Here is a 57,671-nt window from a genome sequence, read left to right on the forward strand (position 1 = left end):
CTCTTCATCGAACTTACCTTGTAACTGCTCATTAGTAGCCTTTTGATTGGCGATCTGCTCGGTTAACGAACCAACCTGCCCTTGCAGCGAGCCCAGCTCTTTTTCAGACGTTTTCAGGCTTGCATTCAGCTTCGCCATTTCCTCTGACTTCTCTTCTAACTGCTTACCAAGCTGCTCCGCTTGGCTTTCAGACTTCGCTTGCGCTTGCTGAGATGAAGAGAGATCACTCAGCGCCGCTTTTAGTTCTTGGCCTGTTTCTGATAGCTGCTTGTTTAGTGACTCAACTTGGCCTTGAGCTTTCGCTTTGTCCGATTCGGCAGTATTAAGCTGCTTTTGCATCGATGCGATCTGTTTTTGCATCTCGACTAAACGTTCATCACGCTCAGAAACGGTATCAAGCGCCGCTTTCGTTTCACTCTGAGCAACATTCAACGCAGCATTAAGACGACTGCTCTCTTTATGCTCCTGCTTTAACTGCTCTTGTAAGTCAGCATTTGCTTCAAGCGCATCTTCTAACTGCTCGAACGCTTTATCTTGCTCTTGGATCGATTCCGCTTCGCGCTTTGCTGCATTTGCAGCACGTTCGTTTGCTTCTGCAATGGCTTGGTTAAGACGCTGCTCAACAGTGTAATGAGCGTGGTCGTTGATCTGGTGAACAAGCTGTTCAACATCACCAAGCATGACCGACAGTCGCTCAGCGATTTCTGGCGGCAACTCCTGATGAGTAATGGTTTGCTCAGTAGAGTCTGGAAGCATTGGCGCTAGGATTTCACCAGAATCCTCAAGAGCCTTAAACGCAGACATTAAGGCAGACGGACGGCCTGTACCAATCTTGTTACGCAGTGACGTTCCGTTGATGTTTTTACCCTCAACTAAAAGCGCATTTGCGGCTTCTATGACTTGCTGATCTGAAAAAGCTCTTTCTCTGGCCATGTTCCGTTCTCCTGTCACGTTCAAAGTTTGTTTGTACGTTTGTTATTATACAAACAAACCAACATACATACAAACAAATAGACCAAAAAATAACCCGACTTTTCCTAGCAAGGGATTTGGGGGTCTGAAATTCCCTGTACGCGAGCACACAACCGTCGCAAACTGACTACAACAACACAGGAGAAGAAAGAAATGAAAGCAGTGAGACTAGAGGAAGTAGGAAGCATTATGCGTTGGCGTGATCGCTCTAGCGCCAAAGACGGGCACTTACAGCGAGAAATGTTTGATAAGTACATTACGTTAATGGTCGCATGGGAGCGATTGAAGCGCGGCATCGCTACCGAACGCGACCAGTTAATCTGCTATCAAATCCATAAAGGTTTGATGAAAGGGTTATGTCAGGGCGACAAAGTGCCTTTGATGCACTTAGGAGCAAGAGTGGAAAGCATGGTAGAACCAGACAAACGGATAACCTTGCGCAAACCGATGAAAATACACCAGGCGATAGCTTGGGTCGCTGACATGGACGGCAGAAGTCATGAAGCGGTAAGAAAGCAGTGGAACAAGTGGAGGAACGCAACGCAGGATGAGAAAGACGATGTAACTCGGAAATTCATGAGCTGCAAGGACGCAGACTTTACCTGAATGTCTTTAGAAGGAAAGAGACGAATGTCTCTTCCTTACCTTAGTGCATATTAAAATAGAGTATTCAATATGGCTTTCAATAGGACACCAGTGGCAATAAGCCACGCAGATAAAGCGCTTAACAACTGGAGCATGTGTTCTCCTTTTTAGTATCGTCCAACCCTATGTTGGTTGCTTCATTCTAGTAAGAGCATTCGATAAAAACAACGGCGAAAACAGCGTAACTAACTGAATTGCATTACATTAATTGCAATACAACTTAACTAAATTGCACAATTGAAAAGTACGTTAGGAAGAAATTCACTTTCTATAGATGTGATTCACATCAACATTCTCAAAATAGAAAAGTGATCATTTTATGGGTTACAGGTCGAGATCGCGATGAAATAAAAACGAGTTACAAACACTTAACAATCGGCAAAAAACTGTAATTAACTTACAGAATAAATTTGAAGGTTCTAAGAGAAGAAAATTATCGATTTTGCCCTTTTGGTGAACAGACAAGAAGATCAGAGCTAAAAGTACACCTCAATTTTGCTATTTAACGTAATCGGCAAAAGCCGATCTTAAAATAAAATACCGTTGTTGCGACAATTTTAAAATGTCACAGTGTGCCGCAAGTTAGAAGCCCCACTCCGCACCAGTAATCATATCCCCCCCTAATCCTAGGCAAGAGAACCATGAGAATGAGGGTAACACTGGATAAGACAGGCCTTAATACGTTTAGCTAATTGATGTTGGTTATTCTCCCTAGCCTCTTTCAACTGATGCTCTAAATCCGATTGAGATAACTTTTGAGGCGGACGTTGGCAATGATTGTACCATCCACATGTAAAAGTATCAGGGCAATAAAAACCCTTGTTGCTCAACTTTATTCTCAGAAGACGAAAACATTTAGGACATGGGTGTTCTGACTTTTTGTACATAAATCAACCTATCGAAGCGCTTGTGATAACCAACCTTTTACAACAGTAGAGCACTGCATAAATGACTCGTGTCCACAAAGTGCTGTACTTGAAAGAAAGCAAGAACAACAACTGACCGAACACATTTTATCTTGTGATGGCATCATCAAAAAAATCCTCATCCATCGTTATGGGTTATTTGATACTCCCCCAAAAATCTCTTCAAGAAACCGGAAAAGCAATGAGGCTATCTGCAGAGCGGGTTCGTCAGTTGCAAAAGCGAGGTGAAGGGCGTATCCGACAAAAACTTATTGCGGCAAGTTAACCTTAATTTATTGCCCAATATCGCACTACGTGGACATCAATATGCCTACATGTCACCTCTACTAACAGACGTTTCCTCTAGTCGCTAGCGACAATATCACTTAGCAATGGCCCCTACGTAGCCAATATACATATTTAGAAGAACCTTCCGTCATATTCATACCGAAACGATACTAAGGATGGGCACTAAATCGTATCAACGTAACTTTAGTGCAAACTTGTTCAAAAATGAACCTGACCATGTAATTTCCACTTACCCCACCACTACGACAAACAAAAACATCATAACCTTCAAAATCGAGAGCGGTCATCACGCACCTAAAAATAAATAATGGTGCTACCTTAAGAGTGAGGTGAGCTCAGATGAAAGGAAAACAGCTTGTGTTTCTCTATAGTGTTGTCGGTGTAATCAAATGGTGTTTTTACAATATAAACGGACTTAATGACTCCATTACTAAAGTTTCGCATCATACAACAACTATTTACATTTTAATCATCGATGGCATAGCACGTACTAATAGTATAATTGTCAATGTAATTAATTTCCTATTTTAATACGCATTAAACTTGAGTATATCTTTCACAAATTTAAAGATTTTTATTGTTGTTTCTATTCATTTATATCATTAACTAAATAAAGTAATTACCTGTCCAAGTAACCATCATAAGCCTTACCTTTCACCAGTAGTCTACTCTAAACATAAGACATTATACGAATAAAAATAAAGCAACTAGCATATGAATGAATCTTGATTTTTTGCCATTAACATTTCACATAAATGAGGACGACATTCTCTAACTTAAATGTAAAAAAAACCACCGATATGAAAACGGTGGCTAAAAGAGGCATCGACTGTTGTAACGTCTAATAGACTAGGTAATCGAGCCTGAGTGAATAGAGTAAGCAACGTCACCAGCCTACTCTACATACTGAAGATAACCATTCTCGATATAAGTTCAAATAAAGATCATTTTATTTATTAATGTATTATCTCTTTTGCAATAACTGCCACATAAAAACCATCAATAAATTTAAAAACTATCAATAAAGACACGCAACAATAAAACCTTAACATCTTCTTTATCAATATTACTGACGACTACGGTTAATTTTTATCGTACCATTTTAAGAAAGTGAAATTTTTATAAAAACACTTGCAAATATAAAATTGATTGATTACTTTCGTAATGTCAGTTGAAGAGAGCTTGGTTGACCACTCCACTTCCTAGGCTCCTGACTTTTTAAAAGAAAAATATCTTTTACCACCTATGGCATAGGTGGTTTTTTTTGCAAAAAGTATGACTTTAACGTGGTAGAGGGCGCTAACTTCGTTACAACAAATTTATGAAACAATCTAAGTGAGCAGCAATAGAAATTTCTCTGATACTGCCGTTCTTAGAATCTGGGCCACGACCGGTAATCTTGAATATGTACTGCGCCTGGCAACGCCCCCACCATTAGCATTTACTAAATTAGCAATGACCACATATAGAAAAGTCGATTGCGAACAATTCCTATACACTCCCTCATTAAATTATCGAACTGTAATTAATTATGTAAATTATTGCGACGCGCTTCATTGAAATAAAAACAATAATCATTACCATAATCAATACATTACACAACAATCATGCGGAATATTTATGAACCCAAAAACTTTACTTTTAGTCACTACATCTCTCCTTTCACTATCAGCACACTCTGCAAATGATGTCTATGGCACTGTCGATGAGATATTTTTAAGATCAGGAAATACTGGCGACAACTATATTGCATTTAGAATAAATGTAATGAAGGATATTTCATATTTTGAAAACTGCGTAATAGATTCTGATAACCTTGTATGGAAGGTTGATCAGTCTTCCCCAGTATCCCAATATCAATATGGCATAATTAAAGACTCCTATAAAAATCAACTTCCTATCAGAATCATTGGTACTGACGGGGTATGCAATCAAGGAAATGTATATTCAGATAAGGTCTATGAAATCAGCCCTTGGTCTTGGGGCTATCATTTATCTAATCGAGAGATTTCAGAGTAAATACTTTGTCAAGACCAAATTCATTATTTATACAATTGCAATTAAACCATTCATAGACAAAGAACCCAAGAGCCACTCTTGGGTTCTTTATACTACCTGATATAAGAAACATCATAGTCTTAATTGATAACTTCGTATTTAAAATCTAATCAAATTATTATTGGAGTAAGAATGAATAGAACAATGATCTTGCTGATGATTTTTTCTAGTTTCTCAGTTTTATCTTCCCCTTTAGAGAAAGATGAAATTAATCAGTTTTTATCTGAGCTTCATACAGAGCCGCAAAGAGTTATGAATGAAATTCCAAAAAAAGAAGGAGATATTTACCTAAGTCACAAACAAGAAATCTTATTCAAGGATAGAAACCAAGCTCGAGATATGATTATAGAAAAATCAAACACTGTCATATCTCCAAGAGTTTCAATAGACTATGCGGTAGATGACCCAGCTAGACTCGTCGACTCTGGTCATCACCTGTTGCGAAACTTACACACACTGCATGCTTTAGCGCCTAATGAGAAGCGATTAGAAAAACAACCATGGTCTGATAGTTATTGGCCTTTGTATTCTGGAGGGATCGCACTGCGCTATGCTGATGAAGAAATACAAGGACAATCTTGGCAACAGTTTTTCGACCTATCGAATATAATAAAGCCTTGGTATTCTTATGGAGGATTAGAACGTGATAAGCTCTCTCCCTCTGAAAAATATGATTTATTAGTAGGAGATGATTCTTTTTCATTAACACATTCTTCTTGGAATGATGGGAAGAAATACTTTGACACCCTAGGCAAAGTTGAACGCTGGATGGGATTGTGCCACGGATGGGCAGCGGCATCCTATATGCTTCCGAGGCCTATGCACTCAGTCAGCACCCTAAGTAAAACTGGACAAAGCATCACTTTTTATCCATCTGATATAAAAGCTCTCGGAACCCTGCTTTGGGCTCAATCTTCATATAACACGAAGTTCATTGGTGGTCGTTGTAACACTGAGAACCCTCAAACAGATCCTAATGGAAGAATTATTGATAAAGACTGTATTGACACAAACCCAGCAAGTTGGCACTTATCTGTCTTAAATCAACTTGGAGTATCCGAACGAAGTTTGATCATGGACGCAACTTACGATTATCAGGTTTGGAATCAACCTGTTATTGGTTATGACGTGGTTTTTTTTAATCCCCAAAGTTTTGAAGCCTCCTATGCGCCTGAAGACGCGACGATCCTAATTCAAGATTATCAGAGAGATATGTTTAAGCAGTACCGCTCTGTACATACTAAGTCAATTGTTGGTGTAAGAATGACCGTTGAATACATGGTTGAAACGGGGCAATCTCACCGGAAGTTTGATTCACCTGATTTCGACGGAATAGCGAAAGTGACATATTATTACGATCTGGAGTTGGACGAGTATGGCCATGCGATTGGAGGCGAATGGTATCAAAACGCTCACCCAGATTTTCTCTGGACTCCAACCCCAGACGCCCAAGCCATATCTTATTACGATGTGGAAGGGTTTTGGGATGTTACTCAACCAATCCCTCAACATTGGGAAGAGGCTGCAAAAAACTCTTCACGATACTATCAGCCTTTGAGTTCTATTGTGAATACTCTATTCAGTGCATCATCAGCTAGTAATAACAATAATTGGCAACAGTTAGTGACAAGTGAATCTATTTGTTTAGATGTCGAAGGTGGAAGACCATTTGTTGGGGCTCGGATAATTGGTTGGCCTTGCCATAGCGCCGATAATCAACTTTGGCAACTTGATTCAGCTTCAAATTTGGTCACTAAACTGTCAAGTTCTTTATGTTTAGATCAAGAAGGTTCGAGCGTTTTTCTGCAAGAGTGTAATGATCAAAGTTCTCAGAAATGGTCCTTAGAACAAGGCTTTTTAACCAATATGACAGGGGCAAAGTTAGTTTGGAGTGCAAACTCAGGTCTTGTAACCACAGGTAGTGGGCAAACTAGGTGGCATTGGAATAAACCTAATCTTATTTTTTAACCTATGAGGTAAGTGAGTAGTAATATTTTCTTCGCTATTAATTATCCAGTGGCGGGGGTCTATGAGCTTTCCTTTTCTCAGTGCGTTAACAAACATTCTTTACAATAAAAAGTTCGAGATTAAGGATGTTATTTATAAAATCATGACTCTCTCACCAGTTGTTAATAGAGGCATATTACAATTTATGAACTTTGATGAAGTTATTATAAGAATAGATCATTCAGAAGTAGAAAAGGATGAAAATTATTGGGAGTTATTTAATTCAAGTAAAGACTACTTAACCGAAACATCAACAGTATGGGGGAAAGAGTTTCTAAAATTTAATGACCAATATGTAAATATCGAAGAATGGAGAATAATGATTAGCTTATTTATAGAAAAAGCAAATGAAATTTCTTTTTTTCCATTGCAAAAAAATGAGTTAAGGGTAATAGTTAATCATGTATATATATATACATGGTATAAAATTAATAAAACCCAAACATTTCATTAGCGCTGATTATCTGCCACAACTGATTTTAATAATAAGACTGCATACAAATAACTTAGTTAACAAAGTTTATTCAGTTCCTATAGCTACTTTTGGTTACGACTCCAAGTGCAATTAACAAGAGTCCTGATAGCCCTTTCTTCATTTAAAAAAAGTACTATATGGTTCCCTTCACTAGGCTCTCTCCGGTAAACTTTACTTAACACAATGAGCTTTTTATATTGAGCAACGATTGGTTTTGAAATATTGAATTCACACATCGTATTACTAAGCAATGACACCCATCCCCGGATGAATCGGAAGGAAATACAACCGACTAAAAGCCACGGCACTGTTATTTACGAACCAACTTCACAACAAATTTTAACTTTCCATATGGCGCGAGCAAGAAGCATGTTCCATAATTAACGCAACAAAATATTCTCGTTTATTTGGAGGTCTCGATGCGCCGTTTACACCCACTCGATTCACTGTTGATTAATCTTCTTGGTCAGCAAGGTCTAATTAAAAGAGAAGCACTGAAACATCTCAATGATAAGGTATACCGCCTTACCCCCGAAGAGATCAAACTCGTTAAACAAAAAGAATTACGCGCAGGTCAAAAAGCCAAAGAAGCTTACATTAAACAACTTCTTGAACATAAACGTGAAGTATTCTTCACTAAGCTCAGCCATGAGCTGAATCATTCTTTGCAACCCCAAGATAAATCAGCGTGATAGCCTGGTAACCATATTGCGCTTGGAGATAACCAACCTAACGATAAAACCCAAACTGACATCTGCCCGGTTCATAGTATCAATGAACAACCATTCACGTGACGTGACTTCCGCATAACCTGAACTCAACAGCGTCGTATTAACCTGTTCAATACTAACCATTTACTCTCCTTAAAAAAGATCCCTCACAAGCTTCAGATAAAGAGCTATCTCGGTATCATTCATCACTACACAGTAAATGACAGAGTACCGTTTCGCTCTGTAGACAGCATTATTATGCAGGGCGAAAAACAGGCACCTTAACGAGTAAGCTCTAACACTGACTGTTTGGACTTAACAAGACTTTTCCTTCGATGGTATTGAGTGTTGAAGGACCAATATTGTAACGACAAGAATCCCCTTCAACATATATTGTATTAAGCAAGTTATGTTCGAGGTAGGTAATACGCACGTTACCTTTATTTGGCGAAACAATAATGATCTCTACAGGGGATGAACCTTTGGATAGCATAGAAGTGCTTTGGCAACCAACTATCGCGCTAGAAAGGACAAAATACAAAACTTTACGCACTATCGCTATCCAACCTTAATACTATGAAATAAAATAGGTTTATTCAGAGTTTTTCTAAAATCTTAGACTCTATAATACATGAATACAAACCTTACGTGTTTGCTCTACAGAAGACATAATCAAGCAAAAATCAACGCCATCTTTAACCGTTTCAATCAGATAGAACGGTTCAGTTTTACCATTTAGGTAAACGGTGATGTGTCGCTGAGAGACCGTCAAGTCGTAATAGCATTGCTTACTTGCCAAACGAGTGCCGCATACAGTAAAGCCCTCCTCACTAGCATACCCACGAATCATCTCAAACAACTTTTCGAGCATCAAAATACCGTTCATTTTACAAATAGTGCAGAAGCAAAGTAGATTAAAAAAACCTGTCTTTATACCATCAAACCCACATATAAATTTACCACTCACCCTAAAATTACCTTTGTAAACAAACGTACTCTACTCTCTTTTGAGTTATTTCAACAAAGCCAGATAAGCAATTAATTGTATATCTTTTAACTTTTACTATAAATCAGCAACGGCCTATTTAAAAATCTGTATTGATAGTTAACCCCTATGATATGAATTTGAATTCTTTTTACTCCTTTCGGTAGGACACTTTATGGAGCATAAAACTATATAAATACCCCCCCCTACCTCTTTCAAACAAAAATGCGTTTAATGACCTAATAAGCAATAAACTTATAATACTTCCTATCACTTTGTATACTTTTTGATAGTTGATGATTTTATCTATCAAAAGTACTATTATAACTAATAAATCAAAATACTTAAGAGGTATTGATAAATCATGGCGAAAGTTGGATACGCTCGAGTCAGCTCAACAGGTCAAAGTTTGGACGTTCAGTTGGATAAGTTAAATAGTGTTGGCTGTCAACGAATTTACCAAGAAAAGATAAGTGGTCGAACCTCTAATCGTCCAGAGTTCCAATCCTGTATGAACTATCTTCGAGAGGGAGATACTTTAGTCATTTCTCGTTTAGATCGCCTTGCACGATCTGTGGTTCATCTTGCACAACTCGCTAAACGTTTTGAGCAAGAAAAAATCAATCTAATTGTCATTGATCAAAATATCGACACCAGCACCTCTACTGGCCGATTAATGTTCAACATGCTGGCGTCAATTGCTGAGTTTGAAAATGACTTACGTACTGAGCGGCAAGCTGAAGGCATTGCCAAAGCAAAAGAGAACGGTGTGAAATTTGGGCGTCCAGCGAAACTCAATAAGCAAATATCTCACACTATATATCGACGCCGAACAGAAGGAGCAACGATTGGACAGTTAGCAAAAGAATTTGATCTTGGAGAAGCGACAATTTATCGGGCATTAAAAATGGCTATGCCAACGGTAGATTAACTATCCATTAATACTCAATTCTCAGGGTAAGCGTTGACCACTCGAATAAACTGTCTCGCCCTATTAGGAAAAGCAGCCCCCAGTAACCCGACGACAATACTGGAGATAAAAGTGATGAACAAACAGTGTAATATGAGTGAAGAACTGCTCGTCCATTCCCCCATGAAAGCATCACCAGCGAAAAACAAACTCGTCATGGACAGCAATGCCTTTACAACTAACATAGTACAGAGAGAAAAAACGCTCAATACACGAAACGCTGGTACGTACAGCGCGAAAAACATATTCCTTCGGAGTTGATGTAACATCATTGAATTTCACACAAAAAACAACCACAAAATAGCCGCAACTAAAAGATTATTCCTAAGGTCCACCTTGATGGTTTCACCCCGTAACTTTAAGCCCCATAATAAAAACACAGACGAGCCAGAGTAGTAACACGTTGCATATGAAGACAAAGTTAACACAAAACCAACTTTACAAAACACTTGTTCATACGACTTCAAAATAAGAGTCAAGCTATGTTGGAGTTCCAACCATATTTTATAAAAGCAACAACTCGTCCTATGAATTCGAGGTGGCGGTTCGAAATTGCCATCATACAAACGGCATTACGATAGCAATACCTAGGTGCTGGAGAGTTCTAGTACTGCTTTTTCATAACACTTAAGAACACTCCCATAACTCAATATCAATAGATGCGTTGGCATTAAGTAACCAAGCCATTCATACTCAGTATTCACATGTTTTACCCTTGGAGATTCTGTCCCTCCTTTTGTAATTAAAATAGGTGAAAATTGAGATTCTATTAGAGAATTGCATGACGCTGCATGTAACCGAAAGTAAGTGTATCTAGGTATAGGTTCTAACGCTTTCATTTCTTCTAACCAGGACTTTAAAAAAGTCAGAAATACATCTTTCCTTGTGGAGTGAAAAGAAGAAAGATAAACAATGTCTTCGTCGTTAGAGATCCCTAAAGAAGCAAGAGTTTGAACTTTGTTGTACTTCATCCTATCAAACACATCACGCAAATCGCTTGCTTTCATGACATGAAGCCACATCTGTCCGTAAATCAACCCATCATTTTTAGCAATCAGCATATGGTTATGCTTGCTAGCTTGCATCACCTTTTCAGGATCAACTTGAACACATTCTGTTTTATTGGCGTAAAAGCGCTGTTGCAACGTCAAAGCTTCTTTAGGAATGACCTCATAATCTTTGATCACTTCATAGACCACCTCACCTGTATTTGAGGTATCATAACAATAATCAAATCCAAATCGATTTACGTCCCAACGCCTTGATATCGTCGCTTCAAGAAAGTTAAGTGCGCGTTGGCAATCTTTCGCGATACTAAACAGTTCTTCATTGCAACCGAGTATCATCAAGATCTTTGCTTTTTTCTTAATACTGGGGACATTCTTACCGCTTTCCCAACGATGGTAGGAAACGGTACTGATGCTATCAAAGTCTTCGTGTACAGCTAAAATATCGACCATTTGTTGCTGCGTTACATCATTTAACGTCCTGTAGTTCCTCAACATATCACCAAATACCATATACTTCTCCGAGTCAACCTAACTAAGTGCACATTTAAAATCATAGGATAAAAATCCCCTCTCAGCCCCCAGGATAAAGGTGACTATACGTTGGACTTAGAGGCTTTGTTAATACCTAATTATTATCTATTTTTGATTCAATCTGACTAATGACAACAAGCCTAATGAGATGAGCTTCGCGTCGTGCTAAAAATATGTCCGCTTGTTTCCAATTATTGGAAGAAAAACGAGCCTCAAAGGCAATATCATCGGAAACTTCTCAGCATGCGAACTAAGAGGCGAATTATGGATGTGTCATATCAAAATGAAAGCCAACTTTTGGGTTGGAATAAAATCAACTCAAAATCGGTTCTTTTGACTTCAGGCTCCTACGTTGTTTAGTGTGTAAAGTCCAAGACTAAGAAAGAAAAGGAAGAGTAATATCTTTTACCGTTGACCTTTACTTTATCTGACCTATGCACCACATTTAACAGGTTGATTTAGATGTCGGTTTACCAAATGGAGTGCCTTTGTACAACAAACAACCAGATAGGATCAGTTTACATTACAGTAACGCCAAGAAAGTTTTAATCATGAACCCAAAAGGCGGTGTCGGCAAGTCAACCTGCGCAGCAGCATTACTGAGTCATTTGAGTCATCTGGGTTACAAAGTAGAATTAGTTGACTTTGATCAACAACGTTCATGCCATGGCTGGGCAAAAAACGTGCTACCGGGTCGTTCCCAATCCTACCCGCCTTCACTGCGCAGTTTTTCCAATATCACAACGACGCTTACGGTACAGCGAGATACGGATTTCATCGTTATTGACTCACCCTCCAATTTCAGCAAAGAAGAAATGGCTAGATATACATATTTCACTAATGCACTATTACTACCAATGTCCCCATCCCCCCTTGACTTACACACGAGCTTACCTTTCATCCAGGAAGTCATTGAGTCCGGCCTATTGAGTTCTCGCAAGATTGCCTTGGCCTTTGTTCTGAATCGCTGTTTTACGCATGACAACCGAGTGAAAAGAGCCTTTCAGTTACTACAAGATTTCCACCAATACCCCATCCTTGGCAAGATTTCTGACGACTCTCATTATCAAGAAGCCTTTTTCTACAAACAAGCGGTCCCAGTGACGGTCGACTCTCTACTTTGGCGGCAGGTTATTGAGTGGTTAAAGAGCTTATAAGAACACCTAACGCTCGATAGGGCGGACCCATACCTCGAGCTCAGGGCAGCGCATTTGTAACTCATTCATTATCCTTGAAGCATCAGAAAAACGCTCAATCGCCTCACTAAAAAGATAATAAGTGTTATTGATGTGGTGAACATGAAGAGGGAGAGCAATACCACAGGTCTCTATACCTGCTTTGGGTGCTGTTTGACCAGAGTAGAACTGGAGTACGTAAAATGTGTGTTGCTGAGCCTCTCTAGAGGGTGATGCTGGCGCAGATGCGGCATTTTGAGGTAATACAGGGCTGAGCAAAGCACACGTGCGACGATTAATCGTAAACAACATTAACTTGCTCTCATCCTCTGTATTACGGATAAGAATACTGGACGTCGTACCTGCTTGGCACTCTTTGATAAGCGTATAGGCGGCAACTTCTGTTAACATGCAGAACTTAAGGTTAACGGACAAGATCAGAGACTTAGGCAAGGGGTTGGCCACCATCGGACAAGATTGGAGACTGTCAAATGTTGCGCTATCCAACCTCCAAAGGTCGATGGCTTCATCAATAGAGAGTGACTGAGCTTGGATTTTTACGCTGACGCAAAGCAACAATAACACGACCACGTTAAAGTTAAGTACACATCGTTTTTTTTGTTTCGACTCAACGTCCCCCTCGGAGTCCGGCATAGGTCTGGCATTGGCAGGGAGCCAACCAATCAGTGTGAACGGAAGCAATAGACATCCTCCCCGGTCAAGGCCTGCCTGCAGTAAAAAAACGGCCCCCTCAGAGGCAAAATACCAAGTGATAATCTCATCGAATGCATCCCTAAAATTGTTAGCGGAGTGCCTGCTATTTTCTACGGCACTTTTATAGGTTGAAGAGAGCGTCATCGTTACAGATCTCTTCGTTACCTTGCGTATTTGTCCAAAGGCTTGAGGACTCGTTAGATTTTGGGATCGTTTTCGTTATTTTTCCTCTTTTTTTCCCTTCTAAGTAAGCTGCCCCGTAACATCAGGGATGTATCAATCACTCAGTAACTTGGTACAAAGTACACAGCCGACATCGTGAGCATTAGGGGTATTACAAATAACTCAACAATAAGGTGACAGAGTAAGACGGCGTTTGCCATATTTAGGATAGAACACACTAGAGCAGTCCAACCTGACACTGATAGTTAACAGGTTAAAGACTTTCTTACCAACAAATAAAAACACTCAGTGATGAGGGGACACTGAGTGTTGGAGTATAGATTAGCCAAGGATGATAAAGCCAAGCGGGGTCTTGCTTGACGTTCACACCTTGAGTATAGATGAGTTTTTTGCCTTTGTGGCGTGGATACCAAATAGCGCTCAGAAGTGTGGTAGCTTTGGTTTAGATGGCATTATCCAAGGTTGTTACGATTGGCACATACTTATACAGCAGTAATCCAAGCGATGTCTCCCCACAAACCACAAACCACAAACCACTCCCATTCTTCTGTATCAGCCCCGTTCAGTCAAGCCGCGCTAGGGTACAACAACCGGTTCATCACCGTGATCAGTCCGAGTTAGTGAAACGTCGGCGACTGAGCTTCACTCTCATGCCAAAATAAATCGGCTCTATTTGCGTAGCGATCGCTAAAAGACATCTCTGGGCTAAGTGGGTATTTCAACGTGGATTTCATCTTCTCAAAAGCTCTTTCTGCCACTTCCAACGACGCTTGTGAATGTGGATTGATAATCAGCTCTGCCGTTCTCAACTCTTCGCTCTCCATTAACGTTGCGTACGACGTATCAGTCCCCGTAAAAGGCCCCAGCGCGAACATAATGTCTTCAGGAGGAATATTTAAGGTCGCAATTTCACTGAGAGATTTCCCTCTCAACAAAGTCTCTACTGATTTACCGCCATGATTCAATTCTATCGCATACACATAGCCACGTTGATTATGCAAGGCATAGTTAACCGCAATACGTTGGTCGGTCGTGGTTGAAATCACGCCGCGGATCCCGCGAGTATGATGGGCATGCTCAATATATTCAATCGGCTCAACCTTACGATTGAAACCAGAATGAAATAGCTCGTCTGGTAAACGATTGTCTCCCCGAAAAACAAGTGAGCCTCTCACCTCAGGATCGTAATGGCGATAAAATGGCAGGTGGTTGATTTCTTGCTGCGCTCTAACACTCACTTCATGAAGCTGATCGACCTCTGTCAGATAAGCATAGGGGTCGACTTTCTGCTCCAGTTCAAAAAAATCTCTTAAGGCTTCGTTTTCTCTTCCTCCCCCCATATCAGCATAGCCAGATCCACCAATACCAGGACGTTCTGGCAGATCCTCAGGTAACAACAGATCAGGCAACGTACTTCTCTCGCTTTCAGCCGTGACGTCATTATTGATGATATCTCCTCCACCTCTTAGTCCAGCATTCTCTAGCCACTGAACTTCCCCAGTATCAGGGTTAATGGTTCGCACGATACGCGCATCTGCTACTAATCGCCCGCTAGAAGGGTCAACTTCACGGTAGTAAGCAAACCCATCAGATCGAAGTAACGTATTTCGACCACTGTCCGTTAATTTGACACCGAGAAGCTCTTCTTTCGTTTGTGGGTGTACGATGACACGAGGCATCGAAGTAAAACCATCCATTTCTTCGACGGGAAAGCCAGAGTTGGCCACAATCGTATTCGGGAGGGACTCAGTCGCCATTTCAGTTGCTTCTGCCAATCCACGACCATATTGTGCAAGGGCGGGCAAAAGTGTCGTCGCTCCAATGATAGCAGCACTCATTGAGCTCATCTTTGTGCCTTCTAAACGTTCTTGCAATGTGTCACCGTGCAGCGCTTTATCGAGGCTCAGTCCAAACAGTTCCGTACTTACCCCGATGTTCAATGGAATACCCACCTCAGGGGCAATGACATCGACCACCGGTAATAAAGTCATCACGCTATAGGCGACAGAAAGAAGGTAATCACGTTGCGCCTCCTGATCCGATTTGATCATGGTATCCCCATCGCTGACCAGGCGCGCTTTCATCTGTTCCGTCATGCGAGCAAGCACATTCCCGTCGACCTGATGACGCTTCATCATCATGTACCCCTCGGACCAATTCCCTGAGGCAAATGCTTTCAAAGCCGTATCAACACCGGAGTACGTTGCGCCATCTTGTCTTAAATACAGACTAAAGTGCGATTGCAAACCCCTTCGGTTTGAAGGGACTCTTAAGCTTTTGAATAAGTGTTTTTTGAGCTGGCGCTCACTGCGGTACGCCCAAAACGGTTGCTGGGCACCAGGGGTATAAAGCAAGCCCCCTTCTCCGTCCTTTGGCTCAATCAATAAGATATCGGTCGAATCATAACCATAGACATCAAAACGGTACACGCTGACTTCTCTTCTCTGAGAAGGAGAGAGTATGGCGATGGCCAATTGGTACTGAGCTTGGTTGAGTAGACCATGATGGTACTGCTGATACGCTGAAAAGGCATAGCTATCTCGCTGTAGCTGGGTGTAACGTGCGGTATTCTGGGACCAAAATTCGGTTAATGCTTCACTGTAGGCACGCTGGATATCTAACTCGTCGTAAGCGATGTCCCACAGTGTGGATGAAAGTAAGCGGACTTCATTTCTTTCGTCAAACGCATCACCGCTTGCGTCTTGTGTATAAATCCCAGTATCCACATTGATGGTACCAGGAAAAGAATCTCGATACCGACCGAATGCATTGAGCATGACCGCTTGGGTAAGCGTATAAGATTCGTTTGGATGTTCATAATGGGCCCATCCATTATACGTTCGATGGCTGCTTTGCGCCCCGTTGAAGCGATGATAAAAAACCGCATCAGGATCAATATCATGGTACCCATGTTGAGCGAGCGATTCTTTTACTCTCTCTGATGTGACTCGTATAGGATCGGGCAAGGAGAGGAGCATGTGCGCGTACTCTTTTGCAAAATCAAGTTGCCACGCTTTATCAAATGGCAGCAACGACTCAGACAGTAAAGGGGGGGTAACACTGATGTTACCTTTGGCAATCACGGGATAAGTTGGCAGCATGAAAGCCGTTGTCACGGCAAGGAGGGTCGATATTTTTTTAGTCATAAATTGTCTTTATAGTGAACATATCTTCTATGTGATGACAGGACATACATAGTATGTCATTCCAAAACCTATGAAACGAAGTGAACTGAATGCCCTAATCAAGGAACCTTCTCAAATGAAATTAAACTCATAACAAGGTGAACAAATAGTGCAAAAATAAATTTATAAAATCAATGCGTGCTGAAGCTTTCTTTAACGGGGACGTGCTTTCATTCCCCTAAACGCCCCTCCCGACTCAACATCACCTCAAAAGACACACTCTGATGCCAGATTCATCAACGACTCAAGTATTTAATCTATGTACTACGATTATAAAACCGTGTAGCAAGCACACTGAACTTACCTAGCATTCATCACTTACTGTCCAAGGAGACGAAATGAAACGAAGTATAAGGACGCTATTTTTATGGGCTTGTATGATCACGCCCTGCGCTTTACTGGCCGCGACGGACAAACCTAACATCTTAGTCTTTTGGGGCGACGATGTCGGGGTTTACAACATCAGCGCTTACCACAACGGCATGATGGGCGGTCGTACACCAAACATCGATACCATCGCAAAAGAAGGGGCCATTTTCACAGATGCCTACGCGCAACAAAGTTGTACTGCGGGTCGTGCATCCTTCATTCTTGGTCAGCACCCATTCCGAACCGGTCTTCTTACCATTGGCATGCCAGGCGCAAAGGAAGGGATTCAAGCTAAAGATCCAACCATTGCCGAACTGCTGAAGAACCACGGTTATGTCGCGGGTCAGTTTGGTAAAAACCACTTGGGTGACCAAGACGAACACTTACCGACTAACCACGGCTTTGATGAGTTCTTCGGCAACCTTTACCACCTGAATGCAGAAGAAGAGCCTGAATCAGAGTTCTACCCTAAAGATCCTGAATTCCGTAAAAAGTTCGGTCCTCGTGGCGTTCTTAAATCGACAGCAGATGGCAAGATCGAAGATACAGGTCCACTGACTCGTAAACGGATGGAAAACGTAGACCGCGAGTTTATGGAAGCCAGCCTTGCCTTTATGGAAAAAGCCGTAAAAGAAGACAAACCTTTCTTCATCTGGCACAACTCAACTCGTATGCACGTTTGGACTCACCTAAGCGACGAGTACAAAGGCAAATCCGGTTATGGCCTATATGCAGATGGCATGATGGATTTGGATGACCAAGTTGGCGTGATGCTGAAAAAGCTCGACGAACTTGGCGTCGCTGACAACACCATCGTGATATTTAGCACCGATAACGGTGCAGAGAAATTCACTTGGCCGGATGGTGGTACAACGCCATTTAAAGGCGAGAAAGGTACGACTTGGGAGGGTGGGTTCCGTGTCCCTATGATGGTTCGTTGGCCAGGCCAAATCAAACCGGGTACGGTGATCAACGATATCTTCTCTCAAGAAGACTGGATGCCAACGCTGCTGGCTGCCGTTGGTGAACCAGATATTAAAGAGAAACTGTTAAAAGGCCACAAGGCAAACAACAAGACCTTTAAAGCGCACCTAGATGGGTACAATCAACTGGATCTGCTTACTGGTAAATCAGATACAGGGGCACGTAACGAAATTTTCTACTTTGATGCCGGCGGTCACTTAAACGCACTGCGTTACAAAGATTGGAAAATCCACTTTACGATTATGGAAGGCGCGATAAACGAGGCTTACCGCAAAACACCAAGTTGGCCACTTATCGTGAACCTACGTATGGATCCGTTCGAAGTTGGTCCGGATTCAGCGCTTTATGTTCGACACTTCTACGCCGATCAAATGTGGATGTTCGTGCCAGCACAAGCCATTGTTCGTAAGTTCTTGGAAACGTTTAAAGAGTTCCCTGCGACCAAAGGCAGCTCTTTGAGTATCGAACAGGTCGTAGAAACCATGACACAACCGAAAAGAAACTGATTTCCTAAACGCATTATTTAGCGCTGTACACAGAAGTAGTCACTACCTGCTTGCACAGCATAAAGGCCCCATAAACATAGACGTTTATGGGGCCTTATCTTTAATCGCTAGTTACATTTAAAAACAACTGACCGGGTTTAAGTAGCATTGGTGATAAATGACATCACCTTCATCGTTACTGTCATCATCGTCTTGCTCGGTTGCACTTAACGAGGACAGTAACGGCGTGGGAAGTTTATTCTGGATCAACGGTGATTGAGCTGCACTTACTGAACTAGAAAGTAAAAGAAAAGCCAGACTAACGATATTAAATAGTTTCATTTTGTTACCATTCTGTTTTTGAAGTGTTTGACATTAGTTGCTTTCTTTAATTGTATCAAATTGTAACGACGATGCGATGATTAAAATGAAGAAATAGACTACTTTCTACTCAATACTTGGCACAACTGGCTCAGTGTACCGATTATCGCATCGAGCGAGAGTGCTAATACTTCATTAGTTCAATCGAAGCGTCACCGATATACACCAAAAGAGTTTGTTCTACAAGTCACAAACTCCTGTACGAAAAGGACAATGCTTAGGAAAGGGTACTGTAGAAACATACTCAGATCTTCAGTCATACCGAGCAAGCTTTAGATCTGGCTTATGCCAATTTAGCACTGCTTAATGATTTGTTCTCGCTTACGGCAGATATACTGCTGAATTGGGCGAAAAATCACGGGATTGAGGTTGGGGTATTCGGCACACTTCTATACCTATGACCGATGCTTGAACGGGCACCCGCATATTCACTTATCCGTCACTCGGGGTGGCTTAGATAAGCACAAGCCCATCTATTTCAAAACGCTCCAATTCTCATTCCCTCAAAGAATCCTACCCATCAACCTTCTTCCTACCAAAAACAACGGCCTAACTCATTCTGGGAGTGAGAAACTGGAAGTTTAATAAGAAAAGGCAGGATTAGGTGCCGGGTCATTGCTCCAATCGGACCACAACCCTGCGTATTCATTGCGATGTTGACGAACGGAAAGCAACTTACCTTGAAGATTGCAAATACGAACATCGCAACGGCTTTTAGGTAAATGAGCCAGCGCGGCCAGCTTCGCACCTTGTAAGTTTTCCATATTAAACTGTTTGTGCTTCAGTATCGCTTTCGAACCACAACAGAAATAGGTGACATCATAAATCGGCATAGCGCTCCTCAATAGCATCAAACACTCAATGTATTCTCACAACCAATAACATAGTAAACTAATTGCCTATCAATTAAAAAGAGAGGATCAATGAAATCAAGCAAAAATTGGCGACCGCTCTCTGTGAGTGTCTGGCACTATCTCATCGAGCATCGAGATAACGAGCAACTCTTTTTCCACGATGTTGCTCGCGAGGTGGGTATCAGTCTTCGTCATCTGAATTATCCACTGGCTTATGTCTTGGAGTTTTGTGAAAGACTGTCACTACCACCATTAACAGGCATCGTGCTGATTAAGCAAGAAACCGTTCGTTTGCAACGCGAATACCCCAGCGCGCACTTTCGACTCAAACACCAAGGGCAATTCTATTACCCCTGTGATGCATCTTTCGAACCTCTTTATCAACAAAAGCTCGCACAGGTAAGGCGGTTCGATTGGCAAGCGATCCACTATGTACCTTCGCTTTTGACGGTCTTTGAACTCAAAAGCCAATGGTTAGAAGCGAAAAATAAAAGTGCGCCGAAATCCCCTCACGCTAGCCGGCTCAATCAATTGGCTAGACGCTAACGTCATTTATTGGAGTGACACAAAACCGACGTGAGAGAATCAAGCTGGTTGCCCTCTCGCTCAAATAGAACTCTAGAGCAGATCGTGTAGAAAACATGCTGTTCTTTTATCATGAACTCTCGAACCTAAAAAAACATCCTTATCTTGAGTGTAGTGTGGAAACTCAATGTTAGGAGAGAGCCCTGATTACTTGAGATACGGAAAAATCTAATCTAAATTTCAAATGTACTTAATGCTGCAATTCTAAGCGAAATCCTTTGCCCCTAGTTTTCCGATTTATTGCAGCCTCTCTCCGTCCACGCCTCTCAATATGGGGGGAGTACTTCTAGGTCCAAAGTCCAGTAAGAGTTTCCTATGTAAAGTCTCTCTATCGAGCAAAAGGCTTGCTATATATTAGTGATAACTAATTTAATATATCATCTCATAATCACCACTAACCAAACCACCACAAGAAGTAACTTCAACAGTCAAACCTCAACAAACTGTATTACACATGTAATACACAACAACATAACCCATATTTAGACTACATTTGACCCACAACAAAGAGCAGTGTATGCTTGATACTACACAGTAGGTTGTTACTACTTCTGTGGAGGATGTTGATGCGCACGACGCTGATACATAAATAGAGAGTAAGAGATGAAGACCATGAGAACAGAAACAGTAAGTTTTTTAAAAAAACACGCTGCTGATCTCCCCTTAGAAAACGCTATGACCATCACGCAGAACGGCAAACCGATCTACGTAGTGGAGTCATATGAAGAACGCCAAAAACGCGATCAAGCTATTGCTTTGATGAAGTTGGTCAGTTTTGGGCGTGAAGATATGGCTTCTGGAAGAACAACTAGCTCAAGCGAATTCAAGGAGAGACTGGCGGCTCGGAAAGAGAATTAATGAGCACTAGTATTGTATACACTGAAGCATTTGAAAATATGACAGACGACCAAATCAATTACCTATCACTCTGGAGTGAAGAGGATGTTGTGGTCGAGAGAATTGAAACCCTTGTAGAGAAGTTTGAGAGTAACATTACTGATAATCCAGAAATGTGCCCTCCATGTCACGAGTTAACGACTCTTGGCGTATACAATATTCGCCAATTCAGCTTTGATGGTTTCAAGTTGCTTTATGAATATCATGAGCACATTGACACCGCTGCAACTCTCGCGTTGGTACGAGATAAGCAAGACCTACAATCGATGCTGGTCGATTACTGCTTAATCCACAAATAACCTTCAGAAACAAAAGGCCGTTCGATAGCGGCTTTTTTATCTCTGGGTGTCCTGAAAGTACACCTTTCTGAACAATGCCCCACTTCATTCGCTTCAAATGATTCGTATGAATCGAACGATTCGTTTATAATGAACAAAAAAGGAGCACACAATGCAATCATTAACCGCAAACACAGCAAAAACTAAATTTGGTGACTTACTGATGAAAGTACAGCGAGAGCCAGTACAAATCAGCAAGAATGGTTCCCCTGTAGCAGTTGTCATGTCATGTGAAGAATACGAGGAACTAGAAGCCTTGAAGATGGCGATGGTGAAATCACGTTTTGAGCAAGCGGAACGAGACATCATGAATGGAGATTTGGTGGATGGTGAGACCTTCATGAACGAATTAGATTCAGGCAAGTTTGACTAATGACACGATACAAACTTTCTCCCGCAGCCCAAACGGACCTAATCGACATTCGCCGTTATACGCTTGAAAACTGGGGAGGCGCACAGTGGACCAATTATTTTGGAGAGTTAAAACAATCAATGGCGTTGTTAGCTAGCAATGAGTTAATTGGCATTGACATGCCGGAACTTGGAACTGGTTATTGCCGCTTTCCGTTAAAGCATCATGTCATCTATTACATCAGGAAACCGGACCATATTGTTATTGCCGCTGTCCTAGGGCGTAACATGTCACCGGCTAAGCACTTTCAGCGACAGTTATAGCTCTTAAGCCTCTGCGTTTGATGTAATCTCGTAATGTACTTGGAGCTTCATCAATAAGCTTTGCTGTAGGACGAATCCCAAGCCCCATGCCTAGATATTTTTCAATTTGATCTCTTTTAGGATCGAGCTTAAGTTTTTCCGCCTCACCTTTAGGTCTACCAAGAGTAACACCGGCTTTTTTTCTTGCAGCTAAAGCTTCTTTAGTTCTCATCGAAATGAACTCTCTCTCTATCTCTGCAGCGAGGCCTAGCACCGTTGCGGTGATTTTTGCTTGCATGGAACCATCTAACTGCATGTTCTGTTTAGCGATGTAGACATCGATACCCTTGGCCATGCATACCTCAAGCACTTCAAGAACTTGAAGCGTAGAACGCGCAATTCGACTGACCTCCGCAAAGATCAGTTTGTCACCAACCTCCATTCCTTCAATAAGTTCACCAAGTTTACGTTCATGCCATTTCTTCTTGCCTGTAACGACATCTTCGATAAAGCATAAGTTAACTATTCCGACACGATTGCAATACTCGTAGATACCATGTTTCTGGTTTGCTACATCTTGGCTATCTGAAGAAACTCGAAGGTAGGCGTATTGTGGCATTGATCAAATCCTCATCTAAATGATGAAGTACTTATAGCAAGCCTTGACCTTATTTTTGATATCGATCACCTAGATTGTGACAGTTAGAAAAGAATAAAAAGAAAGAAATGAAACTGTTTCTAATGAGGGTAACTGTGTAAATCTTTGATTTTCCAGTTATCCACATTAGCTATAAAGATCTATATCTTCTATCTAAAACTATAAACACTATGAGAACTATAAGATCTATAGGTATTGTAAGTTACTGAATGAAAAGAACTTAACTGCTCTTTATGATCACTATTTAGGTGTATAGATAACACTATTTAGGTGTTAATGATCTTTTTTTAGGTCTTAATGATCATCTGCTAGGTGGAAGCCTGACACAATTTAGGTGTTGATGATCGTATTTAAGGTTTATAGATGACATATTTTAGGTAGGTTAAAGGCTAAAATAACGAATATCAGGTATCTCCGCCCTTTATTCACAGTGATCTTGATTAGGTATCTTCTAATGCGACACATTTTAGGTCTTACATCATCGAAAACACCTAAAATGTGTCATTTATCACAGTGGGAGACCTGATTTTTGTCAGTAATGGGATTGTCTCACCTAATATGTGTCATCTAGTAATCAGGGTTATCACTAATCTCAGATAAGGTATCGATTTTATCTAGGAGCGAGTCAACCTCGCTTTGATGGCCATTATCAACTTCTGGTTCTCGGTTTAAGTGTCGCTTAGAGAGACTTTCTTCTACCTTCAGAGCATGCTGCTCTTTGCCGATATAGCGGTAAGCAATGGCCAACGCTTCAAGCTCGGCCTCTGTCAGCTTTATCTTGTCTTGTAGGCGTTTTAGCTCTAGCTCTCGAATTGTTTTTAACGCATCGTGTTGGTTCAGCTCTTCAATAGTGCCAAGCTTTATCCAGCGGAACAGGAACTTGATACCGGTGATGGTTCTACCTTTTTTAATGACCTCAAAACCCTTCTCACCATTTTCTCCCTCTAAGAACAGTAGCTCTTTTCGGATTTGAGGGTGCTCAGTAAGCTCTTTGATGCTCTCTCGAATACAGCGTTTCATGAACACACTGTTATTTTTGAATGAGCTTTTGTCTTTCTTGAGTTTGCCGGCCTCATCGAGAAGTCCAAAGACCCCTTTTAACTCATCAAGCTTCTGTTGATGCATTTCAAAGCCTTTGTCTTTAAATCGGCTAAGTAATTCGTAGAGGCGTTTTGAATACTCTTTTTTTACATCAAAGAAATTGCGAGTGTTAATGAGTGCAAAGCCCTGGTTGTACTCGATGTATTCAGATTTGAGCATGTCATTAGGCACCATTGTCAGGGTGCCATTTTTGTATGCTATGTGTTTGAAAAGCGGACGGTAGTCGAATTCAATATCCCTTTTGCCGGTTTCTATTTTTATACCGATTTTTCGGCTCGCAAGACGGTTAGCTACCGGGCTTAAATTACTCCCGATATGCTTAGACTCTACACCTAACCACTCAGATAGCTGATGTGACGTGAACTCATAATGAGGGGTACTGCGCTCCCAGTCGTTCGCTTTCATGTGTGCAATCATCAATGCAAACATATCTGCTTCTCGAGCAGAGAGATCCTGGCGACTAAATACCAGTTGATGACCTTTCTTTATATGTTTCGGTAAGTTATCACTTACGACTGGGTAAAAGTACTCTTCATCACTCATACCACGACTCCTTAAATTACACAATCTAGGTAATTATGACATATTTTAGGTGTAGTGAAAGTCTGATGACCTAAATGATGTCATTTATTCGATATGTAATTGATATGAACATCATGGTCAAAGATCAAAACCTTGATCGGATACTCTTTTCCGAACCTGTAGCACGTTCAAATTTCGTTATACCTTCTTGCGTTTGAATTTTTTGGGAGGATTGCTAACGAGAAGTTTTAAAGCAGAGGAACTTACTCTCTCTGTCGTTGCAGATGAAAAACGCCAGCGACGTGAAATAAGTGGGAGGGAATCAAGCTTACTTGGTTGCAAAAAGAGTAAGTGACAACGTGATGTCGTCTACGGGGGACGTGATTGATCAATGGCGCGGTATGAACAATCAATAAACAGGTTTATGGTGATATGCCTGTCTCTTAGGTTGGTTAAGTCGTTACACAAACCAGAACAGGAAACAGGTGAGAGTAACACCTCGACCTGCAGCTGTGTGGCGAGCCGTATGATTAGGCCTTGCCCTAACTAATCTGTCACAGAAAGTGCGCACCTGATAAAACATCACGAAGAAGAACCAACATACTCTTTATCTTTGATGGAAAGCAGGGTTGATGTTAACGCTTTAACATGGCACCACCCAGCCCCGTCATAGCCCCTTTGTGCGCGAAAAATACGGTCGTTATTCTCGCCCCCCCCCTACCCCGATCATTTTCCATCAAATTATTTACCCCTTACCTTCGGCTAAAAATTTTTCGTGCTGCGCGGATTTAACCAATGTTAGTTGTCCACTTTATTACTCCATACAGGTGATACAATTTTGAGATGACAAACAACGCAGTTACATTTTTTATTATGGGTAGCACGCAAGCTATTTGCTTACTCTTTCATTGCTTTGATGAGTTCGTATCCTGTCGGAGTAAGGATGGAGTTTTTGGCCAAAGGACTCGGGCGCAACATTAAACATCGCAGACCGACCCACATCTTTACCCACTGGTTGATAGTCGCCTTGGTTTTTACTTTGGTTTGGGATTATCAAGGTATTGGGATGGCCTTTGTCTGGGGAGGCGTTAGCCACATACTCACCGACGCAATGACTGTATCGGGGGGGGGCTTTTCCCCATATAGTGACAGACGATTTCATCTATTTGGAGGCCGGTTTAGAACTAACGATCCTGTTGAATACGCCATCTCTGCTGGCGTAGTGATTATTTGCATAGCTCCTTCTCATATCACAGGCGGACAAGGCTTTGCCCCGTTCTTTTACGATTGGGCTGGCATGTATGAGCAAGGTTTAATAGACGCTTTAGAGTGTAAGACCAACCGATTTAGGTTGATTTAAATGACCTGCAAAATGTCATTATTCAGGCTGAATATTGACAACGATGGCTGGAAAAAGGAAAGAATTTTGAATAAGGTGTTGAACAGAGGCTTTACGCTGATTGAGTTACTCATAACAATCTGTGTTCTCAGTATCTTACTAATATTTGCGGCTCCGAGCTTTTCTAGTTTGTTTGAAAGTAGTCGAATGAAAACTGCTCAAGACGAACTGATGGGGTTCGTTATCATGGCAAAAAGTGAAGCGGTATTTAGGAACGCTCCTGTCTACATTCACTTTAGATAGTTGGCCAATTTAAACTCCGACGAACGCTGCATCGTACTGTCGTTGTCAGATAGTATCAGTGACTGTACAACAAACGTAATCTATACACTGCATGGTCGCGTCTTTGATGGTCTAACGTTGGAGAAAACCTACCCGCAAAATGTAATAGAGATTGATCCAGTAAGCGGCTGGCCTTCACTTAGTCATTCGACATTTGATAGTGAAAGTAATAGTGAGCTTTTTAAGTTTTTTGTAAAAGGTGACCAAAAGGTTGCCTTTAAAATGCACATCACCGGAAGAGTTAGCTTTTGCGGTATTGATGGTGATTGGTATCGTACTGAGACTTGCTAAGCTGCCAATATTCAGGCTGAATATTGACAAGTGTATTTCCTTCTTTGGATGTGGTCGCTATAACAAGGTTCTGCCCCAAAATCACTTAGACCAAATACTCTACAGATTTTAGAGATGTGTTTACCCTATCAAAACTTATCCGAGTTCAGCCTATCTAGAATTTTGCTGCACTAAGCAACCTAACCGCTCAATATGGTTGCTAACATGTTGATTTCAAATAAAGTGACAGATGAAAGACGGCATTATCTATCCATGAAATAGGCTTATACCCGTATAAAAAGTGTTATATCTATCTCTGATAGGTCTACTCTAAGTCTATAATTCGACACCTTATGGATAGTGTGCTTACAGCAGCCCCTGGAGATAGACTTCGAATAAATCTAAGTGCTTTTGCTAGGTCTTGTGTTTCAATTTTAAATTTATTATCAATACGCCCATCATTAGTCATATCGGTATCTACAACGCTAGGGCATAAACAGCAAACCTTTACCCCAAAAGGGAGCAGTTCGTGATAAAGCGATTGGCTATAACTAACAATTGCAGCTTTTGTCGCTGAATATGCTGCAATCTTAGGGACTGGCGCCAAACCAGCAGTAGAGCCAAGGTTATATATTTCCCCGTAGCCTTGCTGTTTCATTTTCTCCGCAACTAAATTACAAGCAGTGATTGTAGATAAAAGATTTACGTTTACCAACTCAGAAAGTTTAGCTAAGGAAAGGTTAGTATTGCCTGCTGCCAAAACGCCAGCGCTATTAACCATAGCATCAATATTTTCATGCTGTTTAATGATTGATGTAATAGCAGTTTCAACTTCAGATGGGTTATTGAAATCGACTGACATTGTCTCAGCTAGACATGAGGAATAGCATGACTTGAGCTCTGCTTTAGTCCGCTCAAGGTTTTCATTATTTAAGGAAAGTAACACCAAAGTGTATCCTTCCTGAGCAAAGTAATGAGAAATAGCTTTACCAATACCGCGACTAGCGCCTGTAATTATGGCAACTTTAGACATAGTGTATCCCTAAACTGTGTAATAAGTGCGTTGTTAGGTTAATGTACTAAATAGTTTCCAAAATTAGAACTGGTCTTTGCACCGTAAGCACACTAAGGTTTCAAGATACTTTTTCTAACCTGACCGAAACGGTTTATAGCCGTGACCGCAAATCGTTTTTTGTCCAAAATCTTCACAGGTTGAATTTTTACCTGTGGCACTTTCTAACTCAAAAGTGCCCCTTTGTAAGCTAGTACTGACTCTCATCGATAGACATAAGTAAATTCCTTTGACGAGAACATACACTTTCAATTTTTCCGAGTTGTAGAGATACTGACAGCACACGCTTGTGTAGGTAAAAATTAGTAGGTTATATGTATGCTGAGCATTATTGATATAGTGACAATCATAGCAATGGTTGCAGCTGTTATCGCTGCAATCCCAATTGTTAGGGATTGGTTGCCTATAAAACTGTCTGATAAAGAACGTGATGTTCTGTTATTAGCGAAAGTTGATGATGGATATCCATATATGATTTTGTTCGTGTGTGGTTTAAGTAAAAGGTCTTATGTTCAGACCCCCTTCAAGCACGACTCAAATATTTATGTTTCTGACGAAATAGCCTCGCTTACATGCAAAAAAACTAATCAATGTCGCATTTTTACGTCAGGGTGGAGACTATGTAGGAGATGGGCAATTTGTTTGGTACATGTTGACTCAAGAAGGCATTAAAGTTTTGAACAGGTTAAATCAAACACAGAGTTTATGACCTAAACCAATCTGATTAAGGTAAGTACAAGAAGTTATTCTCGTGACCTATTATGGCTAATGAGCGTAACACACCTTTGCCCCAAACCTTCTCAGACCTAACTAGCCTATCAAACTATCAGTACTGCAATAGACCAAATTAATCTAATCTGTACTTTGGGTACTTACACCGAAGCTTTCTGTCGTTCTCTTCGATAATCCATGTCAATTCAAATAACAGATATGTACGTGGTGTTTCATAACAAATTCCCAAAAACATGTTCCAGTATCTTGTAAATCAGGCAGTATTTTATCGTTATAAATAAAAATAAAAACTCCTACAAAACCAAACTTTAAAGATCGTTCATTTTTTGAGACAAGCCTCTGAAAATGAAGCCTTGCAAAACGTCAGTTTTCGTAACAAGACCACAAGAAGAGTGATGTCATGTGAAAAATCTGGCAATTTAGTGTGCAATCTAATTAAAACGTTTTTTTAGTACTTAAGCCTTTAGTCAAAGGCTCTCAATTTATTTCCTTTTAATTCTGATGCCAAAGTAATAAGTGACTCATTAGTATCGCTTGAAAATTTTCGTAAATGTTCAATCAAAAATTAAAGGCGTATAAATGATTACATCAGTCCAACCTAGCCAACATCTAAATACTAGTGATAAACCAGTTGAAGAGCCAAAACGAAAAAGTGGACAAGTGGCAAGTAACCACGAAGCGTATCAAAGAAATATGAAAGTAATACTGAATACTCTAGAAGGAAATGGGGTCTCGTTAAGAAACAATTATCTCACACCTAATCGATTCCCAGTTAGTAAGCATGAATTAAAAGGGCTAGAAGACATAACAACTCTCCATCAAGATTCTGTTTTTACTGATCTCTACAGTAAAGAGGAAACTCTAATGGATAAAGGAAGGTTTTTAGCGCTTGCTAAAGATATAACAGACTCTAAAGGTGTAAAGACTACCGACTTTGAGTTGACAAAGGTCACAGCAGGTAACCTCAAGACAATACCTCTTGAGGGACAAGACTATACGAAAGGTGCCCCTTTTTTCCTAAGCTGTAAAACGAAACATTGTGATTTCCCTGGTGCTGTGGGAGGAAATTATCCTACTGCTGAATATCTATCCAATCAAGGTACTTCTGTAAAGGTATTCAATAGCTCTGATGATTATGTTGGTCACTACAATCTTTGGCAACAAGATAATGGTGATTTTTGTATCGGTACCATTGCCATGATTGATAATCATGGTATAAGCAAATACAGTCCGAAAGACCTCAAGCATTTAGTTTTGGCTCAAGCCATTTCGCTGCTAGACAGTAATAAGCAAGCAAAAAGTGTTTCGATTGGTATGGGTGGGCACAACCTTAAAAACATGTTTCCCGCAAAGTTTGAAAAAAATACTGAAGGTTTTGTAGCATTAGGTCAATTGAGACATGCTGACTTGAATTCAGTAAGCCAGAATACGGTTGCTCAGCTAGAAAAAATTACTGGTTATAAAGTGAGCAAGGATAGCCCTGTTATTACTGAACAGGATAAAATTGGCATGAGGCCAGATCAACGAAAAGACTTTAAAAACACCTTAATCGTTGTCGATAGAAATAACTTAGAACAACAAAAGAAAATACTGAATAACTACCAACAAACGAAGAACCAGCCTTCTTCAGACACAAGAATTAAGGACAAAAATAGCGTATCCCCAAAATTGCAACGGACGGAGGCGTTTCAAAGCAAAGAGAGTCGACTAGCATTTATTGAGACATTGCTAAAAAATAACCCCATACAAGGGTGTAGCTTAGTTTCGGTAAATGGGATGCATGCATTACTTCGAGTTGAGAATCCCTCTAATCTGGAACAAACAAAACAAACGCTTCAAGATCTAACAAAAAGAGTTGATGGACTAAAAGTAGAAAACGGGTTCAGAGATAATGAGTTAAGAGTCAAGATTCCATATATTACTGACCTTGTTTCACAAAAATCAGTAAGAACCACAAATTGGACATCAGATATACAAAAGAATATCCGCCGTAACATTGTCGATAACTTTATCTCTAAGAACCAAGTAAGTGGGTGTGAGACACTATCAGTAAACGGTGCAGATGTTCTACTCCGAGTTAGCGAAGAGAAAAAAGTTGCTGTAATGAACATATTCAGTGATTTAGGTAACAGTATGGGCATTACAGTCAAAGAAAGCCCTAAGAATAATCAGTTGAGAGTTGCTGTGAAAATCTAATAGTGTTTTTTGCAACAACTTAAGATATGAATGAGACGGCTAAATAACCGTCTCATTTTATTGAAGCCACCAAAGTGAATGAGTTCGAGTTGGTGTTAAGTAAACATCCATGATGTAGCGAAAGAAAGTGTCCTGTGCTATCGCTGAATCACGGCAAACATAACTTTGCCCCATTATTGTTCAGTGCAAAAGCTCTAATCCTTCATTTTTAAAATACCAATCGTTACTTAAAGTGCATGTTTATTCATCAATTGTAAGGTGGCAAAACTAAATAATACTAACTGAATTAGTTTTCTTCATCCTGTATAATCAGCGCAATTTTTCATATTCAATGTGCTGATTATAATGACTAACAAGAATTTCTCTTCAACAGCAGCGTTTTTATGGTCGGTGGCTGACCTTCTACGTGGTGATTTCAAGCAATCTCAATACGGACGTATCATTCTCCCTTTCACTCTACTAAGACGCTTAGAGTGTGTGCTTGAAGCAACAAAACCAGACGTTCTCGCAAAATACGAAGCAGTAAAGGCAATGCCAATTGAGGCACAAGAGAAGCTACTGACACATACATCGAAGTTCAGTTTTTACAACACATCACAAATGGATTTAAGTCGATTAGGTGAAAGAGGTGTGGCGAGTAACTTGGAGAACTACATTCAGTCGTTTAGTCCAAATGCTCGCGAGATTTTCGAACATTTCGATTTCTTCAATACTATCGAAAAACTAGAAGAGGCGGATCTACTTTATAGAGTAGCGAAACGCTTTATTTCAACCGATATTGACTTACATCCAGATGTTCTTAACAACTATGAAATGGGGCTAGTTTTTGAGGAGCTAATTCGAAAATTTGCTGAGGCTGATAATGCAACAGCTGGTGAACACTTTACTCCTCGAGATATTGTCGAACTTACGACTTCTCTATTGTTCACTAATGAAACAGAGTTAAGTAGTTCTGGGCTAGTTCGCTCTATCTACGATCCAACGGCAGGGACGGGTGGTTTCCTATCATCAGGTATGGAATATGTGCTTAAACTTAATGACAAAGCATCCTTGTCTGCTTTTGGTCAGGAATTAAACCCTGAGTCATACGCAATCTGTAAAGCGGATATGCTTATCAAAGGTCAAAAGGTCGATAATATAAAGTTAGGTAATACTTTATCAAATGACCAACTTCGCACAGACAAGTTTGACTATATGCTGTCAAATCCTCCGTTCGGTGTAGATTGGAAAAAAATACAGAAGTTTATTCATGATGAGCATAATGAAAAAGGCTTTGAAGGTCGTTTTGGCGCTGGTCTACCAAGAGTTTCTGATGGTTCATTATTGTTCTTAATGCACCTAGTAAGCAAAATGCGCCCTGTAAGTGAAGGTGGTTCCCGTATCGGTATTATCTTGAATGGTTCGCCACTTTTTACAGGTGGTGCAGGTAGCGGTGAAAGTGAAATTAGACGCTACATTCTGGAGAATGATCTACTTGAAGCGATTGTGGCCTTGCCGACCGATATGTTCTACAACACTGGCATTGCAACCTATGTGTGGGTTTTATCTTCTCACAAGCCAGTTAAACGCAAAGGTAAGGTTCAACTTATCAATGCCTCAAAAGAGCGTGCTAAAATAGGCGATCGTGGTCGTAGTGGTGGCGGTGAAGTTGAAGGAAATGATGAGCACATATTCTATGCAGCAATGAAAAAATCATTAGGTAGCAAACGCAAGGAGCTTACATCTGAAGCGATTGATACTATTGTTAAAACCTACGGTCGCTTTGCTGAAACCGAGTTTAGTAAAATATTTGATTATAAAGAATTTGGTTACCGAAGAATCACTGTTGAGCGTCCTTTAAAACTAGCAATTTACCCGAAAGATACACAGCGCCTTGATGCCCTGAAAGCGGATAAAGCATGGGGTAGGTTAGATGAATCAGTTCAAAATGAAATTTTAAAGACCTTAGCTTCATTCACTGAAAATAAGCTGTTATCTCGCGACACTTTTCTAGAAAGCTTCATAGCTAAAGGAAGCAATGTAAAGTTAACTGCAGCTCAACAGAAATTGATTGTGAAGCATCTTGGTGAGCATGATGATGAAGCAGAAGTATGCAAGATAAGAGGTAAAGTAGAAGCGAATCCGGATTTGCGAGATAACGAAAACGTACCTTTAACCGAAACTGTTGACGAATACTTTGATCGAGAAGTTCTACCACATGTTCCTGATGCTTGGATTGACCTAAACAAGACCGATGAGCTCGACGGTAAAGTTGGTGTGGTGGGTTATGAGATTGCATTTAACCGTCATTTTTATGTTTATGAGCCGCCACGGTCACTAGAAGCGATTGATCAAGATTTAGATGATGTATCCATTGAAATTAGGAAGTTACTTGGCGAGGTGCATTCATAATGGCAGGTCGTTATAAAGCGTATCCAGAAACTAAAGAATCTGGTACTAAGTTTTTGGATGCTCTTCCAACACATTGGAATATCAGTAAAGTTAGATTTATCGCAACATTTGGTAGAGGTTTAGCAATTACAAAAGCCAACCTTCAAGATACAGGGGTTCCGTGTGTTAGCTATGGTGAAGTTCATTCTAAGTATGGCTTCGAGGTTGACCCTAAGAATCATCCCCTCAAATGTGTAAGTGAAGAGTATTTAACGTCTTCACCATATGCCCTACTGTCTAAAGGGGATTTTATTTTTGCCGATACTTCTGAAGACATAGACGGTTCTGGTAACTTTACTCAACTTATCAGTGATGAGGCGTTGTTCGCCGGATATCACACCGTTATAGTTAGACCAGAACCAAGCAACCATTACCGATTTATTGCTTACCTCTTTGATTCTTCAGAGTTTAGAGCTCAAGTTCGAGACACAGTTAAGGGTGTCAAGGTTTTTAGCATAACTCAAGCTATCTTGAAAAATGCTAGTGTATGGCTTCCTCCTATCGAAGAACAACAAAAAATCGCTAATTTCCTCGACCACGAAATAGCCAAAATTAATAACTTAATTGCCAAGCAAGAAAAGCTTATCCGACTGTTAAAGGAAAAGCGCCAAGTGACGATTTCTCATGCTGTAACTAAAGGGATTAATCCAAATGCACCGATGAGAGATTCGGGTGTAGAATGGATCGGTGATGTGCCAGAACATTGGGATGTAAAAAAATTCAAGTACATATTTAAAATCCGCAAACGTATCGCTGGCGGAACTGGCTATGATGTCCTTTCTATTACTCAAAAGGGAATAAAAGTAAAGGATATCACTAGTGGTGAAGGCCAGCTCTCTTTAGATTATTCAAAGTATCAGTTGGTCTATGTAGGTGATTTTGCAATGAACCACATGGATTTACTGACAGGTTTTGTTGACATATCTAAGCATGAAGGAGTTACTAGCCCTGATTATCGAGTGTTCACTCTTGAGCATAAAAGTTCTGAACCTAATTATTATCTAAGGCTTTTGCAAATGGGTTACCATGACAAACTATTCTACCCATTGGGGCAAGGGGCTGCACACCTTGGTCGCTGGAGGCTACCAACGGAAGCCTTCAATGAGTTTCTAGCCCCTTGTCCTCCTTATAATGAACAAAAAGAGATCTCTTGTTTTATAAACAATACTCACGACAGAATTGATGCTTTGTTAGAAAAAGCCGAAGATGCGGTCATGCTAATGAAAGAGAAGAAATTAGCTCTTATATCAGCAGCAGTAACTGGTAGGATTGATCTTCGTGATTGGAGCCAAAAGTAATGGAAAATAACATAACTGATGGTCTGGCAGGCTTTATCGAGAAAATTTCAAAAATACCAAGAGAAAAAGATCATACTTTGTTTTTTAGAGGACATGCAAACGAAAGTTTTACGGCTTTACCTGCTGTATTTAGATCAATTCCTAAAAGTGAACCAGTTGAAAAGTATATAGATAAAGAGTCTAGGCTATATCATAACATGATCATGCAGTGTCCTGATGAGTTTAAAGACTTAAACTCTACCTTTGATCATTTAGTAAAGATGCAGCACTATAGCTTACCAACAAGACTGTTGGATATTACGACTAATCCATTGGTTGCTTTATATTTTGCATGTTCAGGTTTTATTGATGAAGGAATTGATGGAGAGGTGCTTGTTTATCAAATACCTAATAATGACATTAAGTTCTACAATAGTGACACTGTTTCGGTAATAAGTAACTTGGCTCAAATCAATAGTGATGTTGACTTAACTACTGATGATGGGATTGGAAAGTTAATTCATGTTATAAAAAACGAGAAGCCTTATTTTCTTGATAAGATAGATAAAAGTGACTTAACACGTGTGGTTTGTGTTCAACCTAAGCAAGATAACAAAAGGATTATAAGGCAAAGTGGTGCGTTTCTTTTATTTGCTATGGGTGATGAGTTCAAGAAAAATACGTCAGCAAAAATCCCAGCTGAGTTTTTGTTAAAGGAATTTAATATCTCTATTTTAAACAAAGATAAAGAGGGACTTCTGGCTTCTCTTGAGCATATAGCCATATCTGAAGCCACGCTTTTCCCAGAAATAGACAATGTGGCTAAATATTTAAAGAATCCTACCAGAGCTCATGTTCAATCCGAGCAAGATGGTTTTATTGAAAATAATGTTAAGTACATCGAAGATGTAGTTGATGAATTGCTCCAACATGAAGAGCTGATTGAAGCTATTAAAAATAATTCAAAGAGTAGTATTTTACAGAGTGATATTCTTGAAGGGAAATTAACTACTGTCGTAATCGAGCTAATGAGTGCGTATGATGAGCAAGGGACAATACTATTGTCTAATCCCAAGCTATTTAAAACTCTTGTTGAGCATTGTTACGAACTAATCAAATATTCGGCGGTTGAAGCTGCTATGGCGTAATGATTATGACAGAGATTTCTAAAGAAAAAGTATTTCAAAATGACATCCTCGCCCAAATGCAGTCTAATGGTTGGTTGCTGGGTGAGTCGAACAAGTACAACAAAGAGTTGGCACTTTACCCTGAAGATGTGATCGCTTTTGCCAAAGCAACACAGCCTGATCAATGGGATAAACTAGCACTGCACTTTCCAGATACAGAGCGTAACCCAAACGCAACAGCTAACGCTTTGCTCAAGTCATTAGAGCAAGAGCTTAAAAACGAAGGCACACTTTGGGTATTACGAAATAAACTCAATAATCGTGGGGCGAAGTTTGACCTTTGCAGCTTTAAACCTGATCACGACCTAAACCCAACGGCAACCGCACGTTATGGGCAAAACATCTTGCGTGTTGTTCCTGAGCTGGTTTACTCTCCAAATGGTTATGATGGGCGTTTAGATTTGACCCTCTTCGTCAACGGTATCCCTGTTGCGACTTGTGAGCTAAAGTCTGAGTTTAAGCAGTCGATTGATAACGCCAAAGTCCAATATATGAAGGACAGGCAGCCAAAAGATCCAAAAACTCGTAAATCAGAACCATTATTGACCTTTAAACGTGGCGCATTGGTTCACTTTGCTGTGAGCCAATACAATGTTGCAATGACCACTCGTTTAGCTGGTAAGAAGACATTCTTCTTACCCTTTGACCAAGGTACGGCTGACGGTGGTCAAGGTAATGATGTGCCTGAAGACGGAAGCTATGCGACCTCTTACCTCTGGAATGAGATTTTCCAAAAAGATAATTTGCTACTGATCTTAAGCCGATACATTCACCTCGAAGTAAAAGATGAAGAGCAGTTAGACGGTTCAATCAAAGTCAAAGAGACGATGATTTTCCCTCGTTATCACCAATGGGCGGTTGTTTCTAAACTGCTTAAAACAGTGGATAGCGAAGGCACTGGTCATAAATACCTAATTCAGCACAGTGCAGGTTCTGGTAAATCAAACTCAATTGCGTGGCTGTCTCACCAACTCGCATCAAAACACTACTATACCGACCACCCTGAACTAGAAAAACAAGCAGGGGATAAGGTTTTTGATTCCGTCATCGTCATCACTGACCGAACGGTGCTTGATAGTCAGTTGCAAGATACGATTTATCAGTTTGACCATAATGAAGGAATGATTGCTCGTGTTAATCGAGAAGAGGCTCAAGGCTCTAAATCTAGCCAATTAGCAGGAGAGCTAAAAGCAAGCACCTCTATCATTATCGTAACGATTCAAACGTTCCCTCACGTTTTAGAAGCGATCCGCAAAGACTCAACTCTTGCAGGTCGAAGCTATGCGGTTATTGCCGATGAAGCGCACTCTAGCCAAACAGGAACAACCGCTCGTAAATTACGTGAAGTATTAATGGCAGAGCAGCTAGACGATAACGAAGAGCTAGACAGTGAAGATATGCTGCGCTTGTCGCTCGAAGCTCGTAAAGGCTCAAATAAACTCAGTTACTTTGCGTTTACTGCAACACCAAAAGCAAAAACACTAGAATTGTTTGGTCGCAGACCAAGCCTTGATGAACCAGCAAGTGATACAAACAAACCGTTGCCGTTTCACGTTTATTCAATGCGCCAAGCAATTGAAGAAGGGTTTATCCTAGATGTTCTGCAAAACTACACCAGTTATCGAGTGGCTTACCAACTAGCCCACGAAAATCCAGATTTAGATCAAGAAGTAGATAGTAAAAAAGCTGCTTCAAAAATGGCGAAATGGGTTCGCTTACACCCTTACAATATTGCTCAGAAAGTAGAAACCATCATTGAGCATTTCAACGAAAAAGTGAAACACTTGCTAGGTGGTGAAGCAAAAGCAATGGTTGTAACCAGTAGCCGTTTAGAAGCGGTGCGTTACAAACTGGCGTTTGAAAAATACGTTCAATCTAAAGGCTACGATAATGTTAATGCAATGGTGGCGTTTTCTGGTGAAGTGAATGATCCAGACTTACCCGATCAGCCATTCACTGAAACCAATATGAATCCAAATCTTCGTGGTCGTGATATGCGTAAAGCATTTGATACTACTGATTATCAGGTGATGTTGGTTGCGAACAAGTTCCAGACAGGATTTGACCAGCCTAAGCTAGTCGCTATGTATGTCGATAAGCCATTAAAAGGCGTGGAATGTATTCAGACCCTATCAAGACTAAATCGGACGTGTAAAGGCAAAGACAAGACCTTTGTGCTCGACTTTGTGAATGACCCAGAAGAGATCTTGGCAGAGTTTAAGGTTTACTTCCAAACGGCTGAACTGGCTGGCGTATCAGATCCAAACATCGTCTATGAACTGATGAAAAAGCTCGATAAGGTCGGGATTTACCAATGGCGAGAGGTGGAAGCGTTTGTTGATACTTACAATGACAAACAAGCTAATCAAGCCAAACTAGCCAATTTGTGTAAACCAGCCGTTGACCGTTTCTCAGTTCGTTATAAAGAAGCCACTCAGGTGCTTCAATCGGCACAGGCTGAATTATCCAAAGCGAAGATTGAAAAGAACGACAAGAAGATTAAGTTTGCTGAAAACAGCGTCAAACACGCTAAAGAAGCAAGAGATATTCTGGAAGTATTCAAGAAGGATTTAATTTCATTCTATCGCTACTATGAGTTTACTTCTCAGATCGTTAATTTTGATGATTTTGAGCTAGAAAAGCTCAGTATCTTCGCTAAACACCTTCATCCACTATTGCGCTTAGATATCGTGGAAGACGATATCGATCTATCTGATGTGGTAATGACCCATTACCGTTTGCACGAGCAGCGTGAAGCAGATTTGCAACTAGGTAATAAAATTGGTGAAGAGCCTAAACCTTACCTACCAGCGGCAAAAGAAGGTTCTGGTGCTGCCCCTAAAGATCCAAAAACTGAGTTGCTGAACGAGATCATCGAACGCATGAATGACCTGTTTATCGAAGATGGGTTATCAGAAAACGATATGCTCAATTACGCTAACACAATTGCAGGTAAAATCTCAGAAAATGAATTGGTAATGGATCAGCTTCGCAGCAACACTAAAGAACAAGCGATGTTAGGGCAATTCCCAGAGTCAATCAGCAATGCCGTGATTGAAAGTATGGATGTTCATAACGAAATGGCGATGAAGCTGCTATCTAATGAGTCTGTTGCAAAAGGCTTCGCTGGGTTGATGTTTGATGTGCTGATGAAGGGGTTGGGTAAGTCAGCAGAGAGATAATCGCTTATTTTCGAAGGCTGGTATTGTTCTGGCCTTTATTCATTTTTAATCAATATATATTCAGTTTTTTTTGGCAGAAAGAAAATTAGAAGAAGGTAATGTAGAGCTTTGCTCTAACCAATAACTGTCCAAAGAACCTTTATATTTTGAACAAGCAAGTTCGAGTTCAACCAGTTTGCAAGGTCTGCTTATTTAGGTGATTTTTAGTGTCAAAGTGAGCGTTTTGATAGTCATGTTGACGGTTTGATTATTGGCCAATTATGAAGACGAGAAAGTCACGGTATGATGCTGTTTATTTTGATTCACTTTGTTGGACACAGACAATGACTTCTCAAAAAACACCGCCTAAAGGCCGTAATTATCCCTTCCCGTCGAGGCATAGTATGATGTGGGAGACGTGCCATGTGACGTTTGATCAAGCAGTTGAAATGTTTTTCGACCAAACGGCAATGCAGCAACATCTCGGGCATGATCCACTTATCTACAACCGTGTTTATAAAAAGGTCACTTATCCAACCATTCAAGATGCACAGAGAGCTCACACTGAGCAATCACTCGCGTTTTACCAGAAGAAAGAACAAGAGCAGCTTGCTCTCGAAGCTCGTGGGATAAAAGCGTTTAAGAATATGAATGATGCAATACGTGGACGCCTAAACCCAACAGAAGACGGAGTTGCCAATCCGCTTGAACGCCCTTTAAAACCAATGGGAGAAGTCTCTTCTATGGGAGTGTTAGAAAAGTTGCTCTCTCCTCAGCAAGGCGCTTCTTCTTCTGCCATATCATCGAACGCCCCAACCGTTGATCCTAAGAATATGTACTGGCCACCTTATAATTTTACAGCTAAAGATGGCGAAAAACAGATAGAAGTAATTTATCGAAGCAACACTGCAAAAATTGCAGTATTTACACCTGAAGAATGGAAAAAGCTATTTGAACAGTGGGATCTTTATGGTGATGTGAAAACGGTTAAAGACACGGCTACAGGGCTATATGATGCAAGGCAAACCGCGAAGAATTTAGGTGGTTTAGGCGTTACGGCTATTGTGAAAAATATAGATGGTGTCGAATATCTATTTTTGAATAACTACGATAAATTCGAGCAAACTATTTTGCATGGTGGCATATTTAGAGCCGATAATGCCCAAGTGGTTAAGATGGGGTTAGGTGCGCTTGATTCAGTGAAAGGTATGACTCGATATGTAAAAGCGAATGCATTAGTTGATTTTTTGGTTGGCTCTGGCATTAATGGTTTGAAGTATCTGTTGACGGACGACTACTCCTTGAAGCAGCTAGGTGTAGATGAGGCTAAACTGCTTGTAAACGTGGTTGCTGTAGCGGGAGTATCTCTTTTGGCTGGTGCTTTTATTGCGGTTCCAACCGTTACAGCAGCCTTAACAATTTTGGCTTTGGCTAGCTTTACAGTATGGGCAGTAGACAAAGCTACAGATTTTCAAAAAAAATTGATAGAAGCAGTAATCGATGAATTTGATGATTGATAAACTTAAAATAATAACAATCGTAATACTTGGTGGGGGGGTGGGTTTTATTTCACTATGGTGTTATTGGGTGTTCTATATCGAGCAACTAATTCGACCATCTTCTGAAATTACAGGCGACCCTTTATACATCATTTCGGCTCTTTTTGGGATGAGCTTGTCTGTCTTTGGTCTTATGGCGGTCCAGCCTTTTATTCATATCAAGCTGTGGGTGAAAGCACGTAGAGTAGCTTTACTCAAAGATTTAATGTCTCCTAAAGATATAATAAGAATCATCGTTATTACGGCGATTATAGGTGGGGGCTTCTCTTTCGTATCTAACATCATCTTGCTTCATAAAGTCATTCCAGATAATGGCTACGAGCTCTGTCCAAAAAAGGTAGGCTATAAAAAGAACTTGCTCCGAGACTACGTACTGGATGTGAGTCAATGTGAGAAGTTTTAGATTGACAGTGAATATCATTCCTTCATACAGCAATGGAGGAATGAGCTCGTGAAAAATGCGGTTGTATCTACAATGACGCGCTTAATAAGAATGTTGGTACAGCATTTGCCGAAAGTGGGTAAAGTCTAAGCGAGATGCTATCCAGTAGGTGCTAAGACTATGATAAAAAATAAGCTATTGGCGCTATTCTTCTGAGGAAGTGTCGTTCCAGCCGTCACTTTCGTTATAGCGTGCTAAGGTTTTTTCCATTAGGTCTTTGATTTCAATGTGGTGAGTATTGTCAGGAGAATGGTGAAGCGCAGAGCGCTTTGCTCCCCCTAGGGTTTTCATGAAGATGCTCTCTTCATCAATTTTCCTTTCTTTTACATTGAAGTACGTGATGTGATAACTCGGCATAAAATCGATATCCATTAATTGGTCTGTACTTAACAATACAACATTTCGTCGCTGTATTACACGTGATGGTGAACCGGGTGCACGAGAATATGCGCTTGATGCGTCTCGATGTTCCACTCTTTCATTTCTGCAAGGAACAGGCCGTGATTATTGATGGAGTCGATGAGCTCTGGCGCGCGCTCTAATTGGATTAATAATGATAGTGGGGTAACTTGCTTGTGCTCTTGATCAAAGCCGTGTTCGATTTGTTCTTCAAGCATATAGATTATGCCAGGCTCCGCTTCGCTACCTTCTTCAAACAATCGTGACTCGATCCCTTCTGCGTCATATAAATGAACCAGTAAGTTATACAGCTTTTCAGCGCCAACAAGTTTCGTTCGATTTGCTTGTGAGTTCAGTTCATGTAATCGCATCTCTAAGTTTCCCCCTTGTTTTCTCGCTACGCTGAGCATCAGTTTGATGTCTTTTTTGATATTCGATAAGGACTTGTCGTTGAGCTTTGGTTTGAGGTATTTGATCAGAATGTCATTGCGTGTCGCGACTGGCACAAAGCGGGTGGATACGGATACCCGACACAGTAAATGAAGCAGGGCGTGGGTAATGACGTTGTGAAGGTTGTGGTAGTAGTCAAAGTCTCGTTTGATTTGCATAGCCAAGGTAACGTTGTGGATTAGTTTTTAGAATATGGGTGCTCGTTGGCCTGTCTCGTTACAATACTGAATCAGGAAGAGGGTTGCCCCTCTTCCTGTCCAGCTACTTCATACGTGTTTCGTAGACAACGAAGCGTGCCAGAAAGTCTGTGCTGCCTCCTTTATACCGAACCTCGCAAAGCGAGTCTCGGACTATCAGTAGTCCACACAGTATTGTGATGCAAATGACCACTAAGCCCATCAGGGCGGTTTTACTTTTTGGCATTTTTCATTGCCTCCACTCGATGAAGAGGCTAGTATTTGTATTGCAAAGTACATGTACATCGCCTCGTTTGAATTTATAGTTCATTCGGGGCTTTGTTCTTTCTACCACTTGCAAATATGCTCAAGTGAAATGCTCATGGCAGAAACACCAAGAGCACCCAACGCCATTCTAAAGCTTTTCAGCGCCCCTCTCTATCCTTTTGTTTGTCTATTACTATTTTGACGCTGCTTGTGTTTGGCGGTTATCAATGCGGTTGTGCTCTGCGCTGGTCTTTATCTGTATCAACAAAGTATCTTTGGGAGTGAGGCGCAAGTAACGTCATGTCGTCACATTGTTAATAACGGAACAGTGATTAATAAAGCCTCAAAAAGTGAGGGGAGCGACATATCTCACGATTGCTTTGTAAATGATATGCAATAGCATTGCTACTTGGTGCGATGGGCGTTAGTGTATTTAACGAAGGCAAGTTACTTCACTCCGATTTGCCTTATACATCTGACGAGTATTTGTTTATAGCACTACTCAACACTCCAACGTGTAAAATCGACAAGTCAATTTTGTTACTGCCACCGCTCTCACGGTGGCTTTTTTTTATTACTATCAAGAGAGGTTTAAAAGTGGCTTGGTAGCCCGTTTAAAGCTTTCTATTTTCCTTTCTATCGTTTTACTTCTCGACGCTTTCTCAAAGCCGTTCAAGCCGCCGCGAAGGACTCTAAATGTGATTGGTTCGTAAATTATTTATACGGATTACTTGTGTTGTGTCAATATGCTTTACTGATTTGTGTTTAATGGTAAAGTATTTTTACTTACGGTGATGGAGGTATCCTTTGAGCTTTATACCCGATTATAAGTTGTCAGAGCTGAGCAAAATGGCCGGCTTTAATACCGTTGATGAATTAGCGATGTACGCATGTACTACCCGGCAGAACCTCGATAACTGGAACAAAACCGAATCCAAACAAGGCTTTCTGAGAGTCGTCATCATGGGCGCTAAAGTCATGAAAGCCCAAGATATCAAACGCCAAGCCAATGCGCGAGCAGAGAGGGAACAGCATGTCTAAACCCTTGCTCGATGATGCCCTTTTAAAGCTGATTGATGCCAAGCTACTTCTAAACGGCCACGTTACCAGTAAAGACATTTATCGTCACCTGGGCTTAGGTCGGCAAAAGGTGAGCAGGGTGTTTCAAGACTATTTAGCGGCGAACCCTGGTTCGATGGTGTACGTGCCAGCCAAGAAAAAATACATGGCAACCGACGATTTCAAGCCGTGCTTTCTGGGAGAGGTTAAAGCGGGTGAGTTTGTTGACGCCTTAATCACGGTTTTCGGCACATTCACCGACGATGAATAAAGAGGGCGATGACGACTGAGCCTAAAAGGCGATATGGCATAGGGGCGGTCATATTATCATTGAGCATGGCCAGTTACTTAAGAGCCGTCCCGTTCCTGATGGCGCTCGCAAGCTTATTGACAACGGAATATATGAAACCTTAACGACGAGGAAGAGACATGAAGCGTATCGAAGCAATCATAACGGATGAATGGATGTTTGATGATGGTCAAGAGACCCAAGAATGTATCGCGTCATTTCAAAGCGTGGTGTACGCCTCTTACCAAGACTACATGGCGGATTTGCTCGTGCTTAGCCAAAATGATGATTTTAAGTTCGCTTTACCGCATGAAACGGACAGTCATTTTCCGCGACGCACGGCAGAAGAGCGGCAGGACATCATCATCAAAAAAGTTCATGCACGACGACGCTATCAAGAGCACATTGAAAACGGAGGCTCCGAGGAAGAGACCAGCAGCGCTCTTTCTGATTTTCTCCTCAAAAAAGCCCATCATTAAATTGACGGGCTTTTTTATACTCCGATATACTGGGGGCGCAACGCATCAGACGTTGTAAATCTTGGCTAAGGCAACCATTCATAATCGAGTGGTGCCAGAGCCCAAGATTATGATTGATGGCCTCGCTTGTCTTCAATCCATCAATTCAAAGGTGATCGTCATGATTACTGCCGCAATGATCCCCAAGCACGAACGTTTAACGTTTTATCCATCCACGACAAAGCAATTTCGTTTTTTGAAAAGAACGATCCACCGCTTCTCTGAACTATACCTAAAGGGGTATTACAGGAAGGGGGGAAGGTATTGGCAATTTCTGACACTAAGTAACGGTGGTCGGTTCGCCTATCCGGTTATGGAGGCGCCCGTCATTTTCTACGATCCGAATCACGATACCTGGCATGCGTTTTCTCAAGAAGCGGCAGGCATTTGTATTTGGTTGGTGACATTACGAACCTGTGCAACGGTGGCGCTTGAACGAGACCATTTTGTCGAAATGGACAATTTCAGCCATTATCATTCGCGACTTATGGAATACGCGAACGAGCACGTAGAGTGGGATAATATTGCTCACTTTATCACATCCATTCATTAGCGCTCAGCGCGTTGTACTCACCACAGGAGAAGGCCTGTGGGGGCTTCTCTTGTTTTATTTTAAAGGAGACGCCTGATGCTAGAGCTGGGTACGAGCTTCCAAAAATCAAGCGCTATGCGCTTAGAAGAAGTGCACATCAAAACCATCAACGCCGGTGATACGGTGATCCACAATGAAAATCTAAAGACGGTTGGTCAGAGTGACATCCAATACTGCTCCTTTATGGGGCTGTTACTTTTTGGAGACGCTTACCACTTAGGTCACAAGCCTGTCATCAAGGTGACATTCTTATGTGACTAAGTGACTCCCTTCTGTAGCGGAGCTCCTCCGCAGGCAACGCCAGTTCGACTGGCCGTTGCCAGCCGAATAAGCAAATTGTTATCAATTTACTCATTCAAGGAGTAGCGACATGGCTACAAACCCAATGAAAAACGATTTTTACCAAGACATCACCAATCAAGTTATCGAGGCGCTAGAGCAAGGGGTTAAACCTTGGTCATGCCCTTGGGATGTGACCCACGCATCAGGCATTCCATGTAACTATCAGAGTCAAACCGAATATAAAGGGTTGAATATCATGTTACTTTGGATGAGTGCGCAGCTTAATCGCTTTTCATCCAACAAATGGCTGACGTTCAAGCAGTCGAAAGCGCTTGGCGGCCAGGTTAGAAAGGGTGAAAAAGGGACCGCGATTTTCTTTTTCAAAATCGTGGAGAAGAAAAACCGGCACGAAGATGATAATGACGAGCAAGATACCTACGCGATGTTACGAACCTTTAAGGTTTTTAACGTTGATCAAATTGATGGTATTGAAGACGATGAAGTGGCCATGGCGCGCCCTGAACGTGATGAGATAGCATTGATTGATGAAGCTGAGCGCTTCATTCAGCAGACGGGGGTATCTATTCGTTATGGTGGACAGAAAGCGTTTTATCGTCCATCTACGGATGACGTTGTCATCCCTGATCGTGAAAGGTTCGCTTCGACAGCCGATCTCTATGCCACCATTATGCATGAGTTGACGCATTGGACGGGACATCAATCTCGTTTAGATCGTGACAGCAAAGGGCGGTTTGGTAGCAAGGATTACGCTTTTGAAGAGTTAATCGCTGAACTCGGGGCCGCTTTTACCATGGCGGATTTGGGGATAGTTGGTGACGTTCAACACGAATCTTATATCGCAAACTGGTTGGAGGCGTTGAAAAACGACAAGCGTTATGTTTTTAAAGCCGCCGCTCAAGCCAGTAAAGCGCATCAATACCTCATGTCGCTGAACGAAATGAAGATTTATAAAGCGGCATAGCGAAAGTGCCCGATCATGTTATTGCATGATCGGGCTTTTTTTTGTTCAATCTGGATCGGTTAATCTATGCGTTTGGATGCATTTAAATGGAGGCGCAATGAAAAAAATAGAAGCGATTAAAACTGGGCTGTTTTTTTACGATGACGGGGAGTCAAACCGGTCTCTAAGAGAGAACTTTGAAAGCCAAGTTTACTGCTCATTCGATGACATGATGTTCGACCTCTATTTGTTGAGCAAAAATGAGGACTTCAAGTTTGCCTTGGCACATGAAACCGAAAGCCATTTCCCTCGACGCACACCCGAAGAGCGTCAAGCACTGCTCGTGAAAAAGGTTCATGCCCAGCGTCGCTATCAAGACCACCTAGAAAAAGGAGGGACAGAGCTTCAATTGAGTGGCATGTTAGCCGATTTTGATAAGAAAAAAGCCCGTCATTGATTGACGAGCTTTTTCACACTTCGTTATACTAGCAGCACAACGCATCAGACGTTGTAAATCTTGGCCAGTGCTACCATTCATAATCGAGTGGTGCCAGAGCCCAAGATTATGATTGATAGCCTCGCTTGTTGTCAATCCATCAATTCAAAGGTGATCGTCATGATTACTGCATCAATTGTTCCCACTCTGGAACGCCCTAATTTTTATCCATCAATGACCTCAAACTACCTCACGGTTGAGCAAGCTGTGTATCATTTTTCTGATCAGTTTTTACCGGATTATTCTGGTGGTTACTGGGAGTTTGTGACGTTAAGCAATGGCGGGAAGTTTGCTTATCCAGAAATGGGGGAGCCTGTCGCTGTCAATAATGATTACAACTGTGCGTCGGCATCGCTTTCTAAGGAAGCTGCCGGTATTTGTATCTGGATAATCATGCTGGGCAACTGCGCCATGTCTGCTTATCAAAAGGGCAACAAAGCGGAGCTGGATAACCTCAGTGAGCATCAAGTTTTGCTCATGGATTACGCCAGAGAACACGCTGAGTGGGAGAACATTGCTCGCGTGATTAACTAATGGTTTAAGCCATTGAAGCGTTAAGCGCTTTTTACCACAGGAGAAGTCCTGTGGGGCTTCTCTTTTTTACTTTATTGGAGAAGTCTAATGTTAAAACTTGATGCTATTGTGAACACCCAACAAATCTTTGAAAGCACCCCATCCAAGGCGGCGACGCACTATCATTTAGCGCGTCATAGCTACTTGTCACTGACAGAAGAGGGGCGCTTGTACATTTGGTGCAGCGTCAATGAAGCCTGGATTGAAACACAAAGTCCGCTTCATGAAGAGGGGCTGGTCCTGAATCTTCACGCTCTTGCCAGTGCCGGTGTCAGCTTTGCAGGTTTACACCCATGCGCTCGATGCCACAGCGCCACACACAATCATATTATGGTTGGTCGTGATGGCTGCGTGGTGTTGAACTGCCTAAGTTGTGGTTCGGTTATCAACGTATGGCGTGATATTTGGGAGGGCGTCCAGAAAGGGGCTCAACCATACACTCACGTTGAATCACGTCTGTCGTGACGTGTTGTTACACAGTAATACTTTACAGATAGCGGGTACTCCGCGGCGTTGCTAGTTCGGCTGGCAACGCCAGAAGAATAAGCAACTTACAATGACGATTCTTTTTAGAGGTACACACTATGTTTCACCAAAATCAATCAAAGTTAGCGCTCATCGATGAAGCAATGAAGATCGAAGCGAATACTCTGGTTTCTGTGTTTTTTTCATTTCAACGTTTGGAAAACTACGTGCTATGGGATCAACACATCGCGAGACGGATCATCGAGAAGATGTATGCGAGAACGTTAGAAGCTGAAACGCGCTTCCCTGCGGTTGTTGCCCCTTATGAGGACAATGAGCAATCAGAAGAAGCGATGCATCTTGAGTGGGTTTGTGCTCAAGTGCCAGAGTTAGCATTAGACTTGGAATTAGAAATAACGGAGCTTGAGAAGGCGAACTATCGTGCAGATCACCCTGTTATTTCGGCGTTCTACGATGCATTGGTGTGTTGGTTTAACATTCCAGTGCATCACTTCTAATGCTCTTTAACGAGGGCGCGCTGATGAATTCATTATTGGACGGCGATGAACACCGGCTTGATGCAGAAGTTCATGTTTCGGTTGGGTATAAAGGGGCTTGCCGAGTTACGCTTGAAGGGAGTTGGGGTAAGGAGTACGTTGCAGTGCTTCCTTGCTTTGATGAGGCGAAGAGAGTAGCGAATTTAGCGTTAAATCCCATCGTCGGCGGGTTTCAGTCTGCCACGCTCACTGAAACCACTGATGCGATAACACATGAATGTGCTGAAGAATGGTTGTAAAACCGCCAAACACAAACACCCTGATGACACCAAATAGCCCGATAACATGATGATGTTATCGGGTTTTTTCATTCATGGACGTCAGCTAAGTGCCTTTCGAGTGCAGAGACCAATCGGCAGTGTTCATCCGCCGTGAAGGGCTCAGCACTGTCTAAGATGGTGGCTCTTAATATTCGCTTGGTGGTTTCCTGTGACGTGTGGAGATACTGCTGGGTGACGAACATGAGTTTGGAAAACGAGGGGTGATTGAGAACGAGTGGTTTACGACCGTGAACTCGCAACTCAAATCGTTCGAGGACATAGTCATCTTCATCATCTTCTAAGCACACCCAAGGATCGTGATTGTCTCGCATTTGGATAACGCTCTATCGTACTGAATGGGGAGGTGGTGTATTTATCTTAGCACCTTCCATGGCGCGAAGATAAATCAGCACTTTGAAGGAAGGTTAACATCATCACGCGCTGTGATGTTTGTTCAGTGTTAGAGTTCGCCTCGATCACGGTCAGGTTTGCCGTTTTGGTCAAAATAGCGCACCTTACATTTCGGAAAGCCACTGCATCCCCACCAAAATGATCCTTCTTTCTTGGCTGGTCTTCGCACAAGCGGATTGCCACACTGTTTGCAGAACTCTTCTGTGCTTGGCACAACACTCTGGCGTGGCTTGGGGTTGAAGTTTGGCTTACCGTTGTCGTCAGGGAACGTCGTCTTACAATCAGGGTAGCGATTGCAGGCATGAAATGGGCCATGTTTGCCAGGGCGTTTAATGAGCGTGCCTTGCTGGCAGGTTGGGCAAGTCACGCCGCTGCGCTTCACGAAAGGCACACCGTGTGTTTTGACGTGCTCGACTTGGAGATGGATATACTTGTTTACATCACTTAAGAACGATTCAATATTGAGCTGCTGCTTCGAAATCTTATCTAAGCTGCCCTCCCAAATCGCGGAAATGTCTGGCCGTACAATCTCATCAGGGAGGAGGGCGCAGAACTCTTGTCCAGCTTCCGTCGTTTTGTAGACCGGGTTTTTGTAGCCTTTCTCTTTACCTAAGCGAACAAGGTGTGTCAGCTTACCCACCTTTTCAATATGGCCGCTTCGCGTGGCTTCTGTCCCGATGGACCCGTTTTCCCCGACCGTGTCTTTGTCTTTCGCCTCCAGTGTTTTGCGCAGTTCCGGATCTTTAATGAACTTGGCCGCTTGGGTCATGGCTTTGAGTAAGCTGGCGTCATCAAAGTATTTTGGGGGTTTGGTTTCACGCTGCTCCATATCCACTTGTGTACACGAGCCTTGCGTACCTTTGACCATCGAGGTGAGGTCTAGGGCGTTTTGATTCGGTTCGTCTTGATGTTCACCTTTAAACAGCACTTCCCACCCTTGTTTGCTGAGTGTGGTTTGGGTGGCACGGTAGCAGCGGCCGGTGCAATCCACATCAAGCGCCACTTTGTCGCGTACGGAGCCAGGGTAGAACAACGCAATAAAGCGTTTGGCCACCAATTCATACAGGTTGCGCTCACGGTCGTTAAGCTCGATACCAGCGCCGCTTTTCTCGGTAGGTACAATCGCGTGGTGCGCTTCTATTTTATTGGCATTAAAGGCTTTGTGACTGGAGGTCGTCGCGGCGTGTTCAATGGCGGTATCAAGATGTGACAGTGTCCCTGTTATGGCCGCAAAGATACCGGAGTGGTTCTCCAGATGCGCATCGGAAAGGTACTGGTTATCACTGCGCGGATAGGTCAGCAGTTTGTGCTTCTCATACAGCCCTTGCAAAGTATCTAGCACGTCTTTCGGTTTATAGCCCCATCGCTTTGACGCTTCAATTTGCAGCTTTGACAGGTTGAATGGCATTGGTGGTTGGCGGTGTTCCGTCTTTTGTTCAATGCTGGAGATATGAGCACTTGCTCCGGTATCCGCTTCTTTGGTTGCCGCGACTTCCAGTGACGAAATCATACGACCTTTGTCATCGAGCTCGAATGCTTCATCAGGAATGAGCTTGCCTTTGATGATGTTGCCACCCATATCAAAGTGACCAAATAACTCGTAGTAAAAGCTTTTCTGGTGATTTTGGTTTGCTAGGGTGCGCTCGTTAATCATGCCTATCATAGCCGTAATGACTCGGCCAATATTGAGCACTTCATCAAAACCTTTCTCTCTCGCTTTAAGGGTATAGGCACGAGTCAGGTTATAACCGAAAGTTTGGTCGGCGATAGCGCGAGCTAACGCTTTTTGGGTCAGTGGTTGGAAGTGTTCATTCGGCTGTAAGTTTGCCAGCGCAGCTTTCACCGGCTTATCGTTCAAATCGGCAATCAAGACACGTTGCACCGGCTTGGTGTTGTTTGCATAGGTCAGCACCTCATCGACCAACAAACAGCCTTCCGGGTCGGGGTCGCCAGCGTGAACAATGCTGTCTGCTTTGTCTATCCAGTTCAGCACGATTTTGAGCTGCTTCGCTGCGCCTTGGCGCGGCTTCATTCTTGGCGGGTAGTGTGTGCTCAAAGGTAGGTATGACAAGGCCCATTTTTTATGTTCAATGTTGTAATCTTCTGGGTCGCACAGGGCAAGTAAGTGACCAACGCACCACGTCACCACCTCTTGACCATGTTGATAGTATCCGTCTTTTTTCTCGGTGTTGACGTCACCGCCGAGACCTTTAAAGATGGCTGCCGCCAACGACGGCTTTTCTGCAATAAATACGCGCATGATGTTTTCTCCAGATGTCAGTGTCCCTCGATGCGACGCATCGATAGGGAGGCGTGAATGATGAAATTATTGAAGGGTGAGGGTTTTGAGTTCGTCGAGCGTGAAGATACGCACGAGCTTTGGACGGTAATGTTCAAACGGGTGTTTGGATTCGCTGAAAGGAATGTATTCAATGCGGTCAAAGCGCTTGATTAATAGCTGGCGAATGTCGTTATTGAGCACCACATAAAACACCGCGCTCCAGTATTTTTTCTTTTGCGCGAGAATGTGGCTTTTAAGGATTGAGCGATAACGAGAGACCGTTTTTAGAGTGCGCTCTGTTTCAATGGCGATGGTAAATCCGTTAGGTGCTGTGATGGTGGCATCTGGGCGATGTTCGACATCATATTCTTTTCGAAAGGAATATTGATCGGCGTTACGCCAGTTCGTCCAGCCATTTTGCTGCAAATAAATCTGTGCTTTTTGATTCATGAGCTTGTGCTCCAGCGTACCGAATTTTACGCGGTAAGGATCGAACGCACGAAAATCTTCGTTGATGTTCTGAATGTTTTGTATCAGTCCTAAATCGGTGATCCCCCAGATTGAAATTTTACCGGTTTGAAATTCAAACTCATGTTTGTGGATATAGCCAAGGCCTACCAGTTTATTGAGCAACCGATATAAGGGATTTTTGTCCTTGTACTCCAGTAGCAGCATTAAAATTTCGAAGTTTGTGTATGACTCTTCTTTAAGGAATTGGATCACAGTCGCCATTTTTTCGTAATGTCTTTGGTAGCGGTCAGCCTTTGAGGTGATCAATTGGCTCATATTGAAGCCTCCGCTTCTTTGCGAACTTTATGAAAAGAAAGACAGGTAACATTCACTTGGTTGAGGTTTCGAGTGATCTGTTTCGCCATTTTATTGCGTCGTCGATCGTATTCTGTTTCGGTGAGCTCGCCGTTCAATCTTGCCTTGTAAAGCGTGTCGAAATAACGGTCTGCGGCCATAAATACTTTCATGAGCATGACACTGCCAGGTGTGTATAACCGTTGTTCTGTTTCTGCCTCTTGGAACGCTTGAGTGGAGTGTGTGTTGATGTCGAGTTCGCCGATGTTATTAATGAAGTTTCGGTGGCGTTGATTGATGTCGTCACGTAGTGATCGTATTTTTTCTAACAAACTTTCGGCAGTGACCTTCGCCAGTTGTGTTGTCACGTTTTGAGCGGGTCGTGATGCGAAGGCTTCCACAGAAAAAAGACTTTGATAAACAAAAAGCCCGTCAATAGGTTTATCTAATGGACGGGCTCGATTGGTGTAGGTTTTATGATCCCAGAGAGACAGCAGTCGTTTAGTGCGTAGTTCCATTGGATAATGCCTCCTGTTTAGGTTGAGGTTTCTTTTTTGGCGTCCAGTTGTCGTCCATTGGGTGGACAACAACCGGTATCCCCATCAGTTCAATATCTTCTAATGCATACTCTTGGCTGTTACCCAAAATGGTTGTAGGCACCGTGACACGTTTTTCTTCTTGTTGTGAACCGAGAAATATTTTTCGTTTGATGTAGCGAAACCATGAGTGCCATTGTCTGGTGTTGACTATCATTTTTTGAGTCCTTCGATTTGTTGTTCTAACGTTTTAACTGCTGCCTCTATTTCCTTTTGTGATTGAATTGCCTCTGCCGGGTTCTTGTTAGGGGGCAGAGGAGTGACCGCATCCAGATCAAATTCTTCATTAGTGTCGAGAGTTTCTGTTTCTGAGAGCGACGCTGTTTCAACTTCAATGTTGTTCTCTTCTCCGATATCTTGGCGCTTTTTAGAAGCTGGCGCTTCATTGTGTTCTTCGACTTTTTCATCGTCACTGGCGGTATGAGCTTGCGTTTCATCAAACGTGACGAGGGTTTGTTTTTGTACTTTGATCGGAGCAATCAAGGATGGCTTGGGAACGTCATTCATTGTGAAGATATAGCTCACAAAGTTGGGCAGGTTGAGCAACATGTTGGTATCGACATATTGTCTCTCGGCCATTCTGATGTTGCGTTTATCATCGACCACTTCATTGAGCGTTTTGCTGGATTCGACATAGCGAGTCTCGTCATCCACTAAGATGGTGCCGGACATTTTAGACACCCATTCGGCGGTGTCGGGATCTTGTAAGCGATACACCAATTTGAACTTGGTGTTCTCGACCACTGCACCTACCACGGCATCACCGTTAAGATCGGCCGGACAGTCTTTTAAATCGGCAATCGATTGGTGGGCAAGAAGCATGTGCACGCCTTTGTCGCGTGCGGCGCCCAAACCTTCCATCGCTGGTTTTGAAATGTGGTATTTCAATTCATCCAAGAAGATAGCAATGGGACGCGGCTTACCCGCCACACGGTCGCGCATTTCAGCAAGCTGAAATAAACGGATTAAGATCATCTTCTGCGTGATCAATATCTTCGAATTACGCATTGAGCCAATGACGTAACAACAGCCGCCATGGTCGAACACATCTTGCAGTCGCATGCCACCAACCGCATTAATGGACTCGACTAACGAGAGTTCTTCGAGTTTGCCGTAGAACGCTTTGATGGTGTCTTCAAGACCTTGAACATAGAGTGAACTGAACAGTCCTTTGAATGACTGACGCTCTTCTTCCGTTGCCTTCATTGGGGCTTCTCTGGCCGCTTTTCTGTCGTCGATACGATAGAAATCAGCCATGTCGCCTTTCTCGGCAAGGCTGAATCCAGCCACCATTATCTCTTCGATTTGTTCCGGCGTTGCATCCGCTAAGAGATCGAGTTGAGGCACTTTTTTATTCAGGTCAATCAGGTAGAAAGGTTTGCCCGCTTTTTCACAGGCGTACTTCATCAAGTGCGGTGCCCATTCATCATTTTTAGGATCCATCACAAACACGCCTTCATCAGCAAGGATAAGTTGATACAAGATCAATCCTGAGGCGACCCCTTTACCGGCACCCGTGGTGCCGATGATGTCCGCGTGCTGTTTTTGGAAGTCAGCCAGTGGGATGTATTGCGGTTTATGTACGCGATCCAATCCGACAAACACGCCTTTATTGAGATCAATGTAGTCTTCGGGATCGTACGCCAGCGTTTCTGGTAAAAAGTGCTTTACTGTGCGCACGTCGGTGCGTTCATCACGCGCCATTTGCGTGCGTTTGGTGAACTTAGATTTAAGCTGGTTCAGATGTGGTGTCGCGACTCGGCGAATGGCAATGTGGGTGCCCGCACCAACAAAGAACAGCGGAATATAGAAGTACGAGATAAACGGATACACCAATTCTGAAACGGGTACGTAGCTGGCGGTTTGCACTACAGCAATCAGTGTTGGGATGGTGACGTTGGCGAGTGTCCCAAGCAAAAAAAGTAAGATCGCAACGAAGATAAACAGGCGTCGCAATAGGGATCCTTTTTCGTTTTTTTCCGGTTTATCAAAGTAGATCGTTGGGGAGATCAAACCGGAGAGAAAACTGAGTACGCTGGCATAGTAAAACGTCAGCAAATACAGTTGAGAGAGTGCCAGTAAAGACAGATCTAAAATGGGATTGATGATCATATCAAACATGATCTTGATGCTCCTTAGTTGAATATCATCGGCTACAGTTATCGGCTACTCATATCGGCTACAGGGTGTAGCCGATATGAGTAGCCGATGGATGCCCAAGCCTTTACGCTGAACGCTCCAAGGTATGGGGTTATCCCGAAGGGGATAATCATCTCAAAAGCTGCGCTTTTTCAATGAATTAGAAGACTCATGCTCGGGGCTGGACGCCCCTGCGCTGACCCTTCTAATTAAAGGCCGAAAACCGCCTCGCTACGCGAGACCAAGCCCCTCTGAAAGTGGAAAATGTCGCCTTTTGGCCGTTCGTTCCTCACTTGCTCAAAATTCTCGTTTTCCGCTACCCAGACGAGCTTGGTCTCGCCTACTCAACGGTTTTCGGGGGCAAGCCCCCAAAACAAAATCGACCTCTGGGGAGGTCTCGCTTTAATCGCTGGACGCTGAGCGTTTTGTTTCGGCTCCCCCGCCTGAGCCTGCGGTCGGGGACTCCCTTGTCTCAGGTTCTCCGCTGAACGCTGCGACCCTAATTTTCATTATCAATCAAGCCCCGCAGAGGGGGCGCTCGGGCGATTGAATGAAATTAGGGCTAGCAATCTAGGCGCACTCAAAGCAGAGCTTTTCGTTTGCTGAGATTGAAAAAAAGCCCGCGCTGTTTCGCTCAATTTGTCTTGCCAAAGTGGGGCGTGGAACGCCGGAATCCACACTTTGGCGGCGACGCATTTCGCGTTTTTGCTTGCGGACTTTTTTAAGCGCTCACTCCTCGTGCATCGAATTTTCCTTTCTCTTTAACAATCCTTTGGGATTGAAATTTGAAAGGGAAATTGACACGAGACGTTCACGAAAGGACAACACGTCCCATCCTCAAGGATGGTCATGTTGCGTGTTCGTCATTACCGCTATTTAACAATCCTAGGGGATTGAAATGGCGCAATGAGTGGTGCGCGTGAAGCGCGCATTGAGAGAGGGGAAGAGACGGTGTTAAGGTGAAAAAACGAAGTTAGGATTGCGCGATAAAGTCCGAAAGTTCGAAGCCTTCATCGAGTAAACTTTGCAATTCAGTTGGCACCTCACCCACGCCATCCCACGTTTTGTTGTCATCATAAACGTAGGTGTTTGATGGCGTGTTGGTGCTGCTTTTGCTTGCCTTACGAGGTTTCTTTTTCGGCTTCATTAGATCACACAACTTGTCAAAGTCGAGTCCCTTATTAATGATTTGCTCGCGCATCGCTTCGAGCTCTTGGCGCTCTTGCTGCTCTCGCTCGGCTTGTATTTGAGCTTCCAGTTCTTTCTCTTGTTTGAACTCAGTAATGACAGTTAAGACGCGTTCAAGCTGCTCAACACTGGCGTGTTTGAGCACCGTTTTCGCTTGCCTTGGGGTGCTGAGTTTTTTGATGATGTCTTGCATAGTCGATACTCTTTTTATGGATTAAGAGGTTGAGGGTTTGGGGCGGTTTCACGCAATTTAATAGCTTGCTCCATCGTCGCTTTATCTTGCTTTAAAAAGGATTCGGCTTGCTTTCCATATTCCTTGTCAAATGGTGGGTAATAGAGTTCATGCCAAGTGCCACAACGCAACTCTCGGTCGCTATACATGTCAATTTTTCTGCATGGTGGACGTTTTCCTTTGTATTCTTTTGCGCCAAATTGAGTGAGGAAATTCATGATCGTTTGGTGATCTAAACAGATGGCATCATCGAATAAAGCTTCCGCTTTGAACTGTAGATACACGGCCAAGTCAGTGGCGTTGACCCATTGTTTTGGAAACGTAAAGTATCGACTCTGATCACCAATATCATAATGATGATGAAGTTTATAAAGGCATTCGTTCAACGGTGGCTCTGGACGATAACAATCCTCAAAGGATTGTTCCGTTTGCAACCAGTGATCTTCAAAGGATTTTTTACCCTCATCTTTTAAAAGACGAAGTGCCAAAGCGGCAATGAACGCGTGAGAGTATTTTGGGGCGCAAAATCCGTTAGTGTTGAGCGCGCTGAAGGTATACTCACTGACGTCTTCATCCATTTGTAAAGCAAGCCCTAGCTGTTCAATTAGCGTTGCTCTTTCAAGGTTTACCTCACCAGTAGTGATGCTTTGATCAAATGTAAGGTTGACGACATGCTGAATGAGGGCGCCAGTGATGGTTGATAAATTGAGTGTTCGGTTATTTTTCATCTGATCCACTGCTCCATTTTGTCGCTTTCCTTCGCTTGTAAGAAAGGTGGTTTTGGACGAGAGCGATATTGCTGCATGGTTCGGGGGGCTGACCTTTTGTTTTCGAGAAGATGCTCAAGAAAATCATCGTGCAGTGAGGCATGACTTTTTGACCAGTGCGGCGCTATCTGTGTGAAGAAGTGTGTTTGGTGCTCTATCTCAAACAGCAACTCTCTGTACTCATCGAGGTGTTTTTCTAGAGGTATCTGATAATCAAGGTGTGAACTTGAGATCAAATCTGGGGCGATGATTTTTAGCTTTTGAAATAGCTTTAGCATGGTGGTTTGAAAATACTGAATACTCATAACTATTCACCTTTTATGGTCCTGTTTGGGGTTATGTTTGAGTTTGGCCGCTCACGCACTTACCCATCTCTCCACAATCGGCTGGAAATAAACCCTGGAGGTTTCCAGTCTTCCTCATGATGGATAGTTGGATAAGTGAGACGGTGGATGGAAAATGTTTCGTGAGGTGCTAATCTGAGTGCGGAAGTTATCGCGCTGTGCATTTCGTTGATCGTGTTTTAACTCTCGCGGGGCGCGATGATTTCCACCGCGATATCGAGCGCTGGAAATATCAACGCATTGATACTACTGTTATTAGTGACGGTGTGGCTTGTTTCTTTCTCGCAACTCAGGGCAGGTTTCATCGTCTCTTTTATTTTGTTTGTTCATCCTTCCACAAGTTAATCTTACCGTTGGTTTCGTCTCCTTTTAGCGGGTGAGCGAGAAGCCGCTCATTCACTTCATTACGGTGACGTCCAGTTTTGATATGAGCGTCTAAACCGTGAATGATGAGGCTGGCTAAGTGCCACGCTTCCACCATGTCGTAAACCTCAGGCTCGTTTAGATCTTCTAAATTTTGTTCGTGACAGGCCGTGATGGTGATAGGCATACATTGTGACTTGTCGTCACTGAACAAGTCACAAGACAACATTTCATATCCATCATGGCGATAGCCCCATAAGCGACACTGTATTGGTTTCTTCTGGAGCGTTTCTTTTGCTTCTGCTACCACTTTGCCTGCAAAGGCATGAAGTTCATCGTTGGTTTCAGTAAATCCCGATGGTCCTAGAGCGCTGATGAGAGTCATTTGATATTGCTGTTCTTCGAATGCTTGAAGTTCTTGCTCTTCCTCATCAGTCAATTGAACGTTTGAGTTCATCGTGCTGTTTCCTTTATTGGTTACGTCACTCATTCGCCACACCCCGCTGGGCAGCAACCGAGCTCAATGCCGTGAG

At 42.2% G+C, this 57,671-nt stretch carries 55 protein-coding genes and 1 pseudogene (2 of these 56 cut by a window edge); 34 read left to right on the forward strand and 22 right to left on the reverse strand.

Annotated elements, in window-relative coordinates:
• On the reverse strand, window positions 1-933 hold the 5' portion of the coding sequence (locus ATB78_RS20750) for a hypothetical protein (protein ID WP_061010251.1). 159 nt of this gene lie to the left of the window's left edge; only the first 933 of its 1,092 coding nucleotides appear in the window; the start codon lies at window positions 931-933; the stop codon falls past the left edge of the window.
• Between the two features lie 192 nt (window positions 934-1,125).
• On the opposite strand from ATB78_RS20750, the gene ATB78_RS20755 reads away from it, so the two are divergent.
• From ATB78_RS20755 to ATB78_RS20780, 5 genes are all read left to right on the forward strand, one after another.
• Window positions 1,126-1,578 carry a hypothetical protein gene (locus ATB78_RS20755; protein WP_061010253.1) on the forward strand — a complete coding sequence of 151 codons (453 nt, stop codon included), beginning with the start codon at window positions 1,126-1,128 and terminating at the stop codon, window positions 1,576-1,578.
• A gap of 2,873 nt (window positions 1,579-4,451) precedes the next feature.
• The gene (locus tag ATB78_RS29545) at window positions 4,452-4,850 is read left to right on the forward strand and encodes a hypothetical protein (RefSeq protein ID WP_155647849.1); all 399 of its coding nucleotides are present in this window, start codon (window positions 4,452-4,454) and stop codon (window positions 4,848-4,850) included.
• A gap of 171 nt (window positions 4,851-5,021) precedes the next feature.
• Complete coding sequence (locus ATB78_RS20770) at window positions 5,022-6,857, forward strand: ricin-type beta-trefoil lectin domain protein (protein ID WP_240537427.1); 1,836 nt, start codon at window positions 5,022-5,024, stop codon at window positions 6,855-6,857.
• A gap of 61 nt (window positions 6,858-6,918) precedes the next feature.
• Window positions 6,919-7,350 carry a hypothetical protein gene (locus ATB78_RS20775; protein WP_061010260.1) on the forward strand — a complete coding sequence of 144 codons (432 nt, stop codon included), beginning with the start codon at window positions 6,919-6,921 and terminating at the stop codon, window positions 7,348-7,350.
• Between the two features lie 440 nt (window positions 7,351-7,790).
• On the forward strand, window positions 7,791-8,063 hold the full coding sequence (locus ATB78_RS20780; RefSeq protein ID WP_045415864.1) for a hypothetical protein: 273 nt from the start codon (window positions 7,791-7,793) through the stop codon (window positions 8,061-8,063).
• Window positions 8,064-8,703: 640 nt separating this feature from the next.
• On the opposite strand, the gene ATB78_RS20785 is transcribed toward ATB78_RS20780, so the two are convergent.
• On the reverse strand, window positions 8,704-8,952 hold the full coding sequence (locus ATB78_RS20785; RefSeq protein WP_045415861.1) for a hypothetical protein: 249 nt from the start codon (window positions 8,950-8,952) through the stop codon (window positions 8,704-8,706).
• A gap of 478 nt (window positions 8,953-9,430) precedes the next feature.
• On the opposite strand from ATB78_RS20785, the gene ATB78_RS20790 reads away from it, so the two are divergent.
• Window positions 9,431-9,997: a recombinase family protein gene (locus ATB78_RS20790; RefSeq protein WP_045415858.1), complete on the forward strand. Its 567-nt coding sequence runs from the start codon at window positions 9,431-9,433 to the stop codon at window positions 9,995-9,997.
• A gap of 626 nt (window positions 9,998-10,623) precedes the next feature.
• Here ATB78_RS20790 and ATB78_RS20800 read toward each other — a convergent pair.
• Window positions 10,624-11,556, reverse strand: coding sequence for a helix-turn-helix transcriptional regulator (locus ATB78_RS20800; protein ID WP_061010265.1), 933 nt, complete (start codon window positions 11,554-11,556; stop codon window positions 10,624-10,626).
• Between the two features lie 509 nt (window positions 11,557-12,065).
• Here ATB78_RS20800 and ATB78_RS20805 point away from each other — a divergent pair.
• Window positions 12,066-12,734, forward strand: a complete 669-nt coding sequence (locus ATB78_RS20805; RefSeq protein WP_061010266.1) for a ParA family protein — start codon at window positions 12,066-12,068, stop codon at window positions 12,732-12,734.
• Between the two features lie 6 nt (window positions 12,735-12,740).
• Here the strand turns inward: ATB78_RS20805 and ATB78_RS20810 are convergent, their stop codons facing one another.
• Together ATB78_RS20810 and ATB78_RS29895 are read right to left on the reverse strand one after the other, a co-directional pair.
• Window positions 12,741-13,454, reverse strand: coding sequence for a hypothetical protein (locus tag ATB78_RS20810; RefSeq protein WP_179947015.1), 714 nt, complete (start codon window positions 13,452-13,454; stop codon window positions 12,741-12,743).
• Between the two features lie 812 nt (window positions 13,455-14,266).
• Window positions 14,267-16,795, reverse strand: a complete 2,529-nt coding sequence (locus ATB78_RS29895) for a DUF6543 domain-containing protein (protein WP_179947016.1) — start codon at window positions 16,793-16,795, stop codon at window positions 14,267-14,269.
• 416 nt (window positions 16,796-17,211) lie between these two features.
• Here ATB78_RS29895 and ATB78_RS20820 point away from each other — a divergent pair, with 416 nt between their 5' ends.
• Both ATB78_RS20820 and ATB78_RS30150 read left to right on the forward strand, forming a co-directional pair.
• The gene (locus ATB78_RS20820; RefSeq protein ID WP_240537435.1) at window positions 17,212-18,693 is read left to right on the forward strand and encodes an arylsulfatase; all 1,482 of its coding nucleotides are present in this window, start codon (window positions 17,212-17,214) and stop codon (window positions 18,691-18,693) included.
• Between the two features lie 465 nt (window positions 18,694-19,158).
• Window positions 19,159-19,536, forward strand: a pseudogene (locus tag ATB78_RS30150) (transposase); the annotation flags it as partial.
• A 98-nt stretch (window positions 19,537-19,634) separates the two neighbouring features.
• Here the strand turns inward: ATB78_RS30150 and ATB78_RS20825 are convergent.
• Window positions 19,635-19,886: a hypothetical protein gene (locus ATB78_RS20825; protein ID WP_061010272.1), complete on the reverse strand. Its 252-nt coding sequence runs from the start codon at window positions 19,884-19,886 to the stop codon at window positions 19,635-19,637.
• 90 nt (window positions 19,887-19,976) lie between these two features.
• Between ATB78_RS20825 and ATB78_RS20830 the strand changes: the two genes are divergently transcribed.
• From ATB78_RS20830 to ATB78_RS20850, 5 genes are all read left to right on the forward strand, one after another.
• Window positions 19,977-20,453, forward strand: coding sequence for a hypothetical protein (locus ATB78_RS20830; protein WP_061010275.1), 477 nt, complete (start codon window positions 19,977-19,979; stop codon window positions 20,451-20,453).
• A gap of 651 nt (window positions 20,454-21,104) precedes the next feature.
• A complete protein-coding gene (locus tag ATB78_RS20835) occupies window positions 21,105-21,350 on the forward strand; it encodes a prevent-host-death protein (protein ID WP_061010389.1) in 246 nt (81 codons plus the stop codon).
• Window positions 21,350-21,688 (forward strand): type II toxin-antitoxin system RelE/ParE family toxin, encoded by a 339-nt coding sequence (locus tag ATB78_RS20840; RefSeq protein ID WP_061010276.1) that lies wholly within the window; start codon window positions 21,350-21,352, stop codon window positions 21,686-21,688. Before ATB78_RS20835 ends, ATB78_RS20840 begins: the two co-directional genes overlap by 1 nt.
• A gap of 151 nt (window positions 21,689-21,839) precedes the next feature.
• Window positions 21,840-22,100, forward strand: coding sequence for a type II toxin-antitoxin system Phd/YefM family antitoxin (locus tag ATB78_RS20845; protein WP_061010279.1), 261 nt, complete (start codon window positions 21,840-21,842; stop codon window positions 22,098-22,100).
• Window positions 22,100-22,402: a type II toxin-antitoxin system RelE/ParE family toxin gene (locus ATB78_RS20850; protein WP_011998862.1), complete on the forward strand. Its 303-nt coding sequence runs from the start codon at window positions 22,100-22,102 to the stop codon at window positions 22,400-22,402. The genes ATB78_RS20845 and ATB78_RS20850 overlap by 1 nt, the downstream gene beginning before the upstream one ends.
• Here the strand turns inward: ATB78_RS20850 and ATB78_RS20855 are convergent.
• Together ATB78_RS20855 and ATB78_RS20860 are read right to left on the reverse strand one after the other, a co-directional pair.
• A complete protein-coding gene (locus ATB78_RS20855) occupies window positions 22,377-23,000 on the reverse strand; it encodes a recombinase family protein (RefSeq protein WP_061010280.1) in 624 nt (207 codons plus the stop codon). The two genes, ATB78_RS20850 and ATB78_RS20855, sit on opposite strands and share 26 nt — an antisense overlap.
• Before the next feature lie 606 nt (window positions 23,001-23,606).
• Entirely contained in the window at window positions 23,607-24,683 is a 1,077-nt protein-coding gene (locus ATB78_RS20860) for a replication initiation protein (protein WP_061010282.1), read from the reverse strand.
• Between the two features lie 922 nt (window positions 24,684-25,605).
• Here ATB78_RS20860 and ATB78_RS20865 point away from each other — a divergent pair.
• Both ATB78_RS20865 and ATB78_RS30155 read left to right on the forward strand, forming a co-directional pair.
• Complete coding sequence (locus ATB78_RS20865; protein ID WP_240537428.1) at window positions 25,606-26,022, forward strand: metal-dependent hydrolase; 417 nt, start codon at window positions 25,606-25,608, stop codon at window positions 26,020-26,022.
• A 12-nt stretch (window positions 26,023-26,034) separates the two neighbouring features.
• Window positions 26,035-26,304, forward strand: coding sequence for a prepilin-type N-terminal cleavage/methylation domain-containing protein (locus tag ATB78_RS30155; protein ID WP_240537436.1), 270 nt, complete (start codon window positions 26,035-26,037; stop codon window positions 26,302-26,304).
• Window positions 26,305-26,938: 634 nt separating this feature from the next.
• Here the strand turns inward: ATB78_RS30155 and ATB78_RS20875 are convergent.
• Complete coding sequence (locus ATB78_RS20875) at window positions 26,939-27,646, reverse strand: SDR family oxidoreductase (RefSeq protein ID WP_017071106.1); 708 nt, start codon at window positions 27,644-27,646, stop codon at window positions 26,939-26,941.
• A gap of 1,350 nt (window positions 27,647-28,996) precedes the next feature.
• Between ATB78_RS20875 and ATB78_RS20885 the strand changes: the two genes are divergently transcribed.
• From ATB78_RS20885 to ATB78_RS20915, 7 genes are all read left to right on the forward strand, one after another.
• On the forward strand, window positions 28,997-30,613 hold the full coding sequence (locus ATB78_RS20885; protein ID WP_061010286.1) for a hypothetical protein: 1,617 nt from the start codon (window positions 28,997-28,999) through the stop codon (window positions 30,611-30,613).
• A 345-nt stretch (window positions 30,614-30,958) separates the two neighbouring features.
• Entirely contained in the window at window positions 30,959-33,004 is a 2,046-nt protein-coding gene (locus tag ATB78_RS20890; protein WP_061010288.1) for a class I SAM-dependent DNA methyltransferase, read from the forward strand.
• Window positions 33,004-34,341, forward strand: coding sequence for a restriction endonuclease subunit S (locus tag ATB78_RS20895; RefSeq protein ID WP_061010291.1), 1,338 nt, complete (start codon window positions 33,004-33,006; stop codon window positions 34,339-34,341). Before ATB78_RS20890 ends, ATB78_RS20895 begins: the two co-directional genes overlap by 1 nt.
• The gene (locus ATB78_RS20900) at window positions 34,341-35,468 is read left to right on the forward strand and encodes an FRG domain-containing protein (protein ID WP_061010294.1); all 1,128 of its coding nucleotides are present in this window, start codon (window positions 34,341-34,343) and stop codon (window positions 35,466-35,468) included. The genes ATB78_RS20895 and ATB78_RS20900 overlap by 1 nt, the downstream gene beginning before the upstream one ends.
• Before the next feature lie 5 nt (window positions 35,469-35,473).
• Window positions 35,474-38,689 carry a DEAD/DEAH box helicase family protein gene (locus ATB78_RS20905; RefSeq protein ID WP_061010393.1) on the forward strand — a complete coding sequence of 1,072 codons (3,216 nt, stop codon included), beginning with the start codon at window positions 35,474-35,476 and terminating at the stop codon, window positions 38,687-38,689.
• A gap of 404 nt (window positions 38,690-39,093) precedes the next feature.
• The gene (locus ATB78_RS30160) at window positions 39,094-40,185 is read left to right on the forward strand and encodes a hypothetical protein (RefSeq protein WP_061010296.1); all 1,092 of its coding nucleotides are present in this window, start codon (window positions 39,094-39,096) and stop codon (window positions 40,183-40,185) included.
• A complete protein-coding gene (locus ATB78_RS20915; RefSeq protein ID WP_061010297.1) occupies window positions 40,169-40,630 on the forward strand; it encodes a hypothetical protein in 462 nt (153 codons plus the stop codon). The genes ATB78_RS30160 and ATB78_RS20915 overlap by 17 nt, the downstream gene beginning before the upstream one ends.
• Before the next feature lie 183 nt (window positions 40,631-40,813).
• On the opposite strand, the gene ATB78_RS20920 is transcribed toward ATB78_RS20915, so the two are convergent.
• The 3 genes from ATB78_RS20920 to ATB78_RS28645 all read right to left on the reverse strand — a co-directional run bounded on the left by ATB78_RS20920 (window position 40,814) and on the right by ATB78_RS28645 (window position 41,941).
• Window positions 40,814-41,041 (reverse strand): hypothetical protein, encoded by a 228-nt coding sequence (locus ATB78_RS20920; RefSeq protein ID WP_341276346.1) that lies wholly within the window; start codon window positions 41,039-41,041, stop codon window positions 40,814-40,816.
• Between the two features lie 41 nt (window positions 41,042-41,082).
• Window positions 41,083-41,676 (reverse strand): DUF2913 family protein, encoded by a 594-nt coding sequence (locus tag ATB78_RS20925; protein WP_023623339.1) that lies wholly within the window; start codon window positions 41,674-41,676, stop codon window positions 41,083-41,085.
• Window positions 41,677-41,779: 103 nt separating this feature from the next.
• Window positions 41,780-41,941 (reverse strand): Hok/Gef family protein, encoded by a 162-nt coding sequence (locus tag ATB78_RS28645; RefSeq protein ID WP_081096639.1) that lies wholly within the window; start codon window positions 41,939-41,941, stop codon window positions 41,780-41,782.
• 827 nt (window positions 41,942-42,768) lie between these two features.
• Here ATB78_RS28645 and ATB78_RS20930 point away from each other — a divergent pair.
• From ATB78_RS20930 to ATB78_RS20980, 11 genes are all read left to right on the forward strand, one after another.
• On the forward strand, window positions 42,769-43,002 hold the full coding sequence (locus ATB78_RS20930) for a hypothetical protein (protein WP_045500663.1): 234 nt from the start codon (window positions 42,769-42,771) through the stop codon (window positions 43,000-43,002).
• The gene (locus tag ATB78_RS20935; protein WP_045402174.1) at window positions 42,995-43,291 is read left to right on the forward strand and encodes a hypothetical protein; all 297 of its coding nucleotides are present in this window, start codon (window positions 42,995-42,997) and stop codon (window positions 43,289-43,291) included. Before ATB78_RS20930 ends, ATB78_RS20935 begins: the two co-directional genes overlap by 8 nt.
• Window positions 43,292-43,449: 158 nt before the next feature.
• A complete protein-coding gene (locus tag ATB78_RS20940) occupies window positions 43,450-43,788 on the forward strand; it encodes a hypothetical protein (RefSeq protein ID WP_061010301.1) in 339 nt (112 codons plus the stop codon).
• A 160-nt stretch (window positions 43,789-43,948) separates the two neighbouring features.
• Window positions 43,949-44,380, forward strand: coding sequence for an antirestriction protein (locus ATB78_RS20945; RefSeq protein WP_061010303.1), 432 nt, complete (start codon window positions 43,949-43,951; stop codon window positions 44,378-44,380).
• 75 nt (window positions 44,381-44,455) lie between these two features.
• Window positions 44,456-44,680 carry a hypothetical protein gene (locus ATB78_RS20950; protein ID WP_208990576.1) on the forward strand — a complete coding sequence of 75 codons (225 nt, stop codon included), beginning with the start codon at window positions 44,456-44,458 and terminating at the stop codon, window positions 44,678-44,680.
• A gap of 109 nt (window positions 44,681-44,789) precedes the next feature.
• Window positions 44,790-45,683 carry a zincin-like metallopeptidase domain-containing protein gene (locus tag ATB78_RS20955; protein WP_061010306.1) on the forward strand — a complete coding sequence of 298 codons (894 nt, stop codon included), beginning with the start codon at window positions 44,790-44,792 and terminating at the stop codon, window positions 45,681-45,683.
• A 97-nt stretch (window positions 45,684-45,780) separates the two neighbouring features.
• Window positions 45,781-46,119, forward strand: a complete 339-nt coding sequence (locus ATB78_RS20960) for a hypothetical protein (RefSeq protein ID WP_061010308.1) — start codon at window positions 45,781-45,783, stop codon at window positions 46,117-46,119.
• A gap of 159 nt (window positions 46,120-46,278) precedes the next feature.
• On the forward strand, window positions 46,279-46,692 hold the full coding sequence (locus ATB78_RS20965) for an antirestriction protein (protein WP_061010309.1): 414 nt from the start codon (window positions 46,279-46,281) through the stop codon (window positions 46,690-46,692).
• Window positions 46,693-46,779: 87 nt separating this feature from the next.
• The gene (locus ATB78_RS20970; RefSeq protein ID WP_061010311.1) at window positions 46,780-47,196 is read left to right on the forward strand and encodes a hypothetical protein; all 417 of its coding nucleotides are present in this window, start codon (window positions 46,780-46,782) and stop codon (window positions 47,194-47,196) included.
• A gap of 119 nt (window positions 47,197-47,315) precedes the next feature.
• Window positions 47,316-47,714: a hypothetical protein gene (locus tag ATB78_RS20975; RefSeq protein ID WP_045402158.1), complete on the forward strand. Its 399-nt coding sequence runs from the start codon at window positions 47,316-47,318 to the stop codon at window positions 47,712-47,714.
• 23 nt (window positions 47,715-47,737) lie between these two features.
• Window positions 47,738-47,992: a hypothetical protein gene (locus tag ATB78_RS20980; RefSeq protein ID WP_155647850.1), complete on the forward strand. Its 255-nt coding sequence runs from the start codon at window positions 47,738-47,740 to the stop codon at window positions 47,990-47,992.
• A 481-nt stretch (window positions 47,993-48,473) separates the two neighbouring features.
• On the opposite strand, the gene ATB78_RS20990 is transcribed toward ATB78_RS20980, so the two are convergent.
• The 10 genes from ATB78_RS20990 to ATB78_RS21035 form a co-directional block, all read right to left on the reverse strand.
• A complete protein-coding gene (locus ATB78_RS20990) occupies window positions 48,474-50,684 on the reverse strand; it encodes a DNA topoisomerase (protein ID WP_061010317.1) in 2,211 nt (736 codons plus the stop codon).
• Window positions 50,685-50,750: 66 nt separating this feature from the next.
• Complete coding sequence (gene mobC / locus ATB78_RS20995; protein WP_061010320.1) at window positions 50,751-51,491, reverse strand: MobC family replication-relaxation protein; 741 nt, start codon at window positions 51,489-51,491, stop codon at window positions 50,751-50,753.
• Window positions 51,488-52,027: a hypothetical protein gene (locus ATB78_RS21000; RefSeq protein WP_025789707.1), complete on the reverse strand. Its 540-nt coding sequence runs from the start codon at window positions 52,025-52,027 to the stop codon at window positions 51,488-51,490. Before ATB78_RS21000 ends, mobC begins: the two co-directional genes overlap by 4 nt.
• Window positions 52,011-52,262, reverse strand: coding sequence for a hypothetical protein (locus ATB78_RS21005; protein WP_061010322.1), 252 nt, complete (start codon window positions 52,260-52,262; stop codon window positions 52,011-52,013). The genes ATB78_RS21000 and ATB78_RS21005 overlap by 17 nt, the downstream gene beginning before the upstream one ends.
• Window positions 52,259-54,226, reverse strand: coding sequence for a type IV secretion system DNA-binding domain-containing protein (locus ATB78_RS21010; protein WP_061010324.1), 1,968 nt, complete (start codon window positions 54,224-54,226; stop codon window positions 52,259-52,261). Before ATB78_RS21010 ends, ATB78_RS21005 begins: the two co-directional genes overlap by 4 nt.
• Window positions 54,227-55,217: 991 nt before the next feature.
• The gene (locus ATB78_RS21015) at window positions 55,218-55,625 is read right to left on the reverse strand and encodes an H-NS family nucleoid-associated regulatory protein (protein WP_061010326.1); all 408 of its coding nucleotides are present in this window, start codon (window positions 55,623-55,625) and stop codon (window positions 55,218-55,220) included.
• 14 nt (window positions 55,626-55,639) lie between these two features.
• Window positions 55,640-56,392: a hypothetical protein gene (locus tag ATB78_RS21020; protein ID WP_061010328.1), complete on the reverse strand. Its 753-nt coding sequence runs from the start codon at window positions 56,390-56,392 to the stop codon at window positions 55,640-55,642.
• The gene (locus ATB78_RS21025; protein WP_061010329.1) at window positions 56,389-56,736 is read right to left on the reverse strand and encodes a hypothetical protein; all 348 of its coding nucleotides are present in this window, start codon (window positions 56,734-56,736) and stop codon (window positions 56,389-56,391) included. Before ATB78_RS21025 ends, ATB78_RS21020 begins: the two co-directional genes overlap by 4 nt.
• A gap of 352 nt (window positions 56,737-57,088) precedes the next feature.
• A complete protein-coding gene (locus ATB78_RS21030) occupies window positions 57,089-57,628 on the reverse strand; it encodes a hypothetical protein (RefSeq protein WP_155647851.1) in 540 nt (179 codons plus the stop codon).
• Window positions 57,625-57,671, reverse strand: the 3' portion of a protein-coding gene (locus ATB78_RS21035; RefSeq protein WP_061010333.1) for a hypothetical protein. It continues 253 nt past the right edge of the window; 47 of the gene's 300 nt are visible here — the last part of the coding sequence; its start codon lies beyond the right edge, outside the window; its stop codon occupies window positions 57,625-57,627. Before ATB78_RS21035 ends, ATB78_RS21030 begins: the two co-directional genes overlap by 4 nt.

The sequence above is a fragment of the Vibrio sp. CUB2 genome, from assembly GCF_001557945.1.
GTDB lineage: Bacteria > Pseudomonadota > Gammaproteobacteria > Enterobacterales > Vibrionaceae > Vibrio > Vibrio owensii.

What these genes read in the sequence shown, in the direction of transcription:
- ATB78_RS20755 (WP_061010253.1), top strand. Translation starts at nt 1,126, where the DNA reads ATGAAAGCAGTGAGACTAGAGGAAGTAGGAAGCATTATGCGTTGGCGT.
- ATB78_RS29545 (WP_155647849.1), top strand. Translation starts at nt 4,452, where the DNA reads ATGAACCCAAAAACTTTACTTTTAGTCACTACATCTCTCCTTTCACTA.
- ATB78_RS20770 (WP_240537427.1), top strand. Translation starts at nt 5,022, where the DNA reads ATGAATAGAACAATGATCTTGCTGATGATTTTTTCTAGTTTCTCAGTT.
- ATB78_RS20775 (WP_061010260.1), top strand. Translation starts at nt 6,919, where the DNA reads ATGAGCTTTCCTTTTCTCAGTGCGTTAACAAACATTCTTTACAATAAA.
- ATB78_RS20780 (WP_045415864.1), top strand. Translation starts at nt 7,791, where the DNA reads ATGCGCCGTTTACACCCACTCGATTCACTGTTGATTAATCTTCTTGGT.
- ATB78_RS20785 (WP_045415861.1), bottom strand. Translation starts at nt 8,952, where the DNA reads ATGCTCGAAAAGTTGTTTGAGATGATTCGTGGGTATGCTAGTGAGGAG.
- ATB78_RS20790 (WP_045415858.1), top strand. Translation starts at nt 9,431, where the DNA reads ATGGCGAAAGTTGGATACGCTCGAGTCAGCTCAACAGGTCAAAGTTTG.
- ATB78_RS20800 (WP_061010265.1), bottom strand. Translation starts at nt 11,556, where the DNA reads ATGGTATTTGGTGATATGTTGAGGAACTACAGGACGTTAAATGATGTA.
- ATB78_RS29895 (WP_179947016.1), bottom strand. Translation starts at nt 16,795, where the DNA reads ATGACTAAAAAAATATCGACCCTCCTTGCCGTGACAACGGCTTTCATG.
- ATB78_RS20820 (WP_240537435.1), top strand. Translation starts at nt 17,212, where the DNA reads ATGATCACGCCCTGCGCTTTACTGGCCGCGACGGACAAACCTAACATC.
- ATB78_RS20825 (WP_061010272.1), bottom strand. Translation starts at nt 19,886, where the DNA reads ATGCCGATTTATGATGTCACCTATTTCTGTTGTGGTTCGAAAGCGATA.
- ATB78_RS20830 (WP_061010275.1), top strand. Translation starts at nt 19,977, where the DNA reads ATGAAATCAAGCAAAAATTGGCGACCGCTCTCTGTGAGTGTCTGGCAC.
- ATB78_RS20835 (WP_061010389.1), top strand. Translation starts at nt 21,105, where the DNA reads ATGAGAACAGAAACAGTAAGTTTTTTAAAAAAACACGCTGCTGATCTC.
- ATB78_RS20840 (WP_061010276.1), top strand. Translation starts at nt 21,350, where the DNA reads ATGAGCACTAGTATTGTATACACTGAAGCATTTGAAAATATGACAGAC.
- ATB78_RS20845 (WP_061010279.1), top strand. Translation starts at nt 21,840, where the DNA reads ATGCAATCATTAACCGCAAACACAGCAAAAACTAAATTTGGTGACTTA.
- ATB78_RS20850 (WP_011998862.1), top strand. Translation starts at nt 22,100, where the DNA reads ATGACACGATACAAACTTTCTCCCGCAGCCCAAACGGACCTAATCGAC.
- ATB78_RS20855 (WP_061010280.1), bottom strand. Translation starts at nt 23,000, where the DNA reads ATGCCACAATACGCCTACCTTCGAGTTTCTTCAGATAGCCAAGATGTA.
- ATB78_RS20860 (WP_061010282.1), bottom strand. Translation starts at nt 24,683, where the DNA reads ATGAGTGATGAAGAGTACTTTTACCCAGTCGTAAGTGATAACTTACCG.
- ATB78_RS20865 (WP_240537428.1), top strand. Translation starts at nt 25,606, where the DNA reads ATGGAGTTTTTGGCCAAAGGACTCGGGCGCAACATTAAACATCGCAGA.
- ATB78_RS30155 (WP_240537436.1), top strand. Translation starts at nt 26,035, where the DNA reads ATGTCATTATTCAGGCTGAATATTGACAACGATGGCTGGAAAAAGGAA.
- ATB78_RS20875 (WP_017071106.1), bottom strand. Translation starts at nt 27,646, where the DNA reads ATGTCTAAAGTTGCCATAATTACAGGCGCTAGTCGCGGTATTGGTAAA.
- ATB78_RS20885 (WP_061010286.1), top strand. Translation starts at nt 28,997, where the DNA reads ATGATTACATCAGTCCAACCTAGCCAACATCTAAATACTAGTGATAAA.
- ATB78_RS20890 (WP_061010288.1), top strand. Translation starts at nt 30,959, where the DNA reads ATGACTAACAAGAATTTCTCTTCAACAGCAGCGTTTTTATGGTCGGTG.
- ATB78_RS20895 (WP_061010291.1), top strand. Translation starts at nt 33,004, where the DNA reads ATGGCAGGTCGTTATAAAGCGTATCCAGAAACTAAAGAATCTGGTACT.
- ATB78_RS20900 (WP_061010294.1), top strand. Translation starts at nt 34,341, where the DNA reads ATGGAAAATAACATAACTGATGGTCTGGCAGGCTTTATCGAGAAAATT.
- ATB78_RS20905 (WP_061010393.1), top strand. Translation starts at nt 35,474, where the DNA reads ATGACAGAGATTTCTAAAGAAAAAGTATTTCAAAATGACATCCTCGCC.
- ATB78_RS20915 (WP_061010297.1), top strand. Translation starts at nt 40,169, where the DNA reads ATGAATTTGATGATTGATAAACTTAAAATAATAACAATCGTAATACTT.
- ATB78_RS20920 (WP_341276346.1), bottom strand. Translation starts at nt 41,041, where the DNA reads ATGGATATCGATTTTATGCCGAGTTATCACATCACGTACTTCAATGTA.
- ATB78_RS20925 (WP_023623339.1), bottom strand. Translation starts at nt 41,676, where the DNA reads ATGCAAATCAAACGAGACTTTGACTACTACCACAACCTTCACAACGTC.
- ATB78_RS28645 (WP_081096639.1), bottom strand. Translation starts at nt 41,941, where the DNA reads ATGCCAAAAAGTAAAACCGCCCTGATGGGCTTAGTGGTCATTTGCATC.
- ATB78_RS20935 (WP_045402174.1), top strand. Translation starts at nt 42,995, where the DNA reads ATGTCTAAACCCTTGCTCGATGATGCCCTTTTAAAGCTGATTGATGCC.
- ATB78_RS20940 (WP_061010301.1), top strand. Translation starts at nt 43,450, where the DNA reads ATGAAGCGTATCGAAGCAATCATAACGGATGAATGGATGTTTGATGAT.
- ATB78_RS20945 (WP_061010303.1), top strand. Translation starts at nt 43,949, where the DNA reads ATGATTACTGCCGCAATGATCCCCAAGCACGAACGTTTAACGTTTTAT.
- ATB78_RS20950 (WP_208990576.1), top strand. Translation starts at nt 44,456, where the DNA reads ATGCTAGAGCTGGGTACGAGCTTCCAAAAATCAAGCGCTATGCGCTTA.
- ATB78_RS20955 (WP_061010306.1), top strand. Translation starts at nt 44,790, where the DNA reads ATGGCTACAAACCCAATGAAAAACGATTTTTACCAAGACATCACCAAT.
- ATB78_RS20960 (WP_061010308.1), top strand. Translation starts at nt 45,781, where the DNA reads ATGAAAAAAATAGAAGCGATTAAAACTGGGCTGTTTTTTTACGATGAC.
- ATB78_RS20965 (WP_061010309.1), top strand. Translation starts at nt 46,279, where the DNA reads ATGATTACTGCATCAATTGTTCCCACTCTGGAACGCCCTAATTTTTAT.
- ATB78_RS20970 (WP_061010311.1), top strand. Translation starts at nt 46,780, where the DNA reads ATGTTAAAACTTGATGCTATTGTGAACACCCAACAAATCTTTGAAAGC.
- ATB78_RS20975 (WP_045402158.1), top strand. Translation starts at nt 47,316, where the DNA reads ATGTTTCACCAAAATCAATCAAAGTTAGCGCTCATCGATGAAGCAATG.
- ATB78_RS20980 (WP_155647850.1), top strand. Translation starts at nt 47,738, where the DNA reads ATGAATTCATTATTGGACGGCGATGAACACCGGCTTGATGCAGAAGTT.
- ATB78_RS20990 (WP_061010317.1), bottom strand. Translation starts at nt 50,684, where the DNA reads ATGCGCGTATTTATTGCAGAAAAGCCGTCGTTGGCGGCAGCCATCTTT.
- mobC (WP_061010320.1), bottom strand. Translation starts at nt 51,491, where the DNA reads ATGAGCCAATTGATCACCTCAAAGGCTGACCGCTACCAAAGACATTAC.
- ATB78_RS21000 (WP_025789707.1), bottom strand. Translation starts at nt 52,027, where the DNA reads ATGGAACTACGCACTAAACGACTGCTGTCTCTCTGGGATCATAAAACC.
- ATB78_RS21005 (WP_061010322.1), bottom strand. Translation starts at nt 52,262, where the DNA reads ATGATAGTCAACACCAGACAATGGCACTCATGGTTTCGCTACATCAAA.
- ATB78_RS21010 (WP_061010324.1), bottom strand. Translation starts at nt 54,226, where the DNA reads ATGTTTGATATGATCATCAATCCCATTTTAGATCTGTCTTTACTGGCA.
- ATB78_RS21015 (WP_061010326.1), bottom strand. Translation starts at nt 55,625, where the DNA reads ATGCAAGACATCATCAAAAAACTCAGCACCCCAAGGCAAGCGAAAACG.
- ATB78_RS21020 (WP_061010328.1), bottom strand. Translation starts at nt 56,392, where the DNA reads ATGAAAAATAACCGAACACTCAATTTATCAACCATCACTGGCGCCCTC.
- ATB78_RS21025 (WP_061010329.1), bottom strand. Translation starts at nt 56,736, where the DNA reads ATGAGTATTCAGTATTTTCAAACCACCATGCTAAAGCTATTTCAAAAG.
- ATB78_RS21030 (WP_155647851.1), bottom strand. Translation starts at nt 57,628, where the DNA reads ATGAGTGACGTAACCAATAAAGGAAACAGCACGATGAACTCAAACGTT.